Raw genomic sequence first — 42220 nt, 5'->3', positions numbered from 1 at the left:
CGCCCCCCCCCCCCCCCCCCCCCCCCCCCCCCCCCCCCCCCCCCCCCCCCCCCCCCCCCCCCCCCCCCCCCCCCCCCCGCCCCCCCCCCCCCCCCCCCACGACGGTCGCGGAGGGACGTCAGAGGTACTGACCGGTGTTGGCGACGGTGTCGATCGACCGGCCGGCCTCGGTGCCCTTCTTGCCCTGCATGAGGGTGCGGATGAAGACGATCCGCTCACCCTTCTTGCCCGAGATGCGCGCCCAGTCGTCGGGGTTGGTGGTGTTGGGCAGGTCCTCGTTCTCCTTGAACTCGTCGACGCAGGCGCTCATGAGGTGGTCGACCCGCAGCCCTCGCTGGTTGAACGTCAGCAGGTCCTTGATCGCCATCTTCTTCGCGCGGTCCACGATGTTCTGGATCATGGCGCCGGAGTTGAAGTCCTTGTAGTACAGGACCTCCTTGTCCCCCCCGGCGTACGTCACCTCGAGGAACTCGTTCTCCGGGCTCTCGGTGTACATGCGCTCGACCGTGGCCTGGATCATCGCCTCGACGGTGTTCTGGGCGTTGCCGCCGTTGACCGCAAGGTCCTCGGGGTGCAGCGGCAGGTCGGCCGTCAGGTACTTGGAGAAGATCTGGCCGGCGCTCTCGGCGTCGGGCCGCTCGATCTTGATCTTCACGTCGAGACGGCCCGGACGCAGGATGGCCGGGTCGATCATGTCCTCGCGGTTCGAGGCGCCGATGACGATGACGTTCTCGAGCCGCTCGACGCCGTCGAGCTCGGACAGCAGCTGCGGCACGATCGTGGTCTCGACGTCGGAGGAGACCCCGGATCCGCGGGTGCGGAACAGCGACTCCATCTCGTCGAAGAAGACGACGACGGGCGTACCCGTCCCGGCCTTCTCCCGGGCGCGGGCGAAGATCAGCCGGATGTGCCGCTCGGTCTCGCCGACGTACTTGTTGAGCAGCTCGGGGCCCTTGATGTTCAGGAAGTAGCTCTTGGCCTGGGTCTCCCCGCGCAGCTCGGCCGCCTTCTTGGCCAGGGAGTTGGCCACGGCCTTGGCGATGAGCGTCTTGCCGCACCCGGGCGGGCCGTACAGCAGGATGCCTTTGGGCGGGCGCAGCCCGTGCTCGCGGAACAGCTCGGCGTGCAGGAACGGCAGCTCGACCGCGTCCCGGATCGCCTCGATCTGCGGGCCGAGGCCACCGATGTCCTCGTAGTCGATGTCCGGGACCTCTTCGAGGACGAGCTCCTCGACCTCGGCCTTGGGGATGCGCTCGTAGGCGAACCCGGAGCGGGTGTCGACGGTGAGGGAGTCGCCCACCCGCAACGGGCCGTCCATCAGCTGGCCGGCCAGCCGCACGACCCGTTCCTCGTCGGCGCGGGCGAGCACCAGGACGCGGCCGTCGGGCAGGATCTCCTTGACCGCGGCGAGCTCACCGGTGCGTTCGTAGTCGAAGGCCGCGACGATGTTCATGGCCTCGTTGACCATGACGTCCTGGCCGGGGCGCAGCGCGTCCAGGTCCACGGCGGGACTGACGGCCACTCGCATGCGCCGGCCGGCGGACACGATGTCGGCGGTTCCCTCCTCGGCCGCTTCGAGGAAGGTGGCGAACTGCGCGGGTGGCTGCCCGAGCCGGTCGACCTCGGCCTTGAGCGCGACGATCTGGTCCCGCGCCTCCCGCAACGTCGTGGCGAGGCGGTCGTTCTGGGCGCTGACCTGGGCGAGTCGGGTTCGGGCTGCTCCGAGCTGCTCCTCGAGCGCGGCCAGGTGGCGGGCATCCCGCTCACCGGAACCGCCGAAGCGGCGCTGAGGCTCCGTCATGGCGCATCTCCCATCCTGGGTGGTGCGTTCGACATTAACCCGCAGCACCGACTTCGCGAGGCGGATCCGTGTCGGCGCGTTGCCCAGCGTGGGGAACGGCATCGGACCGTGACATCCCGGCAACGTCCCGGAAACGTGTCCGGGCTCGAGGGGTCAGGCCGGGACGGCGTCCCCGGCCTCCTCGACCAGCAGCCTGGTGAACGCCGGCGCGGCGACCGCGGCGGCGGACACGAACGCCGTCCACTCCGCCACGTGCGGCTGGGTGCCGTGGGCCGCGTAGGCCTCCTGCGAGTCCCACACCTCCAGCAGCCGCAGCCGGTCCGGCGCGCCGGCCAGCCAGGACAGCTGGTACTCCCGACAGCCGGTCTCGCCTCGGCAGGTCTGCGCGAAGGCGACCGCCTGCGCGTCCACCTCCTCGACGCGGTCGGCGGCGACGGTGATCCCGCCGTGGACGATGACGACGGTCATCTGCTCTCCCTCCGGTCAGCCGAGCTGCCGGCGCAGCTCGGGCAGGACGGTGGAGCCGATGAGCTTCACCGCCCCCGTGGCGTCCGGCCCCATCGGGGGGCCGAACGAGATGTGCCGCACCCCGGCCTCGAGCAGCGCCGCGCACTGCGCGACGACGTCGTCGACCCCGCCGACGATCCCGAGCGTCAGCATCGACGGGGTGACGCTGGCGACGGCGTCCTCCTCGCGACCCTCGAGCATCAGCTGCTGGGTGCGGGCGAACTCCTCGGGGTCGAGACCGTTCGCGGCGAGCGCGTCGGTCGACAGGGACCCCGAGTACAGCGCGATGTGCTTGGCCATGAGGTACCGCGCCTCGTCCCGGTCGTCGGAGACGGAGGCCCACACGCACGCGGCGACGTCGAGGTCGTCGATGCTGCGCCCGGCCTTCGCCGCCCCCGCGCTGAGCTGCTCGACCACGTTGACCACGTGCTGGGGCGGCAGGCACAACGGCAGCGCGCCGTCGGCCAGGCGGCCGGTGAGGTCGAGCATGCGCGGCCCCATCGCCCCGAGGTAGACGGGGGTCGGCCGGTACGAGCGCAGCACGGCCTGCTCGGTCCAGCCGTCGGCCACCCCGGGGATCCCCGCGGGGCTGCGGCCGGCCAGCAGCTCCCGGATCGCCAGCACCGCCTGGCGCGTGCGCACGACAGGTCTGGCCGGTTCCAGCCCGGCCCACCGGAAGAACACGTCCGACCCCGCTCCCAGGCCCAGCAGGAACCGGTCACCCGACACCTCCTGCAACCCCGAGGCCAGCATCGCGATCTGCACGGGGTGCAGCGACACCGGGTCGATGACCCCGGAACCGAAGAGGATCCGGCTGGTGCGCAGGGCGATGGCGGACAGCGTGACGACCCCGGGTTCGCCGAACAGGTCGTTGCCGGTCCAGACCTGGTCGAAGCCGGCCTCCTCCACCACGAGCGCCTTCTCGACGACGGAGTTCACCCCGTGCCCGCCGATGCGGGCGCTGAACGTTGCCGGTCTCACAGTTCCTCCAACCTCACGAACAGGTTCTCCGGCGGGTCGGGGCAGGCCACCAGGGGCCGCGACCGCGCATCCATCCCCGAGCCCAGCACCGCGACCACGTTGGCGATGGCGAAGTAGCAGAAGCGCTTGCCCTCGGGCACGACGACGGCTCCGTCGACGACCTCGAAGGTGTCGCCGACCTCCAGCCCGCAGGCCGAGTAGTTGAAGCTCTCCACGGTGCAGCGGATCGTCACGGCAACCGCTCCAGCCGCATGACGACGTTCTCCCGCGCGTCGGGACAGCAGATGAGGGGTTTGCGCACCAGCCAGTCGTCGGCCGGCAGCTCGCCCTGCATCATCCCCAGCACCGGAACCACCGAGGCCAGCGCGAACGCGCAGAAGGGTTGCCCGTGCGTGGACAGCCCGCTGCCGTCCACGTCGAAGGAGTCGCCCACGGCGATCGCGCACCGCGGGGCGTCGGCGCGTTCGACGACGACGCGCACGCGCGGGCAGGCCGGCAGCCGCTCCGTCACCGCAGGGTCCAGGCGGAGCCGCTGGTGAGAGCGGCCTCCGCCAGCGGCTGCAGGTGCTGGCGCCGGGTCCCCGCGTGCGCCAGGGCCGACAGGGCGTCCCGCAGGACCCGTTGCACCGGAGCGGCGTCGAGGACGTACCGCGCACCGGCCAGTTCCGTCGTGGCGGTGATGACGCGGCGGAGGGCGGTGGCGGCCACGGCGTTGGCGGCCGTCATGCGCGCCTCGTCGAGCGGTGTCAGCACGGTGTCGGAGAAGATGATGTCGTCGGTCCGGCGGGCGATCTCCAGAACTCCTGCCCAGGCGAAGTCGACCTCCCCCATCGCCTCCCCCAGCAGTTCCAGGGTCGCGGTGTCCCGCGCTCCCCGACCAGCCACGATCCCGCCGGTGGTCGTCAGCAGGTTCCGCGCGACGCCGAGGACGACACCGGTGAGCGCGAAGTGGCAGATCTTGACGCTGCGGTTGAGCGGGTCGGCCTCGTGCCGGTAGGCAGCCTCCCGGTCGAACGCGTGGTCGGCCGGGACGAACACCGGCGTGCGGATGTCGAAGCTCGTGCTGCCCGAACCCCGCACCCCCAGCGTCTGCCAGTTGTGCGCGAACTCGATGGCGTGCTCGGGCAGCCACAGTCCCAGGTGCACCTGCCTGCCGTCCGGGCCGAGCACGGGATCCCCGGCGGCGTCGACGACGAGGGCGCCGCCCACGACGTGCTCGGCGGTGTAGCTGCCGCTGCCCCAGTCCCAGTGCCCTGTGACCAGGTAGCCGCCGTCGACGACCTGGGCGCGGCCCCGGGGGTGGAACGACCCGCTGGTCGGCATGTCGCGCGTCGGGTACAGCTCGGCGTAGGCGGCGTCCCCGAGACGACCGGCGTAGTAGCCGCCGGCGTTGAGGACACCGACGTTCCAGCCGGCGGAGGCGTCGACAGCGGCGATCGTGGCCACCACCTCGACCTGCTGCTCCAGCGTCATCTCCAGGCCACCGCGGAAGGCGGGGAAACCCATCTGGAACACGCCGGCGGCTCGCATCGCCGCCTCGGCGCGCGGGGTCAGCCGGGCCGCGGCCTCGATGCCGTCGGCCTCCTGCGCGACGAGCGGCAGCAGGGCCTGCGTGTTGGCCAGCACGGCGGCCGCGCTGGTCGGCGCCAGCAGGTTCGGAACGCCGGACGACTCCAGGACCGGTTCCAGGGTGGTGCTCATGCAGTGCTCCTCAGGCGATGGGTTCGCCGCCGGTGACCCACAGGGTCTGCCCGGTGACGTAGGGGGCCGCGAGCAGGCCGAGGACGGCGTCCGCGACCTGGGTGGGGCTGGGGAACGCGGGCAGCGCCATGCGTTCGAGCAGCGTGCGGGACAGTTCGGCGCGTTCGGGGGTCAGTTCCTCGTCGGCCTGCGGGTCGACGATGCGGCCGGGTGCCACGACGTTCGCGGTGATCCCGCGCCGGCCCTCCTCCAGGGCGGTGTACCGGGTCAGGACGGTCGCGGCGGCCTTCGCGGCGCCGTAGGAGCCGTTCCCGGCGGCCGGTCGTGTCATGAGCGCCCCGGCCACGTAGACGATCCGGCCCGCGCCGGCCGCCCGCATGCCGGGCACGAGGCGGCGCAGCAGGTTGGCGTGGCCGACGGCGCCGGCGAACTGGGCGAGCAGGTCGTCGGGCGACGTGTCCGCGACCGCCGCGTGCACGTCACGCCGCGGGTGAGCGGCGTTGACGAGCAGGCGCACGGGACCGAAGGCGTCCTCGACGGTGCGGGCGGCGGCGTCGAGGGCGGATTCGTCGCCCAGGTCGGCGCCGACGGCCAGGCCGTCCACCGCGGCGGCCAGCTCCTTCGCTCCCACGTCGTCGTGGCGGTGGTGCACGGCGACCCGGGCACCCTCGGCGGCCAGCGCCCGCACCACGGCCCGGCCGACCGGTCCGGTGGCGCCCGCGACGAAGGCTGCCTGCCCGACGAACCGCATCAGTGCAGCACCGCCGACAGGAACGCCTTCGTCCGCTCGTGCCGGGGCGCGTCCAGCACCTGCTGCGGGGTCCCGGTCTCCACGATGCGGCCCGCGTCCATGAACACGACCCGGTCGGCGACCTCGCGGGCGAAACCCATCTCGTGGGTGACGACGACCATGGTGATCCCGCCGGTGACGGCGAGGTCCTTCATGACGGCCAGCACCTCACCGACCAGTTCGGGGTCCAGGGCCGAGGTCGGTTCGTCGAACAGCATGACCTTGGGCTGCATGGCCATCGCCCGGGCGATGGCGACGCGCTGCTGCTGCCCGCCGGACAGGCGCGAGGGGTAGGAGTCCTCCTTGCCGGCCAGCCCCACCCGACCCAGCAGTTCCCGGGCGTACGTCCTGGCCCACTGCCGGCTCCTGCCCTGCACCCGGATCGGCCCGAACGCGACGTTCTCCAGGGCCGTCATGTGCGGGAACAGGTTGAAGTGCTGGAACACCATGCCGATCTCGACGCGCTGCCGGCAGGCCTCGCGCTCGCGCAGTTCGTGCAGCCGGCCGCCCTGTTCGCGGTAGCCCACGAGGTGCCCGTCGACCCGGATGCGCCCGGCGCCGATCTCCTCGAGGTGGTTGACGCACCGCAGGAGAGTGCTCTTGCCCGACCCCGAGGGGCCGATGATGCAGACCGTCTCCCCCTCGGCCACGTCGAGGTCGACCTCGTGCAGGACCTGGGTGTGACCGTAGTACTTGTCGACCGCGTCGATGGTGATCATCAGCGTTCCGCCGTCCGCTTCTCCAGGAAGAACTGCACGACCGAGAAGACCGCGATGACCAGCAGGTACCAGATCGTCGCGACGGTGAGCATCTCGATGGTGCGGAAGTTGAGGCCGGACAACCCCAGGACGACCGTGAGCAGGTCGCCGCCGGCGATGACCGACACGATGGCCGAAGCCTTGAGCATGCCGATGAACTCGTTGCCCAGCGGGGGGATGATGACCCGCAGGGCTTGCGGCAGCACGACGTACCGCAGGGTTCCGGAGGCGTTCAGTCCCAGCGCCTTGGCGGCCTCGTGCTGACCGCGGCCGATGGACAGCAGGCCGGCCCGGACGATCTCGGCCATGTACCCCGAACCGGCCAGCGCCAGCCCGACGACCGAGGCCCAGAACGGCGTGACGACCTGCTGCGCCGGCACCGAAACCCAGGTGATGTCGGTCAGCGGGACGCCGATCCGGAACTCGTCCACGAACAGCCCGAGGTTGCCGAGCAGGATGAGCAGGACGATGAGCGGCACGCCCCGGAACACGAACACCCAGGCCGCGGCGAACCAGGCGATGACCCGGCTCGGCGAGATCCGCATGACGCCGACGAGCAGGGCCAGCACGACCGAGAGCACCATGCCGATCACCGTCATCTCCAGGGTCAGCAGCAACCCCTTCAGGACGTTGACGTCCACGAGGAACTCGCCGACGATCGACCACTCGAAGTTCTGGTTGGTGGCCAGTTCGACGACGAACAGGACGGCGAGGGCGATGATCGCGACGGCCCCGACACCGCGGCCCCAGTGCCGGACGGGGACGACGTCCATCTTCGGCGGGGTGTGGAGCCGGCGCGCGGCGCCGGACCTGCGCGCCCGTTGTTGCGTGTCGCTCATGAGGTTCCCTTCTCGGCGAGGTGGGTCCGGCCGACGTCGACCCAGCGGCTGCGCCAGGTGGAGGCGTGCGCGCTGACCCCGGCCAGGTCGCGGACGAGCTTCTCGAAACCGGTGCTCTCGTGGACGGCCGAGGAACCCAGGACGTCGGCGCAGCGGTCCAGGACGGTGCGGGCGAACTCCGTCGCCAGCGGCGAGTCCCCGCGGGCCATCACGGCGTCGGAGGGAACTCCCTCGGCGCCGATCGCCTCGTCGATGCCCCGCACCCCGTCCAGGACGAGGGCGCGCGCGGCGCGGACGAGGGTCACCGCCTCCCCCAGCAGCGCCAGCCTGCGTTCGCCGACCTCCCGGCCGCGGGTGAGCGTGAACTCGGTGGTGAGGTCGACCGCGTGCTGGGCGATCCCGACGGAGATGCCGGCCATGCTGTAGAAGGGCAGGTCGACGTGCTTGACCAGCGGGTCGACGTCGGCGCGCGGGGCGTGGAACCGGTCGAACGTGTGGCCGGCGGGGACGAAGACGTCCTCGACGGAGTAGCTCTCGCTGCTGGAGGCCCGCAACCCGACGACGTTCCAGTCGTCGTGCAGGCGGATCTCCTCGACCGGCAGCCACAGGCCCAGCGTCAGGACGGTGCCGTCCTCGCGGTGGACCTCGGCGCCGCCCAGGACCAGGTCGGCCGACCGGATCCCGCTGCCGAAGTTCCACCGTCCGCTGACCCGGTAGCCGCCCGCGACCTCGACGGCGCGGGCCTTGGGGTGGAACGAGCCGCAGGTGGGGCGGTCCAGCGTCGGGTACAACTGCGCGAACGCCTCCTCGGACAGGCGTTCGGCGTAGAAGCCGGTGGCCGCCAGGACGGTGACGTTCCACGCCGTGCCGGCGTCGGCCGTCGCGACCGTCTCGACCATGCGGGTCTGGTCGACCAGGCTCATCTCCGGGCCGCCGTGGCGGCGGGAGAACCCCACCTCGTAGGCCCGGGCGGCGCGCAGCGCGGCGTGGACGCGGGGTGTGAGCCGCCGGGTGGCCTCGGCCTCGGCGGCGTCCTCGGCGATCAGCGGGACGAGGTCGCGGACGGCCTCGAGGATCTCTTCGGGGGTCCGGGGGGTCATGCGGCACCTCGCAGGTCTCGCAGGGACGGCAGGACGCGGGTCCCGAGCAGCTGCACCGCTTCTCGGGACGTGCGTCCCAGGGGTTGGCCGAAGGACAGGTGGGTGGCGCCGGCCGCCGCGAGTTCCCGGCAGCGGTCGGCGACCTGGTGCGCGGTGCCGACGAGCCCGAGGCGCAGCATGTCCTCGTCGACGGCGGCGACGGCGGCGGCCTCCTCGCCCCGTTCGACGAGACCGGCGACGTGCGCGAACCGCTCGACGTCGAACCCGCCGGCCTGGAGCGTGGCGGGGGCCAGGGATCCGGCGTAGGCCGCGACCTTCGGCGCGAGCCGGGCGCGGGCGGCGGCGGGGTCGTCGTCGACGGAGCACCACAGGCAGCAGACGAGGTCGAAGTCCGGGGTCACCGGGCCGACCTGCTCGCGGAACCAGCCGAACCGGTCCGGCGGCAGGCACAGCGCCAGCACCCCGTCACCCTCCCGGCCGGCCAGGGCCAGCATCCGCGGGCCCATCGCACCCAGGTAGATCCGCGTCGGCCGGGCGGGGCCGTCCCGCAGGACGGCCCGGTCGTGCCAGCCTTCGGGGTTGCGGCCCCCCAGCAGGCCGCGGACGGCGCGCAGGCCGGCCCGGGTCCGGGCCACCGGGGTGCCGGGTTCGAGCCCGGCCCACCGCAGGAACACCTCCGAGCCGGCGCCGAGGCCGAGCACGTAGCGGCCGCCGGACAGCTCCTGGAGGTTGGCGGTCAGCATCGCGATCTCGGCGGGGTGCAGCGCCACGGGGTTCAGGACGCTGGATCCCACCTCGATGCGCGAGGTCGCGTCCAGCGCCAGCACGACCGGCACGATCCCGGAACGGCGCAACAGGTCGTTGCCCGTCCAGATCTGGTCGAAGCCGTAGCTCTCGCAGGCGGTGGCGGCCTCGCGGAACTCCTCGAGGCCGACACCGCTGGAGAGCCGGACGCTGAACCTCATCAGGCCGTGGCCCCCACCGCGGTCCCCGTGATCGGGTTCGCGACGACGTCGTCGGCCGTGAGGGCGGCGGACGACACGTCGTGGGCCTCGAGGACGTCGTCGTAGGCGCCGTCCTCGATGACCGCCTTCAGCGCGCCGACGAGGGCGTTCGACAGGCCGGGGTTCGCCTTGCCGACGGCGATCGCCGTGTAGTTCGCCGGCGACTCGTCCTCGGGCAGTTCAGCCGTGGTGAACGCACCGGAGCTGGCCTCGACGGCCTGCAACTGCGTGGTCGTGGTGTCGAGCCAGGCGTCGACCGTGCCCGCGCGGACGGCGCTGACGGCGGCGGTGGCGCCCTGGTACTCGGCGAGCTGGATGGCGTCGCCCGCGCAGTGCGCGTCGCTGACCGCGCTCACCTCCTCGCCCTGGATCGAGCCGACCGGGACCCCGACGGTCATGCCGCACATGTCCTTCAGCGAGGCGATGCCGTCGGGGTTGTCGGCGGGCAGCAGCAGCGATTCGGTGGTGCGGTAGAACGGCACGAGGTCGACGACGCTCTGCTCGCGCTCGGCGGTCACGGAGACCTGGCCCATCAGCGCGTCCACCGCGCCGGACTGGACACCCGGCAGCTGGGCCGGCCACTGCATGTTCTGCCACTCGACGTCGACGCCGAGGACCTGGCCGAGGGCCTGCGCGAGGTCGGGGGCCACGCCCACCGGTGTCGTGGTGTCGCTCGCGTCGACGCCGATCATCGGCGGCGTCTCCCACAGGGCCCCGAGCGTGAGGGTTCCGCTGCTCCTGACCGACTCCGGCAGCAGGTCGTGCAGGGCGGTGTCCTCGGTCAGCGTGGTGGTCGAGCTCGGCGAGGTCTCGCTCGCGGCCTCGGTGGAACTTCCGCAGGCGGTGGCGACCAGGGCCACGGACAGCAGCACGGCGGAGGACAGGAAACGTCGGGTCATGGGCGTCCCGTTCACGAGGGGGTCGGTGTGTGGTCGTTCAGCGGTGCGAGGTCTCGCAGTTCAGCGCCGGGAGGCGGGTCCGGTGGTGACCAGCCCGCACCCCTCGCTGCGGCAGACGTCCCGGAGGGAGCCGCTGTCCAGCTCCTCGGGGACGACCACGACGGTGTACTCGTGCCCGTACCGGTGCACGAAGGCGGTGACGTCCTTGGGACGGGTGCGGGTCTCGCCGTACCGCGGACGGATGGTGGCCAGCCGCCGCAGCGGCCGGTGCCCGGTGACGGTCAGCAGGTCCGCCGCCCGGGAGAGCAGGTCGTCGGGGAGGTCGCCTGCGACGGCGATCCCCAGCCGGCGGCCCGAGGGTCGGTGAGCGGCCGTGAGCGCCTGCGCGGGCGAGGCGGTCGCGTCGGGCCAGCACCCCTCGGTCAGCCAGTGCAGCGCTGCGGGCCAGGGCCCGAACCCGGCGGCGGCGTTGAGGTGCCCGCCCCCGGGGACGACGATCGAGGGGAGTTCCAGCCGTTCGCCGTACAGCGCCCCCGCGTCGGGCCGGGTCCAGGGGTCGTCGGGGGCGAACACCAGCAGGGGCACCTCCCGGCTCAGCGCCCGCACGGCGGCGGGGTCGACCGCGGCGGGCAACGGGCGGGCGATGTCGCCGCCGTCGCCGCCGTCGCCGCCGTGGTCGCCGGGGGCCGGCGGGGCGACCAGGAGGACCCGGCCGGCCCGTGGTCCGGCAGGACCCTGCGCGGCGAACCGCAACCAGGCCAGGGCGCTGAGCCCGTGGGCGACGACGGTGCACCCCGGCGTCAGCCGGGAGGCCACGGTCTCGCGCCAGGCGGCGAGCGAGGGGTTCTCCGGGTGCGGCAGCGTCGGGTGGGAGACCGTCCAGCCGGCGTCGGTCGCGGCCTGGGCCAGCCAGCCCTGCCAGTGGCCCGGTTCGGCCCGGCGGTGCTGCCACCCGTCGAGCAGCAGCAGCTCACGCGGTGCGGGGTACCGCGACATGCGCGCACTCCTCGAAGTGGTCGGGCAGCGGCCCGGGACGGCCGGTCACGGCGCGGACGTGCTCGGCCGCGAGGGGGGCCACCTCGTCGCGGACGGTGAAGAACAGCGGAGTGGCCCTCAGCCCCGGCCAGTCGGCCGGCAGGAGTTCGGCCGGCAACCCGGGGTCGTTGTACGGGATGATCCGCCACCGGTCCAGGGCGCGCGTCCACAGTCCGAAGGCCGTGGCCGACGCCAGGGTCGCGGGCCGGGAGCGGATCTCCTCGGCGTGCCGGTCGAGGAACTCCCGGTGCAGCGTGCCGAGTTCGGTGAGGTCCCACCACCGGCGCACGGCCGCGGGCAGGTCGTCGACCCCCCGCACCTCGTCGGCGAGGAAGAGGGCGCAGTGCTCGCGCACGCCGAGTTCTTCGAGGATCTCCTCGACCTCGTCGACGAGGTACTCCGACACGATCCACAGTGCGGCCGAGACGGTGCCGCACCCGATGTAGCGCAGCCGGCGGCGCAGCTGGTGGCGGACGTCGCGCAGTTCCTCGGGGATCGAGAAGGAGATCAGGCACCAGCGGTCCCCCAGCCGCATCCAGCGCGGGTGGTGGATGCGCTGATGGGCCCGGACCAGCATGGGGTGGGCGTCCTCGGCGACGGCGTAGCCGGGGACCCCGTCGCGCGCCTCGGAGCGCAGCAGGCCCTTGGCCTTCACCCGCACCACAGCGGTGCGGGTGCGGGGCGCGGGGACCCCGGCGTCCTCCAGCAGCCGGATCAGCGCCGCCGTGCCGATCCAGCCGCCGAGCGGGCGCAGGTAGGTCGCGATCACCGTGCGCAGCAACGACGTCGTCGAGCCCGGCCGGGCGTCGATGTCGTCGATGGAGCTCGCCGCTCCGGTGCTGTTCACGAGCCAGACGCTACGACCTCATGACGGCCGTCACGTTTCCGCAGTGTTACGAGTCTGGAGCGAACGTGTTTCACCCCTTCGACGGTCGTCTCGCGAACGGAACGTTCAGTCCAGCACGGCGGTGGCCTGGATCTCGACGAGGGCCTCCGGCTGCCACAGCGCGGTCACGCCGACCCCGGTCATCGCCGGGTAGTCGCGGCCGACGAGTTCGACCCAGACGTCCCGGACCTCGCGGCCGTGCGCCTGGTAGTCGGGGATGTCCAGGAGGTACAGGTTGACCGACGCCAGGCCGGCCGGCTGCCCTCCGGCGGCACGCAGGGCCTCGAGGAGGTTGGTCAGCGCCTGCCGGAACTGGGGGACGATCCCGCCCTCGACGATGCGACCGTCCGCACCCAGCGCCGTCTGGCCGGACAGGTGGACCAGACCGGGAGACTTCACGGCGTGGGCGAAACCCGAGGGTTTCGCGAGCGTGCCGGGGTTGATGCGTTCGAGCGTCACGGGAGCCTCCGAGGGGATTGACTTCGATCTGTCAGTTGCGTGACCATCGTAACCATCGAGACATGCAATCCCAGGGAGTCGCCCGTGCTGCGCCAGCTCGACCTCGTTCCGGACGGCCCCGACCAGTTCCTCGCCGAACACCAGCGCATCCCCTCCGCTGGCAGAAGCGCACGGGACAGTGGCTGGCGGGCGGGGCCTTCGACGCCTCGTCCTCGCTGGATCCCTGGCTGGTGACCCCCGGCGAGTGGTCACCGGAAGGTCGGACGATCCGCTGCCTGCTCGACGGCGAGGTCGTCCAGGAGGGCCATCCCGCCGACCTCGTGTTCGACGCCGCCCCCCTGCTGGCCGACGTCTCGACCTTCACCGCGCTGCGGCCCGGATCCGAACTCGTCACCGAGATCACCGGCCTCGGCCGGATCACCACCCCACTCACCCAGGAGCGAGACCGTGACCGCTGAAGTGCAGACCGTCCGTCCCGTCGTCACCCGCGCGGGCTCGGAACACCAGGACACCGGCCAGTCCGGCGGGGCGGTGCGGGTCTCGGGCGTCAGCGTCCAGCACACGCCGGCGACGAGGATCTGGTTCGGGAAGGTGAGCAACGACCCGGGGTACCGGTCGCTGCCGCACCACCACGGGGAGGCCGAGACCGGCGGCTACGTCCTGACCGGATCGGCCCGGATCTACTTCGGCGAGGGCTACGCCGAGTTCGTCGACATGGGCGCGGGCGACTTCGTGTTCGTCCCGCCGTTCATGCCGCACGTCGAGGCCAACACGTCGACGACCGAGGAACTCGTCTGGCTGACCGCCCGGACGCCGGAGAACATCGTCGTCAACCTCGACGACGTTCCGGACGAGACCCTCGTCGGCTACCGGCGAGCCTAGGGCCACAACGAGGCGGCGTGGCGCTGGGCCGGCTCCTCGAGCAGATCGACCAACCGCACGAACAACTCCCCGGCCGCCCGGCCCGCCCAGTCCGGGCCGAGGAGCTCGTGCGGCAGTCCCGGGTCCTTGAACGGCAACTGCCGCCACTGGTTCAGCGCCAGGACGTACTCGGCGAAGGCCTCGCCGTCGGTCCCCGGTTCCTCGGCCCAGCGGTCGGCGACCGGTCGCCGGTCGACGACGAAGGCGTCGTACTCGCCGCCGAGCTCCGCCAGGTCCCAGCCGCGGGCGATGAGGCCCGCCAGCTCGGCCGGCCCGTCCCCGCCCGGGGCGACCCGGGCGCAGAACAGGTCGACGAACTGCAGCAGCTCGAGCCGGGACAGCAGGGAGCGCGCGGGGGTGAGCATGCGGGCCGGTGCGATCCAGACCCCGGGGCCGATGTTGCCGAAACCCAGACCGCTCAGGCGGGACCGCAGCAGGTGCCGCTTGGCCCGTTCGGACTCCGGGACGGAGAACGTCGCGAGGACCCACCCGTCGTCCAGCGAGACCTCCTGCCGGGCCCGCCAGACGACCTCGTCGCCCTCGGCGAGGGACTCCAGCGCGACCGGTGTCAAGCGGTACCCGCTGACCCGCTCGCGCTTCTCCGGTTCCAGCCAGCCCCGGCTCTTCAGCCGGGACACCAGGGTGCGCACGCTCGCGCCGTCCAGGCCGACCTCCCCCATGAGCGTCACCATGGCCGACACGGGGGCCCAGCCGTCGTGGCGGCGGACGAAGGCACCGAGGAACTCGACCAGCAGCGTGCGCGGATGCGTGGGGTTCCTGCTCACGCAGCGCAATCTACGCCACAAGTAACGCAGGCTTAACGTGACGGCACTGTGACGGGCGTCAGTTCGACGTTAGGTTGTTCTCCACCTACTACCGGAGGTCAGTACGTGAGCGACTCGCCCTTCTGGAACCCCAAGACCGAGACCCTGCCACGCGAACAGCTGAGGGCCCTGCAGCTGGCCAAGTTGCGACGGCAGGCGGCCTGGGCGGCCGAACGCAGCCCGTTCCACCAGCGCGCGTTCAAGGCCGCGGGTTTCTCCCCCGACCAGCTGACGTCCTGGGACGACGTCGACCGCATCCCGTTCCTCACCCGCGAGGACTGGATGGCCTCGCAGGACGCGTTCGGCCCTTACGGGGAGATCCCCGTCACCGGCGCGGCCGGGTCCATCCGGATGCACACCACGTCGGGCACCTCCGGCCGGACCCCGCTGCGAGCACTGGATTCGCGCAAGGACTGGGCCTGGTCGGCGGAGATGTGGTGCTACGCCCTGTGGGGCGCCGGCGTCCGTCCGCACGACGTCGGCTACGTCGCCTTCGGCTACGGCTCGTTCATCGGGTTCTGGGGCCTGCACAACGGCCTGGAGAAGATCGGCGCGCTGACCATCCCCGGCGGGGCGCAGACCACCACCACGCGGGTCCGGCAGATCGTCGACTTCGACGTCACGGTGGTGGCCTCCACCCCGACCTACGCGTTGCGGATGGCCCAGGAGGCCGAGGCCCTGGGCATCGACCTGCCGGCCTCGAAGGTGCACACCGTCATCCTGTCGGGCGAACCCGCCGGGTCGATCCCCGAGACCAAGGCGCTCATCGAGAAGGCGTGGGGCGCCAAGGCCTACGACACCGCGGGGATGACCGAGGTGTCCACGATCTTCATGTTCGAACCCGCCGACCAGCCCGGCGGCTGCCACGTCATCGAGGACCACTTCATCGAGCAGGTCGTCGACCCCGAGACCGGCCGCGAGGTGGCCTACGGCGAACAGGGCGAACGGGTCTGCACCAGCTTCGGCCGCGGCACCGTCCCGCTGCTGCGCTACCGCACCGCCGACCTCGTCGTGAAGGTCCCGCACACGGCGTCGAACTCCGGCCGCACCTGGGACCTGTACGCCGGTGGCATCCTCGGCCGGGTCGACGACATGAAGCTCGTGCGCGGCACCAACGTGTACCCGCGCGCGGTGGAGGGCATCGTGCGCACCTACCCCCACGTCGAGGAGTTCCAGCTGCGCATCACCCGCGAGGGGATCCGGGACGAGATCCGGCTGCGCATCGAACCCGCACCGACGCTGTCCGACGACGAGTGGGCGTCGATGGCCCGCCGCATCGGCAGCGACCTCGCCGACGCCCACGAAGGGCTGCGCTTCATCGTCGAGCGAGCGGCGACGGACGAACTCCCGCGCTTCGAGCTCAAGGCCAAACGCCTCGTGGACGAGCGTCCCGCCGTTCCCGTTCCCGCCACCGTCTGAGGAACCGATGACCACCGACCTGCTGGGCAGCCCGCTGACCGCCGACGAGACCGACCTCGTCGGCGTGTACGCCACCCTCAAGGACCTCGCGGGGCGTGACCTGCCCCCGTGCGCCGCGTCCAACGTCAAGGTCGCCCTCGCCGCCGTCGCCGTGGCGGTCACCGACCTGGGCCTCGACTTCGAGCACCTCACGGACCTCGGATGCTGAGGGTCGCCTGCCGGGGCGGTGGACCGGCGGGGCTGTTCTCGGCGATCCTGCTCAAACTGGCCGACCCGGCGCACGAGGTGACGGTGTACGAGCGCAACGCCGTCGACGACACCTTCGGCTTCGGCGTCGTCTTCAGCGAGGAGACCCTGGGGAACCTGCGGGCGGCCGACCCGGTGTCGATCGCCCGCATCGAGGCCGAGTTCCGGCACTGGTCGGCCATCGACGTCGACTTCCTGGGTTCGGTCGAACGGTCCGACGGGCACGCGTTCGCCGCCCTGGCCCGCAAGCGGCTGCTGCAGATCCTCACCGAGCGAGCCCTCGAGCTGGGGGTCGACGTCAGGCACTCCACGCCCTCCCCCGACCTGGCCGAACTGCGCGCCTCCCACGACCTGGTGATCGCCGGCGACGGCGTGAACTCGGCCACCCGCAACTCCGCCCCCGGGGTGTTCGGCGCCAGCGTCGACGTCCGCACGTCCAAGTACGTCTGGTTCGGCACGACCCGGCCCTTCAACTGCTTCACCTTCTTCTTCGTCGACACCCCGCACGGCATGTTCTGGGCGCACGTCTACCCCTTCGACGACACCACCTCGACGTTCATCGTCGAGACCGACGAGGAGACGTGGGAGCGCGCCGGCCTGGCCGAGTTCGCCGCCCGCCCGCGCACACCCGGGGTGAACGACGAGGCGAGCCTGGCCTTCTGCGAGAAGATCTTCTCCGACGTCCTGGACGGGCACCCGCTGCTGGGCAACAACTCCGGGTGGCTGAACTTCGGCGTCGTGCGCAACGAGCGGTGGTCGGACGGGAACGTCGTCCTGCTCGGTGACGCCGCGCACACGGCGCACTTCTCGATCGGCTCGGGCACCAAGCTGGCCCTGGAGGACGCCATCGCCCTCGTGGCGGCCGTGACCGCGCACGACACGGTCGAGCACGCCCTCGCGGCCTACGAGGCCGACCGGCGGCCCGTCGTGGCCTCGCTGCAGCGGTCGGCCCAGACGAGCCTGGAGTGGTTCGAAGGCGCCGCCCGCTACCGCGACCTCGACCCGGCGCAGTTCACGGCCGCGCTGCTGACCCGCAGCCAGCGCATCACCTACGACAACCTGCGGCTGCGCGACGCGCGGTACACCGGCCGGCTCGACGAGTGGTTCGCCGCCCGGACGCGCGCCAGCGGCGCCGACGTCGCCGACGGCACCCCCCCGATGTTCCACCCGTACCGGATCAAGGGCCTGACCCTGCCCAACCGGATCGTCGTCTCCCCCATGGCCCAGTACTCCGCCGTCGACGGGATGCCCACCGACTGGCACCTGGTCCACTACGGCTCGCGCGCCGTCGGCGGCGCCGGGCTGGTGGTCACCGAGATGACGTGCGTGTCGCCGCAGGGGCGCATCACCCCCGGCTGCCCGGGCCTGTGGAGCGAGGAGCAGCAGGACGCCTGGGCCCGCGTCGTCGACTTCGTCCACGAGAACACGCAGGCGAAGATCGCCGCCCAGATCGGGCACTCGGGCCGCAAGGGGTCGACCAAGGTCATGTGGGAGGGCATGGACGAGCCGCTGCCCGAGGGCGGCTGGGAGGTCCTGGGCCCCTCGCCGGTCCCCTACCGCGCCGGGTCCCCCGTGCCGCGGGAGATGACGGCCGGGCAGATCGCGCAGGTGACCGCCGAGCACGTCGAGGCCGCCCGCCGTGCCGATGCCGCCGGCTTCGACTGGCTGGAGCTGCACTTCGCGCACGGGTACCTGGTCTCCAGCTTCCTGTCGCCGCTGTCCAACCACCGCGCCGACGCCTACGGCGGCGACCTCGCCGGCCGGGCCCGGTTCGCGCTGGAGGTGCTCGACGCCGTCCGCGCCGTGTGGCCGCAGGACAAGCCGCTGTCGGTGCGCATCAGCGCCACCGACTGGGCGCCGGGCGCGTTCAGCGGGGACGACGCCGTCGTGCTGTCCCGCTGGCTGCACGAGCACGGCGCCGACGTCGTGGACGTGTCCACCGGGCAGACCAGCACCGAGGCGGCTCCCGCCTACGGCCGGCTCTACCAGACACCCTTCAGCGACCGGATCCGCCAGGAGGCGGGCGTCCCGACCATGACCGTGGGGGCGATCTCCTCGGTCGAGGACGCCAACACCGTCGTGGTCACCGGTCGCGCGGACCTGGCCCTGCTGGCCCGCCCGCACCTCGTCGACCCGTACTGGACCCTCAACGCGGCACTCGACCTCGGTCATCGGGGACACTCGTGGCCGAAGCAGTACCGCTCCGGTCGCAGCGCCCGCCGCCGCGACCAGCGACCCTGACCGAGCACGAGGAGAGACCTGTGAGCACGCAGCACGCCGACCGCGCGGCCGATCTGGACGCGGCCGACCCGCTGGCGTCCTTCCGCGACGAGTTCCTTCTCGAGGCCGCCCCGGGCGTCAGCGCCTACCTCGACGGCAACTCCCTGGGCCGGCCGCTGAAGGCGACCGCGACCGAGGTCGACCGGTTCGTCCGGAGGGAGTGGGGCGGGCGGCTCATCCAGGGCTGGACCGAGGACGAGCACGGCGGGTGGATGGACTGGCCGACGCTGCTGGGCGACCAGATCGGCCGTGTCGTCCTGGGCGCGGCGGCCGGGCAGACGGTGGTGGCCGACTCCACCACGGTCCTGTTCTACAAGCTGGTGCGCGCCGCGGTGGACGCCGGTCTGGCCCAGGGACGTGACGAGGTCGTCTGCGACACCGACAACTTCCCCACCGACCGGTTCGTGCTGGAGGGCATCGCCGCCGAGCGCGGGGTGAGGCTGCGCTGGATCGAGACCGACCCCGCCGCGGGGATCACGGCCGAGCAGGTGCGCGCGGCCGTCGGTCCGCGCACGGCGCTGGCCACCTTCAGCCACGTCGCCTACCGCTCGGGCCACCTGGCCGACGCGGCCGGCATCACCCGCGTCGTGCAGGACGCCGGCGCTCTGGTGCTGTGGGACCTGTGCCACTCGGCGGGCTCGGTCGAGCTGGCCTTGGACTCCTGGGGTGTCGACCTCGCCGTGGGCTGCTCCTACAAGTACCTCAACGGCGGCCCCGGAGCCCCGGCGTTCGGGTACCTGGCCACCCGGCACCAGGGCGTCCTGCGCCAGCCCGTGCAGGGCTGGATGGGACACGCCGACCCCTTCGCGATGGGTCAGGGGTACCGGCCCGACCCGGGAGTGCGGCAGCTGATCTCCGGCACCCCGCCGATCGTGGGCATGGTGCCGGTGCGGGTGGGGGTCGAGCAGCTGGAACGGGCCGGGATCGCGGCGGTCCGCCAGAAGTCGGTGCTGCTGACGCAGTTCGCGCTCGACCTGGCCGACGAACTCCTCGCCCCCCACGGCGTCCAGGTCGCCACCCCCCGCGAGGCCGCCGCCCGTGGTGGGCACATCACGTTGCGCCGCAGCGACTTCCGCGAGGTGACGCAGAAGCTGTGGGCCGACGGGGTCGTCCCCGACTTCCGCACCCCGGACGGCATCCGCCTCGGGCTGGCGCCGCTGTCGACCAGCTTCGGCGAGGTCCTGGACGGGATCGTCGCCCTGCAGCAGATCGTGAAGGACGCCTGATGGGGAACGAGAACACGCGCGAGGTCGAGAAGGGCGTCGTCACCGACTTCACGAGAGAGATGTCCTACGGCTCCTACCTGCACCTGGACGAACTCCTGTCGGCCCAGCACCCGCTCAGCGTGCCCGAGCACCACGACGAACTGCTGTTCATCGTCCAGCACCAGACCTCCGAGCTGTGGCTGAAGCTGGTCCTGCACGAACTGCGCTCGGCGGTGCGCGCGATCGCGGCCGACGACCTGAAGACGGCGCTGAAGAACATCGCCCGGGTCAAGCACATCCAGCGCACCCTGACCGAGCAGTGGTCGGTCCTGGCCACGCTCACCCCGACCGAGTACGCCCAGTTCCGCGGGTTCCTGGCCAACTCCTCGGGCTTCCAGAGCCACCAGTACCGGGCCGTCGAGTTCGCCCTGGGCAACAAGAACGCGAAGATGCTGGACGTCTTCGCGCACGACGCGCCGCGGCACGCGGAACTGGCCGAGCTGCTGGCGGCGCCCAGCCTGTACGACGAGTTCCTGCGCTTCCTGGCCCGCCGCGGGCACGACGTCCCGGCCGCGCTGCTGACGCGCGACGTCACCACGGCGCACGTCCACACCCCCGACCTGGTCCCGGTGTTCCGGCGGATCTACGAGAACGCCGACCGGTACTGGACCGAGTACGAGGCGTGCGAGGAACTGGTCGACCTGGAGGAGAACTTCCAGCTGTGGCGGTTCCGGCACCTGAAGACCGTCGAACGCACCATCGGCTTCAAACGCGGCACCGGCGGCTCCTCCGGGGTGGACTTCCTGGCCCGGGCCCTGGACCTCACGTTCTTCCCCGAGCTGTACGCCGTCCGGACGGAGATCGGGTCGTGAAGGTCACCGCGGTCGCGGCGCCGGGTGTGCTGGCCGGGTCGCGAACCGGCCGGGAGGTGTTCGAGGCCGCGCTGGCGGTCCGGGGGCTGGCCGGCGACCTCGTCCTGACGTCGGGCCCGCAGGAGTTCGCCGCCGCGGTCCGCGCGGCCGCGGCCGACGGGGAGTTCCTGCTGCTGCCCGGCGACGACACCCCCGCCGACGAGCTGCTGGCCAGGGTGCAGGCCCCTGCCGGCACCACCGTCGTGCGCGTCGACCTCGACGCCCGCGAGCCCGACCCCTCCCGCAGCGTCCGCCGGCACATCCGCTGGCGCGGCATGGAGGGACTGCGCTTCGCCGTCGACGACTGGCACTTCCACCGCACCGCACCCGGGACCCGGTACGCCTACGGCGACCATCCCGACCAGTACGCCTTCCTGCACCTGCCCACCGGGGAGGGCCCCTTCCCGGTCGCGGTGCTGGTGCACGGCGGGTACTGGCGCTCGCGCTGGGAGAACGACCTGTCGCACGCCACGGCCGTCGACCTGACCGCCCGCGGGTTCGCCGTCTGGAACGTGGAGTACCGCCGCCCCGACCGGCACGACTGGACCGCGACGACGGCCGACGTCGAGGCGGCCTTCGAGGCGCTGGGGCGAGTGGACGCGCCGCTGGACCTGGACCGCGTGGTGACCCTGGGCCACTCCGCGGGCGGGCAGCTCGTCGTCCGGCTGGCGGCGGACCGCGTGTCCGCCTCGCTGCGCCCGGCGCTGACGGTCTCGCTGGCCGGGTGCCTGGACCTGCACTCCGTCCACGCCCGGGGCCTGTCCGAGCACGCCGTCGCCGCCGCTCTGGGCGGGACGCCGGAGGAGCTGCCGGAGGTCTACGCGGCCTCCTCCCCGCTGTCCCGGCTGCCGATCGGCCTGCCGGTGGCCGTCGTGTGCTGCCGCGGTGACGACCCCGACCTGCTCGACGCCTCGCGCCGGTTCGCCGACGCGGCCCGGGCGGCCGGCGACGACGTGGCGGTGCTGGAGGACGAGGGGCACCACTTCTCGGTCATCGACCCGGCCTCGGGCGTGTGGCCGCGCATCGTGGCACTGCTGGACGGCGTGCGCAGGTGATCAGCTGCCCGTAACCTTCTCCCGGCAAGGACGGGCGGACGCTGGGGGAACAGGTCGATGTCGTGGGTCTCGCGGCTCGACGGGTTCCAACGCCGGCACCCCCTGGTCAGCTACCCCCTCGCGGTCGTCTACAAGTTCTTCGAGGACCAGGGCGCCTACCTGGCCGCCCTGATCACCTACTACGGGTTCCTGGGCCTGGTCCCGGCCTTCCTCCTGCTCTCGACCGTCCTGGGCTACGTCCTGTCCGGCGATCCCGGCGCGCAGGAGGCGATCCTCGACTCGGCCTTCACCCAGATCCCGGTGATCGGCCAGGAGCTGGGTGACCCGGGAGCGCTGGGGGGTGGCGGCGTGGGGCTGGCCATCGGCACCGCCGGCGCCCTCTACGGTGCGCTCGGGGTGGGGCTGGCGGTCCAGAACGCCGTCAACATCGCCTGGGGCATCCCCCGCAACGACCGGCCGAACCCCTTCAAGTCGCGGTTGCGCAGCCTGCTGCTCATGGTCACGGCCGGGTTGTTCGTCGTCGGCACGACGGTGCTCAACATCGTCCTGGGCGACGTGATCGGCACCGGTGGCGCCGCCCTGACGTGGGCGAGCCGGGTCGGCTACACCGTGCTGGCGGCGATCGGGTTCACCTTCGCCTTCTGGCTGGCCGCCGCCCACCGGCCGCCGTTCGGGACCGTCCTGCCGGGCGCGGTCACGATGGCGGTGCTCTGGCAGTTCCTGCAGCAGTTCGGGGGCCGGCTCGTCGGGCTCGTCGGTGAACGCAGCAGCCTGTCCAACCAGGTGTTCACCGCCATCCTGGGTCTGATCGTCTTCCTGTTCATCACCTCCTGCTGCGTCGTCCTGTGCGTCGAGGCCGACGTCGTGCGCAGCCGCAAGCTGTACCCGCGAGCGCTGCTGACCCCCTTCACCGACTCCGTCGTCCTCACCGAGGGCGACGAGCGCGCCTACACCCGGATCGCGCAGGCGCAGCGGCACAAGGGGTTCGAGCGGGTCAACGTCGAGTTCGACGCCTCACCCCTGGAGCGCCGCAACTCCGGGAGCCCGGCCGAGGCGGGCGGCGAGGAAGGAGCAGACGGTGATCTGGAGCGGGTGGTAGAGGATGACCGGTAGCGCCACCAGGCCCACGACGTGCGGGTCGAACAGCACCATGGCCATCGGCAGGCCCGTGGCCAGCGACTTGTTGGACCCGCAGAACAGGACCGTCACCCGGTCGGCGCGGTTGGCCCGCCACCACCGCGGAACCCACCAGGCGGCCGCGAGCGAGGCGGTCAGCAGGACTGCGGCGCAGGCCAGCACGACGGCGACCTCGCCGGCGCCGACCTCCTGCCACACGCCCTGACGCACGCCGCGGCTGAAGGCCGCGTAGACGACCGCGACGATGACCCCGCGGTCGAACAGCGTGAGCTGCTTCCTGTGGGCCCGCACCCACGGGCCGATCCACCGGCCGCAGAGCAGCCCGAGCAGGAACGGCACGAGCAGCTGCAGGACGATCCGGCCCACGGCGCCGGCGTCGGGACCGGCCCCGGAGGACCCCAGCAGCAGCGCGGCCAGCACCGGGGTCAGCCCGATGCCGGCGAGGTTGGAGACGGTGGCGCTGACCACGGCGCCGGGGACGTTGCCGTGCGCCATCGCGGTGAACACCACGCAGGACTGCACCGTGGAGGGCAGCGCGGCCAGGAACAGCAGACCCGCCACCAGCCCGTCGTCCAGGAGGTGGCCGACGACGAGGGCGAGCAGGACGCCCAGCACGGGGAACAGCAGGTACGTCGTCGCCGCGACGGCGCCCTGCAGGCGCCAGTTCCGCAGCCCCGCCACGGCCTCCGCCGGGGCCATCCGGGCGCCGTAGACGAAGAAGAGGACACCGACCCCGATCGTGGTGGCCCAGGAGAACCCGGTGGCGAGCGCACCGCCGGCCGGCAGCAGGGCCGCGACGAGCACGGCCGTCAGGATGGCCACGACGAAGGGTTCGACGCGACGCAGGACGGGCACGTCGGACCAGCGCTTCACGGCGCGACCGTACACTCGCGCTCGGCACCGAGAACCCGGAGGGACAAGCGTGGCACCCGTGGCACCGCTCATCGACGCAGCCGGACTCCAGCGGGAGCTGCTCGGCGACCGCCCACCCGTCCTGCTCGACGTGCGCTGGTCCCTGGGCGGCCCGGACGGCGCGCAGGAGTACGCCGGGGGTCACCTCCCGGGCGCCGTGTACGTCGACCTCGAGACCCAGCTGGCGCGTCCCCGCGCCACCGGTGAGGGCCGGCACCCGTTGCCGGACCCGGCCGCCCTGCAGGAGGTCCTGCGCGGGGCCGGGGTGTCCACCGACTCCCGGGTCGTCGTCCACGACGCCGCGAACTCCACGAGCGCGGCCCGCGCGTGGTGGGTCCTGCGCTGGGCGGGCCTGAGCGACGTCCGCGTCCTCGACGGTGGGCTGGCGTCCTGGGTCCGCGAGGGCGGGGTCCTCACGACGGACGTGCCGGTGCCCGCACCCGGCGACGTCGTGGTGCGGCCGGGGTCGCTGCCCGTCCTCGACGCCGCGCGCGCCGCCGACCTCGCCCGCTCCGGGGTGCTGCTGGACGCGCGGGCCCCGGAGCGGTACCGCGGTGAGTCCGAGCCGGTCGACCCCGTCGCCGGTCACGTCCCCGGGGCCGTGAACTCCCCCACGACGCAGAACGTCACCGCCGACGGGACGTTCCTGCCGCCGGGGCAGCTGCGCGAGCGGTTCGCGGCCCTGGGCCTCGCGCCGGGCGTGCAGGTGGGTGCCTACTGCGGCAGCGGGGTCACGGCCGCCCACACGCTGCTGGCCCTGGAGGTCGCCGGGCTCTCCGGTGTGCTGTACCCGGGGTCGTGGTCGGAGTGGGTGACCGATCCCGACCGGCCCGTCGCCACCGGGGCGGACGCCGGCTGAACCGGTGCTCTCCGTCGAGCGGGTGGCCGGGGGCGTCTCCACCGTCGTCCACCGGGTCCGCCGCCACGGGGAGACGTTCTACCTGCGCTTCGGGGAGGAACCGGGCGACGACCTGCGCACCGACGCCGCACTGCACGACCGGCTGCTGGCGGCCGGGGTCCCGGTGCCGCAGTTCCTGCACGTGCGCTGGGACGCCGGTGTGCAGCGCTCCGTCGGGCTGACGACGGAGGTGCCCGGCGAGCCGTTGTCCCGGCTCCAGGACGCGCCGTCGGTGCTCGCGGCCGCCGGGCACTTCCTGCGCATCGTCAACTCCTTCCCCGTCGACGGTTTCGGGTTCGTCCGCCGGGACGGCCCGGGCTGGCCGTTGCGCGGCGAGTTCGCCACGCACGCCGAGTTCGTCCGCTCGTGGCTGCCGGACCCGTGGCCGGGACGGTTGTCGGCGCTGTTCCCGCCGTCCGAGCTGGCGGTGCTGGCCCGGCTGGTCGAGGAGCAGGCGGCTCTGGACGTCCCGGCCCGGCTGGTCCACGGCGACTTCGACACCACGCCGGTCTTCTGCGTGGGCCCGCGGTTCACGGGGTTCATCGACTTCGGGGAGGTGCGCGGTGCCGAACCCTGGTTCGACCTGGCGCACTTCCTGCTGCACGAGGGTGAACGGATCCCCGCGCCCCTGCTGCCGCACCTGCTGCGCGGGTACGGCCAGGCCCCCGAGCCCACCGTCCTGGTCCGCAGCGCGGTGCTGCTGGGGTTGCGGCAGCTGTGCCGCTGGTACGGGCCGCTGCGGAACTGGCCCGCGGAGCACCCGGCGGTCGTCGACCGGGTCCGGCGCCTGCGGGAACTGCTCCCGTCGGAGCCGTCCGGACCGGGACACCGCGGCCCCTCCGGACGCGGAACCGGTGTCGGAACGTCCCCGTCGCGACGCCCCGGGTCCGGATAGGCCGCCGACCCGTGGCCGGGTGCTCACCCGCGGCGCGGGCCGCGGGTGAGCACGGGCTCGGCCCCCGGCGGCCGCGGGCGTCCCGGGAAGCGTCCGGGGAAGCGTCCGGGGAAGCGTCCGGGAACGATCCCACACGCCGCGGAGCCACTGCCCGCTGCGCCTGCCCAGCGTGTAGCGTTTCGACCGTGGTCGCCGGTGACATCACCCAGGACAGGAACGACATGCCCAAGACGAGGATCATCCACGTCGGACTCGGCGGCTGGGGAGGTGACTGGGAGCGCAACGCCATCCCACCCGTCGGCGAGGTGGACCGGGTCGCCATCGTCGACGCGCACGAGCCCACGCTGCGGGCGGCGCAGCAGAAGCTCGGCCTGCCCGACGACATGTGCTTCACCTCCCTGGACGAGGCGGCGAAGAACGTCGAGGCCGACGGCGCCGTGGTCACCGCGCCCATGACGTTCCACGTTCCCGTCGCGCTCGAGGCGTTCGACGCCGGACTGCACGTCCTGGTCGAGAAGCCGTTCGCGGGAACCGTCGCCGAGGCCCGCACCGCCGTCGAGCGCGCCGAGGAACTCGGCCTGGTCCTGCAGGTCAGTCAGAACTACCGCTTCTACCCCGGTCCGCAGAAGGTCCGCGAACTCCTCGCCGAGGGCGCGATCGGCGACCTGTCGGTCGTCCACGTCGACTTCCGCCGCTGGGACCACGACGCGCCGGTGGAGACCTACCGGCACTACCAGTTCCCGCACCCCCTCATCTACGACATGGCGATCCACCACTTCGACCTGCTGCGGATGACGACCGGCCGCGAGGCGGTCAGCGTCTACGCCAAGGTGACCGACCCGTCGTGGAGCAGGTACACCGAGGAGGCCTCCGCCGTCCTGGTCATCGAACTGGAGGGCGGGCTGGTCTGCAGCTACCGCGGCAGCTGGGTCTCCCGCGCCCCGCAGACGTTGTGGGACGGGGAGTGGAGCTTCGACGGCGAGCACGGTCACCTCTCGCTGACCGGGCGCGGTGACGACGGCCCCGCCGACGACGACGTCCGGATCAGCCTGCGGGGAGGACCGGCGAAACCCGTCCAGCTGCCGGAGATGGACCTGTGGGGCCGGTCGGCGGGACTGCGCCAGTTCGCCCGCGCCGTCCAGGGCGGCGCCGCCCCGGACGTGACGGGCCGGTCGAACCTGGGCAGCGTGGCGCTCATGGAGGCGGCGGCGCGGTCCGCGGCGTCGGGCAGGGTCGAGCAGGTCGAGCAGATCGGGGGGACGGTCGCATGAGGGTTCTCGTCTGGAACGAGGGTGTCCACGAGGCCAACCAGCACCCGGCGAACATCGGGGAGTACTACCCCGAGGGCATGCACGGGGCCATCGCGGCCGGGCTGCGCAAGTTCCTGCCCGACGACGCCGAGGTGAGCACCGCGACGCTGGCCGATCCCGAGCACGGGCTGAGCGCGGAGGTCCTGGAGAACACCGACGTCGTGCTCTGGTGGGGGCACGCCGCGCACGACCAGGTCGACGACGCCGTGGTCGAACGGGTCAAGGAGCACGTGCTGGGTGGGATGGGGCTGCTGGTCCTGCACTCGGCGCACTTCTCGAAGATCTTCCGCTCGCTGCTCGGCACGACGTGCTCGCTGGCCTGGCGCAACGAGGGCGAGCAGGAACTGGTCTGGACGGTGAAGCCCTCCCACCCGATCGCCGAGGGGATCCCGCACCCCATCGTCATCCCGAAGCAGGAGATGTACGGGGAACTGTTCGACATCCCCGACCCCGACGACCTGATCTTCATCAGCTCGTTCGCCGGTGGTGAGGTCTTCCGGTCCGGGGTGACGTTCACCCGCGGCCGCGGCCGGATCTTCTACTTCTCCCCCGGTGACCAGGAGTACCCGGTCTACCAGCAGACCGAGATCCAGCAGGTCCTGGCCAACGGGGTCCGCTGGGCCGCTCCCGAGCCGGGCGAGCGGGTCCTGCCGCAGGTCTCCAACCCACCGCGGCAGTGGCTGCTCTGACCCGGTAGCGCCTCAGCGCCGGGCGGCGCCCACGTAGTGCTCGGAGAAGTCCCGCGCGGCCGTCGTGGAGTCCAGCACGCGCTGCAGCGCCGCCCGCCGCAACCGGTCCGCCAGGGCCGCGGCGTGCGGGTCCGCGCCGCCGGGGGTGTGGAACAGGTTGGTGGTGAGGTCCGAGAACGCCTGGGCCTGCCACACCCCGGGCAGCCGGCGCTGGGAGTACGTCGCCAGCAGCTCCGGCTGCCCGTCGCGCAGGTCGGCGACCAGCGCCTCGGCCAGCGCCTCGGCGTCCTCCACGGCCATGTTCAGCCCCTTGGCCGCGCTGGGTGGGACGATGTGGGCGGCGTCCCCGGCCAGGAACAGCCGGCCGTACTGCATGGGTTCGACGACCACGCTGCGCAGGTCCACCAGGACCCGCTCCAGGACCGGCCCCGGGGTGAGCGCGGTCCCGCCGCCCAGCCGCTGCTGCAGTTCGCTCCACAACTGCTCGTCCGGGACGTCCTGCGGCCGGGTGCCGCGCGGAACCTGCAGGTAGACGCGGCTGACCGAGCGCGAGCGCATGCTGAGCAGCGCGAAACCCCGCTCGGAGATCGTGTAGACGAGCTCCTCCGACACCGGTGGGGTGTGCGCCAGGGCGCCGAACCAGGCGTAGGGGTGCTCGCGCACGAACTCCCGGAAGACTCCCGCGGGCGCCGCCCGGCGCGAGACACCGTGGTAGCCGTCGCAGCCGGCCACCGCGCGGCAGCGGAAGGCCACCGGGCCCTCCGGGGTCGTCGCCGTGACCAGCGGGGTCGGCGACGTCAGCCCGGACAGCTGCACGTCGGTGGCCTCGAACCGGACCTCCGCCTCGTCGGCGTCGGCGGCCGCCAGCAGGTCCCGCACGACCAGCTGCTGGCCGTACATGAACACCGGCGTCCCGGTCAGCTCCCCGAACGCCAGCCGGTGCGAGACCCCGTCCACCCGGAACTCCAGGCCGTCGTGCACGAGGGCCTCGGCGTCCAGCCGGCCCGCCAGCCCCGCCTTGCGCAGCGCCTCGACCGTCCCCAGTTCCAGCAGCCCGGCGCGCACCCGCGCCTCGACGTGCTCGCGGCTGGACCGTTCGAGCACCACGGCCCGCAGCCCCTGCCGCCGCAGCAGGTGCGCCGTCAGCAGGCCGGCCGGCCCGGCGCCCACCACCACGACGTCGACGTCCTGCGGGACTGCGCGGTCGGCCATGACGGGGACTCCTTCGGCGCCGGGGGTCGCGGGAACCGGCCGGGCTCGATCAGGCGAGGCCACCGACCGTGGTGCCGTGTTCATACCGCGCCGAGCACCGCCCCGTCCGGCGGTTCGCGCAGTCGTGCACGAAGACGGCGCAGTCCGGCGCCCCGACGCGGCCCGCACCGGTCGCCGTCGCTCCCGGACGGCACGTCCCTGACAGCCGCACCGGCTCCCGCGACGGGGCCGCCCGTGCACCCCTCCGCGGTGATCGGCGGGGACCCCCTGCCCGATCACCGCGCAGGGAGCGGATCAGTCGTGGGTGCCGGCGTCGGTGTCGGTGCCGGCGTCGGTGCCGGCCGAGGCCTCGGCACCCCGGGCGGCCTCCCGGGCCGCCTTGCGCACCTTGCGGTCCGAGACCGGCCGGTCGCCGTACTCGGTGCCGTCCTCCACGACGACCCCCGCGCCCTCGCCGCCCTCGCCGGCATCGGTCGGGTAGGCCCCCGGCGCCGGCCGGCGCTTGCGCAGCGGCGGCGTCACGCCGTCGGCGAGCCGGCGGGAGGTGATGAGGAACCCGGTGTGGCCGATCATCCGGTGCTGCGGGCGCACCGCCAGCCCCTCCAGGTGCCAGCCGCGCACCATCGACTCCCACGCCTCCGGCTCGGTCCAGCGGCCGGAGTCACGCATCGCCTCGGCCACCCGCGACAGCTGCGTGGCCGTCGCGACGTAGCAGATCAGCACCCCACCCGGCGCCAGCGCGTCGGCCACGGCGTCCAGGCACTCCCACGGCGCCAGCATGTCCAGCACCGCCCGGTCGGCCTGCAGACCCACCGAGGGCAACGTCTCGACCAGGTCCCCGACCCGCAGCGTCCACGCCGGGTGGGTGCCGCCGAAGAACGTCTCCACGTTCCCGCGGGCGACGTCGGCGAAGTCCTGCCGCCGCTCGAAGGAGTGCACCTGCCCCTGGTCGCCGACCGCGCGCAGCAGCGACATCGTCAGCGCCCCCGACCCGACCCCGGCCTCGATGACCGTGGCGCCGGGGAAGACGTCGGCCATCTGCACGATCTGCCCGGCGTCCTTGGGGTAGACCACCGCCGCGCCGCGCGGCATCGACAGCACGAAGTCGGCCAGCAGCGGCCGCATCACCAGGTACTGGATCTGCGCCGTGTTCGTGATCGTCGTCCCGTCCGGCCGCCCGATCAGGTCGTCGTGCAGGACCTTGCCGCGGTGGGTGTGGAACTCCTTGCCCGGGGTCAGGGTGATCGTGTGCATCCGGCCCCGCGGGTCGGTCAGCTGCACCCGCTCCCCTTCGCGCAGCGGGCCCCGACGCGTGTGCGCACCCGTGGGGTGGGCAGGGCTCGGGTGGGCGGGGTTGGTCACAACAGTTCCTTCCGTTCCTTCTGCAAGAGTCAGCGAGCCGTGACGGCCGCGATCACGTCACCGGTGTGCAGCAGTCCGCGCACCCGCCCGGTGCGGTCGACGACGACGTGCTCCCCCGGCCGCACCTGCACGGCCTGGAGCAACTGTTCCCCCGACAGGTCCTCCGGCAGCCACGACCGCGGCGGCAGCGCCCGCGCCGTGGCCCCGGCCCCCAGCGACGTCCGCCGTTCCTGCGGCACCTGCCGCAACGCCGTCGTGTCCACCACGGCCACCGGGTGCCCGTCGTCGGTCACCAGCACGACCTCCAGGTCCCTGGTCGACCCGGCCGTGGCCCCGGCGTCGATGGCGGCCCGCGCCGAGCGGACGACCTCCTCGACCGTGGCCCGCGCGTTGACCCCGATCGCCGGCCGCTGCAGCTCCCGCGCCGACAGCGCCGGCACCCGCCGCTGCTGGGAGGCGAACCGCAACGCCTCCGACGCCCCCTGCCACAGCAGGGCCCCCACCAGAGCCGCCCACACCACGTCGGTCAGCGACGTCTGCCAGCCCAGCAGCCGGGGACCGAGCAACCCGGCCGCGAACACCACCACCGCCAGCACCCGGCCCACCCAGCCGGCCACGACCGTTCCGGCCAGCCGGTCCCCGCGGACCTTCCAGACCACCGCCTCCAGCGCGTGACCACCGTCCAGCGGCAACCCCGGCAGCAGGTTGAACACCGCCAGCAGCGCGTTCGACAGCATCAGCGCCCCCAGCAGCAGCCCCAGGACGCCACCGCCGCCCGGCTGGTCGCGCACCACCCCGCCCAGCTGCCACGCCGCCAGGGCGATGACGGCGTTGACGACGGGGCCGACCACGGCGATCAGCAGGCTGCGGCCCGGACCGGTGCGGCCCTCGTGCGAGGTGAACCCACCCCAGACGTTCAGGACGATGCCGGTCACCCGCATCCCCGACCACTTCGCCGCCAGGGCGTGCGCCACCTCGTGCAGCAGCACCGAGACCAGCAGCATCACCGCGTACCCGAAGGCCACCACGTACGACGCGGCACCGGGCACCCGCAGCTGCACGACGGGAGCGAAGATCCACACGATCAGCGCCGCGAACAGGAACCACGACGGCGACAACCACAACGGCACCCCGAACGGGCGCCCGAGCGAGATCCCGCCCCTCACGACACCCCGTCCCGGCAGAACGACAGGTCCAGCAGCACCAGCATCCGCCGATCCTAGGTGCCCCGGCTGTCCGTTCCGCCCGGGGACCACCCACCTGCCACCTACAGTGGAGGGGTGACCACCGGTGTGCACGAGCTCCCCCCGGGCCGGCTGCCCCTGGTCGCAACGCCGCGACGGGCTCTGTCCCCTTCCCGCGCAGCCGACTTCATGCAGTGCCCGCTGCTCTACCGCTTCCGCACCATCGACCGCCTCCCCGAGGCCCCCACCGAGTCCGCCGTCCGGGGCACCGTCGTGCACGCCGTCCTCGAACGCCTCTTCGACCTGCCCCCCGAACAGCGCACCCCCGAGCGGGCCTGCGCCATGGTCGAGGGCCAGTGGGCCGAACTGCTCGAGCGCGAACCCCGTGTCCGTGCCCTCTTCGAGCGCCCCGGGCAGGAGGACCCCGACGTCGAGGGGGCGCTCGCGGACTGGCTGGACAGCGCCCGCCGGCTGCTGCGGCGCTACTTCGAGCTCGAGGACCCCACCCGGCTGGAACCGGCCGCCCGTGAGCTGCGCGTCGAGGTCGACCTCGCCGACGGGGTGCCCCTGCGCGGGATCGTCGACCGGCTCGACGTGGCGCCGGGCGGGGCGATGCGCGTCGTCGACTACAAGACCGGCCGCGCCCCCTCGGCGGCGTTCGAGGCCAAGGCGCTGTTCCAGATGCGGTTCTACGCGCTGGTGCTGTGGCGGCTGCGGGGGCAGGTCCCGCAACTGCTGCAGCTGGTCTACCTCGGCTCCGGCGAGGTCCTGCGCCACACCCCCGACGAGGCCGACCTGCTCGCCACCGAACGCAAGGTGCGGGCCCTGTGGGAGGCCATCGAACGCAACCGGCAGAGCGGTGACTGGCGCCCCAGGCCGGGCCGGACGTGCACCTGGTGCGACCACAAGCAGCGCTGCCCCAGCTTCGGCGGCACCCCGCCGCCCCTGCCCGCGGACGCGCCCCCGGCGCCGGTGGAGGTCCCCGGCCTGGACGGCTGAGAGCGCCTCAGCGGACGGAGGCGGGCTGGACCTGCCGGGCGAAGGCCGCGAACCGCTCCACCGCGGCCGGCACGTCCCAGCTGTGCCAGGCCCCGGCCAGCACCTCCGACCTCGCCCCCGGCACCTCCCGCACGATGCGCGCGGCGGCCTCGGGCATCCCCGGGAACGTCTGCTCCCCGACCAGGGCCAGCGTCGGCACCTCCCGGCCCACCAGCTCCCCAGCGGCTTGCCCGCCGCCCACACCAGCGACTCCCCGTCGGCGCGGTACGCCGGGGCCTGCGCCACGAACCGCCCGTGGAACGGCAGCTCGCGCATCCCGTCGAGGAACTGCGCGGGCATGTCCCGCACGTACTGCGCCACCGCGCCCTCGAGGTCGCCGGCGTCCAGGCACCGCACGACGTCGTCGACCCACGACACCACCCGCGGCAGGTCCGCCACCGCCTCCAGCGGCGCCTCCCACAGGACCAGCCCGGCGACGGGCACGCCGCGGGCCGCGGCCGCCAGCGCGATCGAGCAGCCCGAGGAGTGCCCCACGAGCACCGCCGGCCCACCGGCCGCCTCGACCACGGCCGCGACGGCCGCCAGTTCCCGTTCCAGGGTGATCTCGCCGCTCGCGGGGCTGTCGCCGCGGCCGACGCGGTCGTGCACCGTCGTGGTGAAACCCCGCTCGGCCAGCGCCTGCGCCGTGGCGGTCGTCTCCTCGTCGATCGCGCGCGGCGCGGGTCGCCCAGCGGCCGCCGGGCCGCGTGGATGCGGTCGTGGTCGCCCGCCGCCGGCGGGTCAGCCCCGCGCCGGCTCACCCTCCGCCAGCAGGTCCAGCGGCTGCCCGCCGGCGATCCGCCCCAGGGCCGCGACGTCCACCTCGGCCAGCGAGGCCACCCGGCTGCGTCCGGGCGCCGCCGGGATCGGCACCATGTGCGGGCACGCCAGCACCCGGCACCCCGCCGCCTCCCCCGAGGCCACCCCGGTCGGGGAGTCCTCCAGCACCACGCAGTCCGCCGGGTCGACGCCCAGCAGGCTCGCCGCGCGCAGGTACGGGTCGGGCGCGGGCTTGCCGCGTTCCACCTCGTCCCCGGCCACCACGACGGTGAAGGCGCCCGGCACCATCCGCGCCACCGTGTCCGCCAGGTTCCGGTACGACATCGTCACCAGGGCGCACGGCACACCCGCCGCCCCCAGCGACGTCAGCAGGTCCAGCGCCCCCGGCCGCCACACCACCGCCGCGGTGACCTGCGCGATGACGGCCTCGACGAGTTCGGCCACCACCGCCTCCGGCTCCAGCCGCACCCCCGTGCGGGCGGCGAGGTGGTCGGCCAGGATCCGCCCCGACTCCGGCAGCGCACTGCCCACCAGCTGCAGCGCCTGCTCGTGGCTCCACGAGGCGCCGTACCGCCCCAGCAGAGCCGTCTCGGCGGCGATCCAGTGCGGTTCGGTGTCGACCAGCGTGCCGTCCATGTCCCACAGCACCGCTGCGGGCAGCCGGACGGAGGAGTCGTGTGTCGTCTCGTGGGGCTCCATCAACAGCGGAGTCTAGGGTTGGCACGTGCCTGAGCAGCCTGCAGACCCCCAGACTCCACGACCTGGTCCGTCGTCCGAGCAGCTCGGCCTGCGCAAACCCGTCGTCATCGCCGCCTTCGAGGGCTGGAACGACGCCGGCGAGGCAGCCAGCCAGGCGGTCGCCCACCTCCACGACGTCTGGGGCGCCACCGAGCTCACCGAGTTCGACCCCGAGCTCTACCACGACTTCCAGGTCAACCGCCCGACCGTCTCCTTCGACGACGACGGCGTCCGCCGGCTCACCTGGCCCACCACCCGCATCTCCTACGTCCGGCTGCCCGAAGCCACCCGCGACGTCCTGCTGGTGCGCGGCATCGAACCGTCGATGCGCTGGCGCACCTACGCCCAGGAGGTCGTCGGCGTCGCCCGCGCCCACGGCGCCTCCCTCGTGCTGACCCTCGGCGCCCTGCTGGCCGACGTCCCGCACACCCGGCCGCTGCCGGTCACCTCCAGCAGCGAGGACCCCGACCTGGTCGAGAAGCTCGACATCGAGCCCTCCCGCTACGAGGGCCCCACCGGCATCGTCGGCGTGGTCCAGGACGCGGTCACCCAGGCCGACATCCCCTCCGTCTCGCTGTGGGCGGCCATCCCGCACTACGTCGGCCAGCCCCCCTCGCCCAAGGGGACCCTCGCCCTGCTGCGGCGCATCGAGGAGATGCTCGACCTGTCCATCCCCCTGGAGGACCTGCCCGAGGACGCCCGCGCCTGGGAACGCGGCGTCGACGAACTCGCCGGCGAGGACTCCGAGATCGCCGAGTACGTCCAGCAGCTGGAGGAGGCCAAGGACACCGCCGACCTGCCCGAAGCCTCCGGCGAGGCCATCGCCCGCGAGTTCGAGCGCTACCTGCGCCGCCGCGACGACGGACCGCGCAGGGGCTGACGGCGGCGCGTCCCGGCCCGGCCGGTGCTCGCGGTCCTCGCCCACCGGTCGGGGCCCGATCCGCCGATCGGTGGAAGCCCTTGATCCCGATCGCGGGGACGACCATCCTCGTGGTGGTCACGCCCCGGGACAGCCGGCCCGGAACCGGCCAGTACGGTCGTCCGCGAAGGCCTGACGCGTCTCCCGACCCCTGCGAGAGGTAAGCCCTGTGCCCTGGCGGCTCGAATCACCGCGTGTCCTCGTCGTCGACCTCGACGGGTCCAGGGGCAGCGCGGTGCGCGCCCGGACCGGTTCGATGGTCGCCTACGAGGGCGAGGTCTCCTTCAAGAACGCCGGGATGGGCGGTGGCGGCGGTCTGCGGGCCGCCCTGAAGCAACGCGTGACCGGGGAGTCCCTGCCGCTCATGGAGGTCAGCGGCCGGGGCACGGTGCACTTCGCCGTGGACGCGGGTCACGTCCTCGTCCTGGACCTGGCCGGTGACGTCCTGCGGGCCGAGTCCGAGGGCCTGCTGTGCCTGTCCGACAGCCTGAGGACGGACGTGACGTTCACCGGCCTGCAGGGCGCCTCCAGCGGCCAGGGGCTGTTCACCACGACCGTCACCGGGCACGGGCAGGTCGCCCTGCTGTCCCTGGGCGGACCGCCCATCGCCCTGCGGGTCGGCCCGCAGACCCCGCTCGTGGTGGATCCCGACGCCTACATCGGCTGCGTGGGCGACCTGTCGCAGTCCTTCGTGACCGACGTGTCGTGGCGCAACCTCGTCGGGGAGAGCTCCGGGGAGGCGTTCTCGCTGCGGTTCGAAGGTCAGGGCGTCGTCTACATCCAGCCCGAGGAGCGGTGATGGGTTTCTCCAAGGTCACCTCGAAGGTGGTCCTCGCCGAGGTCCGCCCGGGGCAGGAGGTCCTCGCCCGGCGCGGGGCCATGCTGGCCACCCGCGGGAACGTGACGTTCTCCCCCGTCGTCGGCGGGCCCGGCGCCGGCGCCTACGGCGGCGGCATCGCGTCCGCGCTGGCCCGCGGGATGCAGGGCGAGGCCGTGCCGCTCATGGTCGCCGAGGGCACCGGCACCGTGCACTACGGGTTCCGCGGCCACCACGTCACCGTCGTCGACCTCGACGGCTCGCAGCCGATGTCGGTGGAGGCCGACCGGTTGCTGGCCCACGACGCGAACCTGTCCAGTTCGGTGGTGTTCCTCGGGCAGCAGGGCGGTCTGCGCGGCGCCGTCCGCGGCGCCGTGACCGGTCAGGGGTTGTTCACCACCCAGTTGTCCGGCCGCGGTGCCGTCGCCGTGCTGTCGCACGGCGGGACGTTCGCGGTGCGGGTGGGCGCGGGACGGCAGGTCGTCGTCGACCCGCAGGCCTACGTCGCTCACGTCGGAAACCTCAGCCTGGACGTCGCGACCGCGGTGTCGTGGCGCGACGCCGTGGGCCGGGGATCCGGGGAAGGTGTGCAGCTCAAGGTGTCCGGGGAAGGCACGGTCTACGTGCAGGCGAGCGAGGAGAAGCTCTGATGGCGTCCACCAGCCCGCAGCCCCTGGACCCTCAGAGCCTGCCCGACCACGACAACCTGCCCGACAACCCGTACGCGTACTGCGTGCGGCTGAACGGGCCGCTGTTCGTGCAGACGGGCCGGATGATCGCCTACTACCCCGCCGGGGGCGGCACGATCCGCTTCGAGCCCCTCACGGCGACGTCGATGACCTCGATGGTCGCCGCGCACTTCTCCTCCCCGCTGTACAGCCGGGACTGGGTCGTCGCCAACGGCCAGGGCCACGTGGTCCTCGGCGACCGCGGGTACGACATCAACTCCTACGACCTCGACGACGGCAACCTCACCGTGCGGGCCGCGAACCTGCTGGCGTTCGACGCGGGGCTGGAGCTGAAGGAGTCGATCATCCCGGGTTTCCTGACCCTCATCGGGACGGGGAAGTTCCTGGCCAGTTCCTCCGGGCCGGTCATCTTCGTCGAACCCCCGGTGCGCGTCGACCCCGAGGCCCTCGTCGGCTGGGCCGACTGCCCCGCGCCCTCCCAGCACTTCGACGCCGGCTGGATGGGGCACTTCCTCGGTGCCGCCCGAGGCGCCCTGTTCGGCACGCGGTCGGGCGAGGAGCGCCAGTACGACTTCACCGGCGCCGGAACCGTGCTGCTGCAGAGTTCCGAGCGGATGCTCGAGGATCCCCACGTCGTGCGCCGGCTCGAGGGTGAGGTGCGCCAGCTCGGCCCGGCGCAGCTGCGGCACCTGCAGGGGGTCGTCCAGGCGCAGTTGCAGCAGCACGGTCAGTGAGGCGGGGCCGGCCCGCACCGCTCACGGCGACGGAACGGCGGTGACGACGACGTTCTCGGCGTACCGTCGGGTCTCCTCGTCGAAGTCGCCGCCGCAGGTGATGAGCACCAGGGCCGGCGGGCCGTCCTTGCGGAACAGCTCCCGCACCGGGAGTTCGGCCTTGCCGTGGGCCTGCCGGGAGACGACCTCGTAGCCCAGTTCGGACCCGTCCGAGAGGCGGAGCCGGACGCGTTCGCCGGGTTCCACGTCGGACAGCCCGAACAGCGCTCCCGGTCCGCCGGCGCGGGTGTCGACGTGCCCGGCCAGCACGGTGCTCCCGGACGGGCCGGCCGGCGAACTCCAGCGGTACCAGCCGACGACCGAGCCGTCGGCCGGGACCGCGACCTGCCCACGCTCGTCGACACCCACCGGCGTGACCGGGGCGTCGATCCCCGGCCCGGCCGACGAGACGTGCCGGGGCACCGGCGGTTCGGGAACGCCGACCAGGACCGCGGAGCGCCGCCCGACCCCGGTGGCCGAGGTCGGGGTCGGCGTCGGGGTCGGCGTCGGGGTCAGCGTCGGGCTGGGCGCGGTGGACGGGGCGGCCCGGGCCACGGCGGTCGAGAAGTCGTCCTGCTGCGGCCGGGACGACGCCCACGACCCCAGCAGGACGCACCCCACCACCGCGAGGGCCGCGGCGGGGACCAGCCGCGCCGTCACGCGCCGGTGCGGCTCCGGCGCCGGGCCACGACCACGGACGCGCCGGCCCCGACGAGGGCGAGGACACCGGCTGCCGCGATGAGGTCCGGCGCACCGGTGTCGGCCAGCCCGGCCTCGCCGGCGGGGACACCGTGGGGGGCCGAACCGCCACCGGTCACGCTCTGGGTGGCGAGCTGGAGGTTGCCCGCCTCGGCCGATCCCCACGCGTAGACGATGGTCCGGGTGCCCTCGGGCAGCGTGAGGTCGGCCGGGCCGATGACGACCTGGCCGGTGCCGGCCAGGGTGACGTCGGCGCTGACGGTTCCGGCCGGAACGGTCACCGCGGCCTCGTCCGGGTTCGTCAGGCCGGTCAGCACCGGGGTTCCACCGGCCCGGACGTCGACCGCGGGCGCGGCCGCGGTGTGCCGGACGGTGAGTTCGGCCTCGCCCGGGGCCAGGTCGGCGGGGGTGTTGACGAACGGGGTCAGCGTGGGGGTTCCGTCCGCACCCAGGTGCGCGGTGACGGTGACGTCGGCACCGGCCGGCACATCCACCCCGGCGGCGGAGATGGCCGGCTGCGTGGCGGCGGGGTCGGATCCGGCCGGGTACACGGCGAGGTCGTAGGTCCCGGCCGGCAGCTGCAGCGGGTCGGTCAGGGTTCCGGGGGTGAAGTCGCCCACGACCTCCTGGCCGTCGGCGTAGACGTCGACGGTCAGGTCCGGCACGGCGTGCAGGATCGACACGGTGGCGGTGCCGGCGGTGGCGGCGGAGGCGCTGCCCGCCAGGGCGACACCGGCCACGGGCACCGACAGGGCGACGACGGGGGCGGCGAGCAGGGCGGCTGACTCGCGGAGCGTGCGCACGGAAGTCCTCCTCGGGGTGGCGGCCCGCCGTCCGGCGGTCCGTTCACCCCCTCTTCCGGGCCGGGGACCCGCACGGATGCAGTTCCGCGGAACCTCCTCGGCCGGGAAGAGGGCCTCAGGTCGTCGCGTCCCCCGTCAGCACGTCGAGGTCGCGTTCGGCGAAGCGGCGGTGGAAGTACTCCTCGTTCAGCACGACCGACAGGCACTCACGCACCGGGAAGCTCTGCGGTGGTGGCCAGCTCGAACCCTCCACCGGCTCCGTGTCGGTGTCCAGCTCCTCGTCGGTGAGGCCGGCCAGGTACTCGCGGACGACCCGCTGCCGGTCGCGGCGCAGGTCGAGGACCTCGGTCAGGGCCGGCCGGGCGGAGCGGTCGCGCGGGATGCCCGGCGTGTCCGCCATCTCCTCCCACGGCAGGTCCAGCGGGTGCCACGGCGAGGGGTCGCCGAGCACGGCGCGGCCGACCCAGGCGTCGGTCGCGAAGGCCAGGTGCCGCAACGTCTGCGTGAACGACCACTCCCCGTCGACGGAGGCGTGCAGCAGGTCCGGGTCCAGGGACCGGGCACGGTCGACCGTCCCCTCCCACAACTCCTCCAGCAGGGCCCAGGCCGCGCGGAAACCCGCGGCGTCCACCGGCCGCATCCGCGCCAGCACCGGGTCCCGCCGTTCCATCTGCTCGGCGACGTACGCGCCCACGTCGACGCCGTTGACGACCAGGCGCCCGATCTCACCGTCGATGCGCAGGTCCACGCACTCCACGCCGCGCATCACCAGGCCGTCGACGTGGGCGCCGCGCACCCGGGCCCGCGACAGGTCCACGGCGTGCAGATCGGCACCGGTCAGGTCGACGTGCTCGAACCGCGCCCCGCGCAGGTCGACGCCGCTGAACTCGTGCACGCCCGCACGGTAGTCCTCCCGCCCCTGCCCGCGCCGGAGCAGACGCGAGGAGCTCAGGCCAGTTCGACGCCGAGCAGGCCGGAGGCGAGGTCCCGCACGAGCGCGGGCGCCTCGGGGTCGTCGCCCTCCCCGGCCTCGACCGCGGTCACCCAGGCGTCGATCGCCGCGACCGCGCCGGGCGCGTCGAGGTCGGCGGCCAGCCGTTCGCGCACGGTGGTCAGCAGGTCGGCCGCCGCCGGGCCCGCCGGCGCCGAGACGGCCTTGCTCCAGGCGGTGAACCGGGCGCGCGCCTGCGCCAGGACGTCGTCGGTCCACTCCCAGTCGCTGCGCCAGTGGTGGGCGACGATGGCCAGGCGCACGGCGCCGGGCTCGACCCCGGCCGCGAGCAGCCGGGAGACCAGGACGAGGTTGCCCTTGGACTTGCTCATCTTCTCGCCGTCGAGGGCGACCATGCCCGAGTGCGCGTAGACCCGGGCGAAGGGCCGCGCGTCGGGGCGCAGGACCTGGGCGTGCGAGGCGCCCATCTCGTGGTGCGGGAACACCAGGTCGCTACCGCCGGCCTGCACGTCGATCGGCATCCCCAGGTGCCGCAACGCGATCGCCGTGCACTCGATGTGCCACCCCGGACGCCCGCGGCCCAGTTCGCCGCCCTCCCAGGCCGGTTCGCCGGGACGCTCCACACGCCACAGCAACGGGTCGAGCGGGTTCCGCTTGCCCGGCCGCTGCGGGTCACCCCCACGCTCGGCGGACAGTTCCAGCATCGTCGGCACGTCGAGACCGGAGACCTGGCCGAACGCGGCGTCGGCCTCGACCGGGAAGTAGACGTCCCCGTCGGGACCGCCGTCGACACCGGGGACCCGGTACGCCGCACCGGCGGCCAGCAGGTCGCGCACGGACGCCGAGACGAGGTCGACCGCCTCGACGACCCCGAGGTACTCGTCCGGCGGGAGCACCGACAGCGCCGTCATGTCGCCGCGGAACAGGTCGATCTGGGAGGTGGCCAGGTCGCGCCAGTCCACGCCGGTGGCCTCGGCCCGCTCGAGCAGCGGGTCGTCGACGTCGGTGATGTTCTGCACGTACCGCACCTGCAGGCCGGCGTCGCGCCAGGCGCGGCCCAGCAGGTCGAAGGCGACGTACGTGTTGGCGTGCCCGAGGTGGGTGGCGTCGTACGGGGTGATCCCGCAGACGTACAGCGTCGCCGTGCCCGCCTGCGGCCCCGCGGGCACCAGCTCATCGGTGGAGCTGTCGTGCAGGTGGACGCGGGGACCCCGACCGGGCAGGGTCGGGACTTCGGGGACGGGCCAGGAACGCACGGGGCGAACCTACCTTCCGCGCTCAGCGCCCGGGACGGCGGCTCAGAACGGCGGCCAGGGGATGGTGCGGTGCCCGCGCGGCCGGGGCAGCCGGTCCACGGTCAGCAGCCGTTGCACCCGTTCCAGCGTCGCGACGGCCTCCTCCACGCTCAGCAGCTCCTGCAGCAGCTCCCCCAGCGCGCCCTCCAGGTCCACGGCCAGCGCCCCGAGCACCTCGCGCTCCTCGGCCAGCAGGTGCGAGCCGGCGAAACCCCACAGCACCGTGCGCAGCTTGGGTTCGCAGTGGAAGGTCAGCCCGTGGTCCACGCCGTGCACCGCACCGGACCAGCCGGGCAGGACGTGCCCGCCCTTGCGGTCGGCGTTGTTCAGCACGACGTCCAGGACGGCGATGTGCCGCAGGCGCAGGTCGTCGGCGTGGACCAGGGCGACGGGGCGTCCGCCGCCGTCCTCGGCCTCCAGCACCGTGTGCCAGCCGGGTTCGACGTGCCGCAGCCCCACGATGTCGATGAGCCCGGCCCCGGGCGCGGGCAGCACGACCTCCTCGGCGCCGGCCGGGTCGGCCCCGTCCTGCTGCAGCCACAGCTGCACCGATCCCGGCCCCAGCGGGCCGTCGCGGAAGACGGTGGGCGGCACGACGTTCCACCCGGTGGCGGCCGAGACCGCGTACGCGGCGACCTCGCGGCGCGCCAGCGTGGCGTCGGGGAAGTCCCACAGCGGACGTTCGCCCGTCACGGGTTTGTAGACGCACGCCAGGTCGCCCTCGTCGCCGCCGACGACGGCGTACATCGTCGCGTTCGAGGCGTCGGCCAGCCGCCCCTCGATCCGCAGGTCGCCCGCGACGAGCCGGGCCAGCGCCTCCTGCTCGGCGATCCCGGCGAACGTCCCGTTCAGCGTCGGTACCCGTTCGCCCGGGGACAGACGTGACCCTCCGGGTCCAGCGGACCGGCGCAGAAGGGACAGGGCGGCCGGCCGGCCGCGACCAGCGCCAGGGCGCGCGCGGCGAAGGCGCGGGCCGCCGTCCCGTCGAGGGAGACGCGCAGCAGGTTGCGGTCCTCGGACAGGTCGGGCAGCTCGGGGTCGATGTCCTCCTCGCTCACCTCGAAGCACTCGATGACGACGACGTCCCGTTCGCCGTCCCAGGCCAGGCTCATCGTCCCGACGCGGAACTCCTCCTCGATCGGCACGTCGAGGGGTCCGGTGTCCTGCGAGCCCGAGGCCGTCATCGCCGGCACGGGGGCGGCACCGCCGGAGCGGCGGACGATCTCGTCGAGCAGTTCGCCGACCCGCTCGGCGAGGGCGGCGACCTGGGTCTTCTCCAGGGCGACCGACGTCAGCCGGCCCGTGGCGCGGGCCTGCAGGAAGAACGTGCGCTGACCGGGCTCGCCGACGGTGCCCGCCACGAAGCGTTCCGGCGGGTCGTAGTCGAAGACGGGCATGTCCCCGACCCTACGCCGACCCGGTGCTGCCGCCGACGACGGCGTCCGAGCTGACCCGCTTGCGCGCCGACCTGCGCTTCTTCCCGGGCGGGGCGAATCC

At 73.4% G+C, this 42220-nt stretch carries 47 protein-coding genes (1 of these 47 only partly in view); 18 read left to right on the top strand and 29 right to left on the bottom strand.

The window, feature by feature from the left end; all coding sequences use genetic code 11:
- Positions 1-118 precede the first annotated feature (118 nt).
- From arc to ACRYR2_RS13935, 15 genes are all read right to left on the bottom strand, one after another.
- Positions 119-1849 carry a proteasome ATPase gene (arc, locus tag ACRYR2_RS14005; protein ID WP_432563492.1) on the bottom strand — a complete coding sequence of 577 codons (1731 nt, stop codon included), beginning with the start codon at positions 1847-1849 and terminating at the stop codon, positions 119-121.
- Positions 1850-1954: 105 nt separating this feature from the next.
- A complete protein-coding gene (locus ACRYR2_RS14000) occupies positions 1955-2269 on the bottom strand; it encodes a putative quinol monooxygenase (RefSeq protein ID WP_432563484.1) in 315 nt (104 codons plus the stop codon).
- A gap of 15 nt (positions 2270-2284) precedes the next feature.
- A complete protein-coding gene (locus tag ACRYR2_RS13995) occupies positions 2285-3289 on the bottom strand; it encodes an LLM class flavin-dependent oxidoreductase (protein ID WP_432563483.1) in 1005 nt (334 codons plus the stop codon).
- On the bottom strand, positions 3286-3522 hold the full coding sequence (locus ACRYR2_RS13990; RefSeq protein ID WP_432563482.1) for a TIGR04076 family protein: 237 nt from the start codon (positions 3520-3522) through the stop codon (positions 3286-3288). Before ACRYR2_RS13990 ends, ACRYR2_RS13995 begins: the two co-directional genes overlap by 4 nt.
- Positions 3519-3800, bottom strand: a complete 282-nt coding sequence (locus tag ACRYR2_RS13985) for a TIGR04076 family protein (RefSeq protein WP_432563481.1) — start codon at positions 3798-3800, stop codon at positions 3519-3521. The genes ACRYR2_RS13990 and ACRYR2_RS13985 overlap by 4 nt, the downstream gene beginning before the upstream one ends.
- Positions 3797-4990 carry an acyl-CoA dehydrogenase family protein gene (locus ACRYR2_RS13980; RefSeq protein WP_432563480.1) on the bottom strand — a complete coding sequence of 398 codons (1194 nt, stop codon included), beginning with the start codon at positions 4988-4990 and terminating at the stop codon, positions 3797-3799. The genes ACRYR2_RS13985 and ACRYR2_RS13980 overlap by 4 nt, the downstream gene beginning before the upstream one ends.
- A 10-nt stretch (positions 4991-5000) precedes the next feature.
- The gene (locus tag ACRYR2_RS13975; RefSeq protein ID WP_432563479.1) at positions 5001-5741 is read right to left on the bottom strand and encodes an SDR family NAD(P)-dependent oxidoreductase; all 741 of its coding nucleotides are present in this window, start codon (positions 5739-5741) and stop codon (positions 5001-5003) included.
- Positions 5741-6499, bottom strand: a complete 759-nt coding sequence (locus tag ACRYR2_RS13970) for an amino acid ABC transporter ATP-binding protein (RefSeq protein ID WP_432563478.1) — start codon at positions 6497-6499, stop codon at positions 5741-5743. Before ACRYR2_RS13970 ends, ACRYR2_RS13975 begins: the two co-directional genes overlap by 1 nt.
- Positions 6499-7377: an amino acid ABC transporter permease gene (locus tag ACRYR2_RS13965; RefSeq protein ID WP_432563477.1), complete on the bottom strand. Its 879-nt coding sequence runs from the start codon at positions 7375-7377 to the stop codon at positions 6499-6501. The genes ACRYR2_RS13970 and ACRYR2_RS13965 overlap by 1 nt, the downstream gene beginning before the upstream one ends.
- Entirely contained in the window at positions 7374-8477 is a 1104-nt protein-coding gene (locus ACRYR2_RS13960; protein ID WP_432563476.1) for an acyl-CoA dehydrogenase family protein, read from the bottom strand. Before ACRYR2_RS13960 ends, ACRYR2_RS13965 begins: the two co-directional genes overlap by 4 nt.
- A complete protein-coding gene (locus ACRYR2_RS13955) occupies positions 8474-9442 on the bottom strand; it encodes an LLM class flavin-dependent oxidoreductase (protein ID WP_432563475.1) in 969 nt (322 codons plus the stop codon). Before ACRYR2_RS13955 ends, ACRYR2_RS13960 begins: the two co-directional genes overlap by 4 nt.
- On the bottom strand, positions 9442-10380 hold the full coding sequence (locus tag ACRYR2_RS13950) for a transporter substrate-binding domain-containing protein (RefSeq protein WP_432563474.1): 939 nt from the start codon (positions 10378-10380) through the stop codon (positions 9442-9444). Before ACRYR2_RS13950 ends, ACRYR2_RS13955 begins: the two co-directional genes overlap by 1 nt.
- Before the next feature lie 60 nt (positions 10381-10440).
- The gene (locus ACRYR2_RS13945; RefSeq protein ID WP_432563473.1) at positions 10441-11376 is read right to left on the bottom strand and encodes an RBBP9/YdeN family alpha/beta hydrolase; all 936 of its coding nucleotides are present in this window, start codon (positions 11374-11376) and stop codon (positions 10441-10443) included.
- The gene (locus ACRYR2_RS13940) at positions 11351-12262 is read right to left on the bottom strand and encodes a PaaX family transcriptional regulator (protein WP_432563472.1); all 912 of its coding nucleotides are present in this window, start codon (positions 12260-12262) and stop codon (positions 11351-11353) included. Before ACRYR2_RS13940 ends, ACRYR2_RS13945 begins: the two co-directional genes overlap by 26 nt.
- Before the next feature lie 105 nt (positions 12263-12367).
- Entirely contained in the window at positions 12368-12760 is a 393-nt protein-coding gene (locus ACRYR2_RS13935) for a RidA family protein (protein WP_432563471.1), read from the bottom strand.
- Between the two features lie 62 nt (positions 12761-12822).
- On the opposite strand from ACRYR2_RS13935, the gene ACRYR2_RS13930 reads away from it, so the two are divergent.
- Both ACRYR2_RS13930 and ACRYR2_RS13925 read left to right on the top strand, forming a co-directional pair.
- Entirely contained in the window at positions 12823-13218 is a 396-nt protein-coding gene (locus ACRYR2_RS13930) for a fumarylacetoacetate hydrolase family protein (protein WP_432563491.1), read from the top strand.
- On the top strand, positions 13208-13642 hold the full coding sequence (locus ACRYR2_RS13925; RefSeq protein WP_432563470.1) for a cupin domain-containing protein: 435 nt from the start codon (positions 13208-13210) through the stop codon (positions 13640-13642). Before ACRYR2_RS13930 ends, ACRYR2_RS13925 begins: the two co-directional genes overlap by 11 nt.
- Here ACRYR2_RS13925 and ACRYR2_RS13920 read toward each other — a convergent pair.
- Positions 13639-14466, bottom strand: coding sequence for a PaaX family transcriptional regulator (locus ACRYR2_RS13920; RefSeq protein ID WP_432563469.1), 828 nt, complete (start codon positions 14464-14466; stop codon positions 13639-13641). The two genes, ACRYR2_RS13925 and ACRYR2_RS13920, sit on opposite strands and share 4 nt — an antisense overlap.
- Before the next feature lie 105 nt (positions 14467-14571).
- On the opposite strand from ACRYR2_RS13920, the gene ACRYR2_RS13915 reads away from it, so the two are divergent.
- Genes ACRYR2_RS13915 through ACRYR2_RS13885 form a run of 7 tightly spaced genes read left to right on the top strand, consistent with a single transcriptional unit; the run spans position 14572 to position 22734 of the window.
- Positions 14572-15924: a phenylacetate--CoA ligase family protein gene (locus ACRYR2_RS13915; protein ID WP_432563468.1), complete on the top strand. Its 1353-nt coding sequence runs from the start codon at positions 14572-14574 to the stop codon at positions 15922-15924.
- A 7-nt stretch (positions 15925-15931) separates the two neighbouring features.
- Positions 15932-16132, top strand: a complete 201-nt coding sequence (locus tag ACRYR2_RS13910; RefSeq protein ID WP_432563467.1) for a hypothetical protein — start codon at positions 15932-15934, stop codon at positions 16130-16132.
- Positions 16126-18411 carry a bifunctional salicylyl-CoA 5-hydroxylase/oxidoreductase gene (locus ACRYR2_RS13905; protein WP_432563466.1) on the top strand — a complete coding sequence of 762 codons (2286 nt, stop codon included), beginning with the start codon at positions 16126-16128 and terminating at the stop codon, positions 18409-18411. Before ACRYR2_RS13910 ends, ACRYR2_RS13905 begins: the two co-directional genes overlap by 7 nt.
- 20 nt (positions 18412-18431) lie before the next feature.
- Positions 18432-19676: a kynureninase gene (locus tag ACRYR2_RS13900; RefSeq protein WP_432563465.1), complete on the top strand. Its 1245-nt coding sequence runs from the start codon at positions 18432-18434 to the stop codon at positions 19674-19676.
- Positions 19676-20527 carry a tryptophan 2,3-dioxygenase gene (gene kynA, locus ACRYR2_RS13895; protein ID WP_432563464.1) on the top strand — a complete coding sequence of 284 codons (852 nt, stop codon included), beginning with the start codon at positions 19676-19678 and terminating at the stop codon, positions 20525-20527. Before ACRYR2_RS13900 ends, kynA begins: the two co-directional genes overlap by 1 nt.
- Positions 20524-21621, top strand: coding sequence for an alpha/beta hydrolase family protein (locus ACRYR2_RS13890; protein ID WP_432563463.1), 1098 nt, complete (start codon positions 20524-20526; stop codon positions 21619-21621). The genes kynA and ACRYR2_RS13890 overlap by 4 nt, the downstream gene beginning before the upstream one ends.
- A 57-nt stretch (positions 21622-21678) precedes the next feature.
- The gene (locus tag ACRYR2_RS13885) at positions 21679-22734 is read left to right on the top strand and encodes a YihY/virulence factor BrkB family protein (protein WP_432563462.1); all 1056 of its coding nucleotides are present in this window, start codon (positions 21679-21681) and stop codon (positions 22732-22734) included.
- Here the strand turns inward: ACRYR2_RS13885 and ACRYR2_RS13880 are convergent.
- The gene (locus ACRYR2_RS13880; protein WP_432563461.1) at positions 22636-23631 is read right to left on the bottom strand and encodes a bile acid:sodium symporter family protein; all 996 of its coding nucleotides are present in this window, start codon (positions 23629-23631) and stop codon (positions 22636-22638) included. The two genes, ACRYR2_RS13885 and ACRYR2_RS13880, sit on opposite strands and share 99 nt — an antisense overlap.
- Before the next feature lie 58 nt (positions 23632-23689).
- Between ACRYR2_RS13880 and ACRYR2_RS13875 the strand changes: the two genes are divergently transcribed.
- The 4 genes from ACRYR2_RS13875 to ACRYR2_RS13860 all read left to right on the top strand — a co-directional run bounded on the left by ACRYR2_RS13875 (position 23690) and on the right by ACRYR2_RS13860 (position 27462).
- Positions 23690-24529, top strand: a complete 840-nt coding sequence (locus tag ACRYR2_RS13875; RefSeq protein ID WP_432563490.1) for a sulfurtransferase — start codon at positions 23690-23692, stop codon at positions 24527-24529.
- A 4-nt stretch (positions 24530-24533) separates the two neighbouring features.
- Positions 24534-25463 carry a phosphotransferase family protein gene (locus ACRYR2_RS13870; RefSeq protein WP_432563460.1) on the top strand — a complete coding sequence of 310 codons (930 nt, stop codon included), beginning with the start codon at positions 24534-24536 and terminating at the stop codon, positions 25461-25463.
- A 185-nt stretch (positions 25464-25648) separates the two neighbouring features.
- A complete protein-coding gene (locus ACRYR2_RS13865; RefSeq protein ID WP_432563459.1) occupies positions 25649-26734 on the top strand; it encodes a Gfo/Idh/MocA family protein in 1086 nt (361 codons plus the stop codon).
- Positions 26731-27462 (top strand): ThuA domain-containing protein, encoded by a 732-nt coding sequence (locus ACRYR2_RS13860; RefSeq protein WP_432563458.1) that lies wholly within the window; start codon positions 26731-26733, stop codon positions 27460-27462. The genes ACRYR2_RS13865 and ACRYR2_RS13860 overlap by 4 nt, the downstream gene beginning before the upstream one ends.
- A 12-nt stretch (positions 27463-27474) precedes the next feature.
- Here ACRYR2_RS13860 and ACRYR2_RS13855 read toward each other — a convergent pair whose 3' ends face one another.
- The 3 genes from ACRYR2_RS13855 to ACRYR2_RS13845 form a co-directional block, all read right to left on the bottom strand.
- Complete coding sequence (locus ACRYR2_RS13855) at positions 27475-28674, bottom strand: 4-hydroxybenzoate 3-monooxygenase (protein WP_432563457.1); 1200 nt, start codon at positions 28672-28674, stop codon at positions 27475-27477.
- A 294-nt stretch (positions 28675-28968) separates the two neighbouring features.
- Entirely contained in the window at positions 28969-30036 is a 1068-nt protein-coding gene (locus tag ACRYR2_RS13850; protein ID WP_432563456.1) for a tRNA (adenine-N1)-methyltransferase, read from the bottom strand.
- A 29-nt stretch (positions 30037-30065) separates the two neighbouring features.
- Positions 30066-31202: a site-2 protease family protein gene (locus ACRYR2_RS13845; RefSeq protein ID WP_432563455.1), complete on the bottom strand. Its 1137-nt coding sequence runs from the start codon at positions 31200-31202 to the stop codon at positions 30066-30068.
- A gap of 114 nt (positions 31203-31316) precedes the next feature.
- Between ACRYR2_RS13845 and ACRYR2_RS13840 the strand changes: the two genes are divergently transcribed.
- Positions 31317-32219 (top strand): RecB family exonuclease, encoded by a 903-nt coding sequence (locus ACRYR2_RS13840; protein WP_432563454.1) that lies wholly within the window; start codon positions 31317-31319, stop codon positions 32217-32219.
- A 7-nt stretch (positions 32220-32226) separates the two neighbouring features.
- Here the strand turns inward: ACRYR2_RS13840 and ACRYR2_RS13835 are convergent, their stop codons facing one another.
- Both ACRYR2_RS13835 and ACRYR2_RS13830 read right to left on the bottom strand, forming a co-directional pair.
- On the bottom strand, positions 32227-32460 hold the full coding sequence (locus tag ACRYR2_RS13835) for an alpha/beta fold hydrolase (RefSeq protein ID WP_432563453.1): 234 nt from the start codon (positions 32458-32460) through the stop codon (positions 32227-32229).
- Between the two features lie 539 nt (positions 32461-32999).
- Positions 33000-33737 (bottom strand): HAD family hydrolase, encoded by a 738-nt coding sequence (locus ACRYR2_RS13830; protein ID WP_432563452.1) that lies wholly within the window; start codon positions 33735-33737, stop codon positions 33000-33002.
- A 25-nt stretch (positions 33738-33762) separates the two neighbouring features.
- Between ACRYR2_RS13830 and ACRYR2_RS13825 the strand changes: the two genes are divergently transcribed.
- From ACRYR2_RS13825 to ACRYR2_RS13810, 4 genes are all read left to right on the top strand, one after another.
- On the top strand, positions 33763-34656 hold the full coding sequence (locus tag ACRYR2_RS13825) for a PAC2 family protein (protein WP_432563451.1): 894 nt from the start codon (positions 33763-33765) through the stop codon (positions 34654-34656).
- Positions 34657-34864: 208 nt separating this feature from the next.
- On the top strand, positions 34865-35494 hold the full coding sequence (locus tag ACRYR2_RS13820; RefSeq protein WP_432563450.1) for an AIM24 family protein: 630 nt from the start codon (positions 34865-34867) through the stop codon (positions 35492-35494).
- Positions 35494-36162 carry an AIM24 family protein gene (locus ACRYR2_RS13815; protein WP_432563449.1) on the top strand — a complete coding sequence of 223 codons (669 nt, stop codon included), beginning with the start codon at positions 35494-35496 and terminating at the stop codon, positions 36160-36162. The genes ACRYR2_RS13820 and ACRYR2_RS13815 overlap by 1 nt, the downstream gene beginning before the upstream one ends.
- Positions 36162-36935, top strand: coding sequence for an AIM24 family protein (locus ACRYR2_RS13810; RefSeq protein ID WP_432563448.1), 774 nt, complete (start codon positions 36162-36164; stop codon positions 36933-36935). The genes ACRYR2_RS13815 and ACRYR2_RS13810 overlap by 1 nt, the downstream gene beginning before the upstream one ends.
- 21 nt (positions 36936-36956) lie before the next feature.
- On the opposite strand, the gene ACRYR2_RS13805 is transcribed toward ACRYR2_RS13810, so the two are convergent.
- From ACRYR2_RS13805 to ACRYR2_RS13775, 7 genes are all read right to left on the bottom strand, one after another.
- Positions 36957-37634, bottom strand: a complete 678-nt coding sequence (locus ACRYR2_RS13805) for a class F sortase (RefSeq protein WP_432563447.1) — start codon at positions 37632-37634, stop codon at positions 36957-36959.
- The gene (locus tag ACRYR2_RS13800; RefSeq protein WP_432563446.1) at positions 37631-38476 is read right to left on the bottom strand and encodes a DUF4397 domain-containing protein; all 846 of its coding nucleotides are present in this window, start codon (positions 38474-38476) and stop codon (positions 37631-37633) included. The genes ACRYR2_RS13805 and ACRYR2_RS13800 overlap by 4 nt, the downstream gene beginning before the upstream one ends.
- 115 nt (positions 38477-38591) lie before the next feature.
- Entirely contained in the window at positions 38592-39371 is a 780-nt protein-coding gene (locus tag ACRYR2_RS13795; protein ID WP_432563445.1) for a DinB family protein, read from the bottom strand.
- A 53-nt stretch (positions 39372-39424) separates the two neighbouring features.
- The gene (gene mshC / locus ACRYR2_RS13790; RefSeq protein ID WP_432563444.1) at positions 39425-40684 is read right to left on the bottom strand and encodes a cysteine--1-D-myo-inosityl 2-amino-2-deoxy-alpha-D-glucopyranoside ligase; all 1260 of its coding nucleotides are present in this window, start codon (positions 40682-40684) and stop codon (positions 39425-39427) included.
- Positions 40685-40726: 42 nt separating this feature from the next.
- Positions 40727-41602: an SCO1664 family protein gene (locus ACRYR2_RS13785; RefSeq protein ID WP_432563489.1), complete on the bottom strand. Its 876-nt coding sequence runs from the start codon at positions 41600-41602 to the stop codon at positions 40727-40729.
- Positions 41572-42120, bottom strand: coding sequence for a DUF3090 domain-containing protein (locus tag ACRYR2_RS13780; protein WP_432563443.1), 549 nt, complete (start codon positions 42118-42120; stop codon positions 41572-41574). Before ACRYR2_RS13780 ends, ACRYR2_RS13785 begins: the two co-directional genes overlap by 31 nt.
- Positions 42121-42130: 10 nt before the next feature.
- Positions 42131-42220 carry the 3' portion of a histidine phosphatase family protein gene (locus ACRYR2_RS13775; RefSeq protein ID WP_432563442.1) on the bottom strand. The gene runs 639 nt beyond the window's last position, so only the last 90 of its 729 coding nucleotides appear in the window; its start codon lies beyond the right edge, outside the window — the gene reads right to left on this strand; it ends in the stop codon at positions 42131-42133.

Source organism: Kineococcus deserti (assembly GCF_050871945.1).
In the GTDB taxonomy this organism is placed as follows: domain Bacteria; phylum Actinomycetota; class Actinomycetes; order Actinomycetales; family Kineococcaceae; genus Kineococcus.
This window is presented reverse-complemented; position numbering and strand designations above follow the sequence as displayed.

Excerpts from the sequence above, each read along its gene's own strand:
- ACRYR2_RS13910 (WP_432563467.1), top strand. The coding sequence starts at position 15,932 with ATGACCACCGACCTGCTGGGCAGCCCGCTGACCGCCGACGAGACCGAC.
- ACRYR2_RS13905 (WP_432563466.1), top strand. The coding sequence starts at position 16,126 with ATGCTGAGGGTCGCCTGCCGGGGCGGTGGACCGGCGGGGCTGTTCTCG.
- ACRYR2_RS13955 (WP_432563475.1), bottom strand. The coding sequence starts at position 9,442 with ATGAGGTTCAGCGTCCGGCTCTCCAGCGGTGTCGGCCTCGAGGAGTTC.
- ACRYR2_RS13885 (WP_432563462.1), top strand. The coding sequence starts at position 21,679 with ATGTCGTGGGTCTCGCGGCTCGACGGGTTCCAACGCCGGCACCCCCTG.
- ACRYR2_RS13975 (WP_432563479.1), bottom strand. The coding sequence starts at position 5,741 with ATGCGGTTCGTCGGGCAGGCAGCCTTCGTCGCGGGCGCCACCGGACCG.
- ACRYR2_RS13970 (WP_432563478.1), bottom strand. The coding sequence starts at position 6,499 with ATGATCACCATCGACGCGGTCGACAAGTACTACGGTCACACCCAGGTC.
- ACRYR2_RS14000 (WP_432563484.1), bottom strand. The coding sequence starts at position 2,269 with ATGACCGTCGTCATCGTCCACGGCGGGATCACCGTCGCCGCCGACCGC.
- ACRYR2_RS13950 (WP_432563474.1), bottom strand. The coding sequence starts at position 10,380 with ATGACCCGACGTTTCCTGTCCTCCGCCGTGCTGCTGTCCGTGGCCCTG.
- ACRYR2_RS13860 (WP_432563458.1), top strand. The coding sequence starts at position 26,731 with ATGAGGGTTCTCGTCTGGAACGAGGGTGTCCACGAGGCCAACCAGCAC.
- ACRYR2_RS13855 (WP_432563457.1), bottom strand. The coding sequence starts at position 28,674 with ATGGCCGACCGCGCAGTCCCGCAGGACGTCGACGTCGTGGTGGTGGGC.
- ACRYR2_RS13930 (WP_432563491.1), top strand. The coding sequence starts at position 12,823 with ATGCAATCCCAGGGAGTCGCCCGTGCTGCGCCAGCTCGACCTCGTTCC.
- ACRYR2_RS13810 (WP_432563448.1), top strand. The coding sequence starts at position 36,162 with ATGGCGTCCACCAGCCCGCAGCCCCTGGACCCTCAGAGCCTGCCCGAC.
- kynA (WP_432563464.1), top strand. The coding sequence starts at position 19,676 with ATGGGGAACGAGAACACGCGCGAGGTCGAGAAGGGCGTCGTCACCGAC.
- ACRYR2_RS13780 (WP_432563443.1), bottom strand. The coding sequence starts at position 42,120 with ATGCCCGTCTTCGACTACGACCCGCCGGAACGCTTCGTGGCGGGCACC.
- ACRYR2_RS13980 (WP_432563480.1), bottom strand. The coding sequence starts at position 4,990 with ATGAGCACCACCCTGGAACCGGTCCTGGAGTCGTCCGGCGTTCCGAAC.
- ACRYR2_RS13965 (WP_432563477.1), bottom strand. The coding sequence starts at position 7,377 with ATGAGCGACACGCAACAACGGGCGCGCAGGTCCGGCGCCGCGCGCCGG.
- ACRYR2_RS13815 (WP_432563449.1), top strand. The coding sequence starts at position 35,494 with ATGGGTTTCTCCAAGGTCACCTCGAAGGTGGTCCTCGCCGAGGTCCGC.
- ACRYR2_RS13830 (WP_432563452.1), bottom strand. The coding sequence starts at position 33,737 with ATGGAGCCCCACGAGACGACACACGACTCCTCCGTCCGGCTGCCCGCA.
- ACRYR2_RS13945 (WP_432563473.1), bottom strand. The coding sequence starts at position 11,376 with ATGTCGCGGTACCCCGCACCGCGTGAGCTGCTGCTGCTCGACGGGTGG.
- ACRYR2_RS13960 (WP_432563476.1), bottom strand. The coding sequence starts at position 8,477 with ATGACCCCCCGGACCCCCGAAGAGATCCTCGAGGCCGTCCGCGACCTC.